This window comes from Streptomyces sp. NPDC059443 (assembly GCF_042750105.1).
Lineage (GTDB): Bacteria > Actinomycetota > Actinomycetes > Streptomycetales > Streptomycetaceae > Streptomyces.
Window position 1 is genome coordinate 165,178 of the sequence record NZ_JBHYVM010000006.1, and the last position, 56,054, is coordinate 221,231.

55 protein-coding genes (1 of these 55 running past the window's edge) are annotated in these 56,054 nt (G+C 70.9%); 27 read left to right on the top strand and 28 right to left on the bottom strand.

All coding sequences use genetic code 11. The features are described from left to right. The first annotated feature begins 162 nt into the window (after window positions 1-162). A complete protein-coding gene (locus ACFXDJ_RS08205; RefSeq protein ID WP_384663384.1) occupies window positions 163-780 on the top strand; it encodes an SMI1/KNR4 family protein in 618 nt (205 codons plus the stop codon). Window positions 781-1,068: 288 nt separating this feature from the next. Continuing rightward, the gene (locus tag ACFXDJ_RS08210) at window positions 1,069-2,361 is read left to right on the top strand and encodes an extracellular solute-binding protein (protein WP_384663382.1); all 1,293 of its coding nucleotides are present in this window, start codon (window positions 1,069-1,071) and stop codon (window positions 2,359-2,361) included. Window positions 2,362-2,517: 156 nt separating this feature from the next. Here the strand turns inward: ACFXDJ_RS08210 and ACFXDJ_RS08215 are convergent, their stop codons facing one another. Together ACFXDJ_RS08215 and ACFXDJ_RS08220 are read right to left on the bottom strand one after the other, a co-directional pair. Beyond that, complete coding sequence (locus ACFXDJ_RS08215; protein ID WP_384663380.1) at window positions 2,518-3,147, bottom strand: hypothetical protein; 630 nt, start codon at window positions 3,145-3,147, stop codon at window positions 2,518-2,520. 88 nt (window positions 3,148-3,235) lie between these two features. Next, window positions 3,236-4,063, bottom strand: a complete 828-nt coding sequence (locus ACFXDJ_RS08220) for a polysaccharide deacetylase family protein (RefSeq protein ID WP_384663378.1) — start codon at window positions 4,061-4,063, stop codon at window positions 3,236-3,238. Between the two features lie 273 nt (window positions 4,064-4,336). Here ACFXDJ_RS08220 and ACFXDJ_RS08225 point away from each other — a divergent pair, with 273 nt between their 5' ends. Then, window positions 4,337-5,545, top strand: coding sequence for an Ig-like domain-containing protein (locus ACFXDJ_RS08225; protein WP_384848399.1), 1,209 nt, complete (start codon window positions 4,337-4,339; stop codon window positions 5,543-5,545). 348 nt (window positions 5,546-5,893) lie between these two features. Here the strand turns inward: ACFXDJ_RS08225 and ACFXDJ_RS08230 are convergent, their stop codons facing one another. Then, window positions 5,894-7,471, bottom strand: coding sequence for an MDR family MFS transporter (locus ACFXDJ_RS08230; protein WP_384848402.1), 1,578 nt, complete (start codon window positions 7,469-7,471; stop codon window positions 5,894-5,896). A 124-nt stretch (window positions 7,472-7,595) separates the two neighbouring features. Between ACFXDJ_RS08230 and ACFXDJ_RS08235 the strand changes: the two genes are divergently transcribed. The 5 genes from ACFXDJ_RS08235 to ACFXDJ_RS08255 all read left to right on the top strand — a co-directional run bounded on the left by ACFXDJ_RS08235 (window position 7,596) and on the right by ACFXDJ_RS08255 (window position 12,701). After that, window positions 7,596-8,180, top strand: coding sequence for a TetR/AcrR family transcriptional regulator (locus ACFXDJ_RS08235; RefSeq protein WP_384660601.1), 585 nt, complete (start codon window positions 7,596-7,598; stop codon window positions 8,178-8,180). Window positions 8,181-8,312: 132 nt separating this feature from the next. Beyond that, a complete protein-coding gene (locus ACFXDJ_RS08240; protein WP_384848405.1) occupies window positions 8,313-9,311 on the top strand; it encodes an SGNH/GDSL hydrolase family protein in 999 nt (332 codons plus the stop codon). Between the two features lie 176 nt (window positions 9,312-9,487). Then, window positions 9,488-9,859: a hypothetical protein gene (locus ACFXDJ_RS08245; protein ID WP_384660607.1), complete on the top strand. Its 372-nt coding sequence runs from the start codon at window positions 9,488-9,490 to the stop codon at window positions 9,857-9,859. Next, on the top strand, window positions 9,859-11,754 hold the full coding sequence (locus ACFXDJ_RS08250) for an alpha/beta hydrolase (RefSeq protein WP_384660610.1): 1,896 nt from the start codon (window positions 9,859-9,861) through the stop codon (window positions 11,752-11,754). Before ACFXDJ_RS08245 ends, ACFXDJ_RS08250 begins: the two co-directional genes overlap by 1 nt. A gap of 101 nt (window positions 11,755-11,855) precedes the next feature. Continuing rightward, window positions 11,856-12,701, top strand: a complete 846-nt coding sequence (locus tag ACFXDJ_RS08255; RefSeq protein WP_384660613.1) for a hypothetical protein — start codon at window positions 11,856-11,858, stop codon at window positions 12,699-12,701. 71 nt (window positions 12,702-12,772) lie between these two features. Here the strand turns inward: ACFXDJ_RS08255 and ACFXDJ_RS08260 are convergent, their stop codons facing one another. From ACFXDJ_RS08260 to ACFXDJ_RS08270, 3 genes are all read right to left on the bottom strand, one after another. After that, on the bottom strand, window positions 12,773-13,507 hold the full coding sequence (locus ACFXDJ_RS08260; protein ID WP_384660615.1) for a hypothetical protein: 735 nt from the start codon (window positions 13,505-13,507) through the stop codon (window positions 12,773-12,775). Between the two features lie 366 nt (window positions 13,508-13,873). After that, entirely contained in the window at window positions 13,874-14,275 is a 402-nt protein-coding gene (locus ACFXDJ_RS08265) for a DUF1992 domain-containing protein (RefSeq protein WP_384848408.1), read from the bottom strand. Window positions 14,276-14,335: 60 nt separating this feature from the next. Next, a complete protein-coding gene (locus ACFXDJ_RS08270; protein ID WP_384660621.1) occupies window positions 14,336-14,758 on the bottom strand; it encodes a DUF1348 family protein in 423 nt (140 codons plus the stop codon). Window positions 14,759-14,882: 124 nt separating this feature from the next. On the opposite strand from ACFXDJ_RS08270, the gene ACFXDJ_RS08275 reads away from it, so the two are divergent. Together ACFXDJ_RS08275 and ACFXDJ_RS08280 are read left to right on the top strand one after the other, a co-directional pair. Further along, the gene (locus tag ACFXDJ_RS08275; RefSeq protein WP_384660624.1) at window positions 14,883-15,452 is read left to right on the top strand and encodes a TetR/AcrR family transcriptional regulator; all 570 of its coding nucleotides are present in this window, start codon (window positions 14,883-14,885) and stop codon (window positions 15,450-15,452) included. A gap of 151 nt (window positions 15,453-15,603) precedes the next feature. Continuing rightward, complete coding sequence (locus ACFXDJ_RS08280) at window positions 15,604-17,085, top strand: SH3 domain-containing protein (protein ID WP_384848411.1); 1,482 nt, start codon at window positions 15,604-15,606, stop codon at window positions 17,083-17,085. Window positions 17,086-17,184: 99 nt separating this feature from the next. On the opposite strand, the gene ACFXDJ_RS08285 is transcribed toward ACFXDJ_RS08280, so the two are convergent. Next, on the bottom strand, window positions 17,185-18,366 hold the full coding sequence (locus ACFXDJ_RS08285; protein WP_384848414.1) for a serine hydrolase domain-containing protein: 1,182 nt from the start codon (window positions 18,364-18,366) through the stop codon (window positions 17,185-17,187). A gap of 139 nt (window positions 18,367-18,505) precedes the next feature. Here ACFXDJ_RS08285 and ACFXDJ_RS08290 point away from each other — a divergent pair, with 139 nt between their 5' ends. Further along, window positions 18,506-19,060, top strand: coding sequence for a hypothetical protein (locus ACFXDJ_RS08290; protein ID WP_384848417.1), 555 nt, complete (start codon window positions 18,506-18,508; stop codon window positions 19,058-19,060). A 98-nt stretch (window positions 19,061-19,158) separates the two neighbouring features. After that, window positions 19,159-20,433: an NAD(P)/FAD-dependent oxidoreductase gene (locus ACFXDJ_RS08295; protein WP_384848420.1), complete on the top strand. Its 1,275-nt coding sequence runs from the start codon at window positions 19,159-19,161 to the stop codon at window positions 20,431-20,433. Here ACFXDJ_RS08295 and ACFXDJ_RS08300 read toward each other — a convergent pair. After that, window positions 20,415-20,939: an ATP-binding protein gene (locus ACFXDJ_RS08300; protein ID WP_384848423.1), complete on the bottom strand. Its 525-nt coding sequence runs from the start codon at window positions 20,937-20,939 to the stop codon at window positions 20,415-20,417. The genes ACFXDJ_RS08295 and ACFXDJ_RS08300 overlap by 19 nt on opposite strands. 254 nt (window positions 20,940-21,193) lie before the next feature. Here ACFXDJ_RS08300 and ACFXDJ_RS08305 point away from each other — a divergent pair, with 254 nt between their 5' ends. The 3 genes from ACFXDJ_RS08305 to ACFXDJ_RS08315 all read left to right on the top strand — a co-directional run bounded on the left by ACFXDJ_RS08305 (window position 21,194) and on the right by ACFXDJ_RS08315 (window position 22,622). After that, window positions 21,194-22,045 (top strand): helix-turn-helix domain-containing protein, encoded by an 852-nt coding sequence (locus tag ACFXDJ_RS08305; protein ID WP_384652043.1) that lies wholly within the window; start codon window positions 21,194-21,196, stop codon window positions 22,043-22,045. An 11-nt stretch (window positions 22,046-22,056) separates the two neighbouring features. Continuing rightward, complete coding sequence (locus ACFXDJ_RS08310) at window positions 22,057-22,248, top strand: hypothetical protein (protein WP_384652045.1); 192 nt, start codon at window positions 22,057-22,059, stop codon at window positions 22,246-22,248. 77 nt (window positions 22,249-22,325) lie between these two features. Then, window positions 22,326-22,622: a hypothetical protein gene (locus ACFXDJ_RS08315; protein WP_384848426.1), complete on the top strand. Its 297-nt coding sequence runs from the start codon at window positions 22,326-22,328 to the stop codon at window positions 22,620-22,622. Between the two features lie 100 nt (window positions 22,623-22,722). On the opposite strand, the gene ACFXDJ_RS08320 is transcribed toward ACFXDJ_RS08315, so the two are convergent. Next, window positions 22,723-23,601, bottom strand: coding sequence for a GNAT family N-acetyltransferase (locus tag ACFXDJ_RS08320; protein ID WP_384652049.1), 879 nt, complete (start codon window positions 23,599-23,601; stop codon window positions 22,723-22,725). Window positions 23,602-23,924: 323 nt separating this feature from the next. Between ACFXDJ_RS08320 and ACFXDJ_RS08325 the strand changes: the two genes are divergently transcribed. After that, a complete protein-coding gene (locus ACFXDJ_RS08325) occupies window positions 23,925-26,129 on the top strand; it encodes a PQQ-binding-like beta-propeller repeat protein (protein ID WP_384848429.1) in 2,205 nt (734 codons plus the stop codon). Window positions 26,130-26,390: 261 nt separating this feature from the next. Next, a complete protein-coding gene (locus tag ACFXDJ_RS08330; protein WP_384652053.1) occupies window positions 26,391-26,861 on the top strand; it encodes a DIP1984 family protein in 471 nt (156 codons plus the stop codon). Window positions 26,862-27,160: 299 nt separating this feature from the next. Here the strand turns inward: ACFXDJ_RS08330 and ACFXDJ_RS08335 are convergent, their stop codons facing one another. The 14 genes from ACFXDJ_RS08335 to ACFXDJ_RS08400 form a co-directional block, all read right to left on the bottom strand. Beyond that, the gene (locus ACFXDJ_RS08335) at window positions 27,161-27,799 is read right to left on the bottom strand and encodes an OmpA family protein (protein ID WP_384848432.1); all 639 of its coding nucleotides are present in this window, start codon (window positions 27,797-27,799) and stop codon (window positions 27,161-27,163) included. Between the two features lie 5 nt (window positions 27,800-27,804). Further along, the gene (locus ACFXDJ_RS08340; RefSeq protein WP_384848435.1) at window positions 27,805-28,410 is read right to left on the bottom strand and encodes a hypothetical protein; all 606 of its coding nucleotides are present in this window, start codon (window positions 28,408-28,410) and stop codon (window positions 27,805-27,807) included. A gap of 5 nt (window positions 28,411-28,415) precedes the next feature. Beyond that, a complete protein-coding gene (locus ACFXDJ_RS08345; protein WP_384848438.1) occupies window positions 28,416-29,048 on the bottom strand; it encodes a pilus assembly protein TadG-related protein in 633 nt (210 codons plus the stop codon). Next, window positions 29,045-29,293, bottom strand: a complete 249-nt coding sequence (locus tag ACFXDJ_RS08350; RefSeq protein WP_384848441.1) for a hypothetical protein — start codon at window positions 29,291-29,293, stop codon at window positions 29,045-29,047. The genes ACFXDJ_RS08345 and ACFXDJ_RS08350 overlap by 4 nt, the downstream gene beginning before the upstream one ends. A 110-nt stretch (window positions 29,294-29,403) precedes the next feature. Further along, a complete protein-coding gene (locus ACFXDJ_RS08355) occupies window positions 29,404-30,114 on the bottom strand; it encodes a response regulator (protein WP_384848504.1) in 711 nt (236 codons plus the stop codon). Continuing rightward, a complete protein-coding gene (locus ACFXDJ_RS08360) occupies window positions 30,096-31,304 on the bottom strand; it encodes a sensor histidine kinase (protein ID WP_384848445.1) in 1,209 nt (402 codons plus the stop codon). Before ACFXDJ_RS08360 ends, ACFXDJ_RS08355 begins: the two co-directional genes overlap by 19 nt. A 5-nt stretch (window positions 31,305-31,309) precedes the next feature. After that, the gene (locus ACFXDJ_RS08365; RefSeq protein ID WP_384652104.1) at window positions 31,310-32,200 is read right to left on the bottom strand and encodes a DUF5936 domain-containing protein; all 891 of its coding nucleotides are present in this window, start codon (window positions 32,198-32,200) and stop codon (window positions 31,310-31,312) included. 16 nt (window positions 32,201-32,216) lie between these two features. Continuing rightward, complete coding sequence (locus ACFXDJ_RS08370) at window positions 32,217-33,155, bottom strand: type II secretion system F family protein (protein ID WP_384652064.1); 939 nt, start codon at window positions 33,153-33,155, stop codon at window positions 32,217-32,219. After that, a complete protein-coding gene (locus tag ACFXDJ_RS08375) occupies window positions 33,152-34,561 on the bottom strand; it encodes a CpaF family protein (protein WP_384848448.1) in 1,410 nt (469 codons plus the stop codon). Before ACFXDJ_RS08375 ends, ACFXDJ_RS08370 begins: the two co-directional genes overlap by 4 nt. Before the next feature lie 4 nt (window positions 34,562-34,565). After that, the gene (locus ACFXDJ_RS08380; RefSeq protein WP_384848451.1) at window positions 34,566-34,934 is read right to left on the bottom strand and encodes a TadE/TadG family type IV pilus assembly protein; all 369 of its coding nucleotides are present in this window, start codon (window positions 34,932-34,934) and stop codon (window positions 34,566-34,568) included. Further along, window positions 34,931-35,311, bottom strand: a complete 381-nt coding sequence (locus tag ACFXDJ_RS08385; protein ID WP_384652070.1) for a TadE/TadG family type IV pilus assembly protein — start codon at window positions 35,309-35,311, stop codon at window positions 34,931-34,933. The genes ACFXDJ_RS08380 and ACFXDJ_RS08385 overlap by 4 nt, the downstream gene beginning before the upstream one ends. A 3-nt stretch (window positions 35,312-35,314) precedes the next feature. After that, complete coding sequence (locus ACFXDJ_RS08390) at window positions 35,315-36,622, bottom strand: CpaE family protein (RefSeq protein ID WP_384652072.1); 1,308 nt, start codon at window positions 36,620-36,622, stop codon at window positions 35,315-35,317. Window positions 36,623-36,629: 7 nt separating this feature from the next. Continuing rightward, a complete protein-coding gene (gene cpaB / locus ACFXDJ_RS08395) occupies window positions 36,630-37,331 on the bottom strand; it encodes a Flp pilus assembly protein CpaB (RefSeq protein WP_384652074.1) in 702 nt (233 codons plus the stop codon). Between the two features lie 42 nt (window positions 37,332-37,373). Next, window positions 37,374-38,351, bottom strand: coding sequence for a hypothetical protein (locus tag ACFXDJ_RS08400; RefSeq protein WP_384848454.1), 978 nt, complete (start codon window positions 38,349-38,351; stop codon window positions 37,374-37,376). Between the two features lie 342 nt (window positions 38,352-38,693). Between ACFXDJ_RS08400 and ACFXDJ_RS08405 the strand changes: the two genes are divergently transcribed. Both ACFXDJ_RS08405 and ACFXDJ_RS08410 read left to right on the top strand, forming a co-directional pair. Further along, a complete protein-coding gene (locus ACFXDJ_RS08405; RefSeq protein WP_384848457.1) occupies window positions 38,694-40,397 on the top strand; it encodes a chitinase in 1,704 nt (567 codons plus the stop codon). A 130-nt stretch (window positions 40,398-40,527) separates the two neighbouring features. Continuing rightward, window positions 40,528-41,865: a M14 family metallopeptidase gene (locus ACFXDJ_RS08410; protein ID WP_384652080.1), complete on the top strand. Its 1,338-nt coding sequence runs from the start codon at window positions 40,528-40,530 to the stop codon at window positions 41,863-41,865. 96 nt (window positions 41,866-41,961) lie between these two features. Here ACFXDJ_RS08410 and ACFXDJ_RS08415 read toward each other — a convergent pair whose 3' ends face one another. Both ACFXDJ_RS08415 and ACFXDJ_RS08420 read right to left on the bottom strand, forming a co-directional pair. Continuing rightward, window positions 41,962-42,396: a RidA family protein gene (locus tag ACFXDJ_RS08415; RefSeq protein ID WP_384848460.1), complete on the bottom strand. Its 435-nt coding sequence runs from the start codon at window positions 42,394-42,396 to the stop codon at window positions 41,962-41,964. Beyond that, window positions 42,393-43,157, bottom strand: coding sequence for an IclR family transcriptional regulator (locus tag ACFXDJ_RS08420; RefSeq protein ID WP_384652084.1), 765 nt, complete (start codon window positions 43,155-43,157; stop codon window positions 42,393-42,395). Before ACFXDJ_RS08420 ends, ACFXDJ_RS08415 begins: the two co-directional genes overlap by 4 nt. A gap of 123 nt (window positions 43,158-43,280) precedes the next feature. Between ACFXDJ_RS08420 and ACFXDJ_RS08425 the strand changes: the two genes are divergently transcribed. The 4 genes from ACFXDJ_RS08425 to ACFXDJ_RS08440 all read left to right on the top strand — a co-directional run bounded on the left by ACFXDJ_RS08425 (window position 43,281) and on the right by ACFXDJ_RS08440 (window position 47,483). Next, on the top strand, window positions 43,281-44,567 hold the full coding sequence (locus ACFXDJ_RS08425) for an alanine racemase (RefSeq protein ID WP_384848463.1): 1,287 nt from the start codon (window positions 43,281-43,283) through the stop codon (window positions 44,565-44,567). Between the two features lie 4 nt (window positions 44,568-44,571). After that, window positions 44,572-46,152, top strand: a complete 1,581-nt coding sequence (locus tag ACFXDJ_RS08430) for an amidohydrolase family protein (protein ID WP_384652088.1) — start codon at window positions 44,572-44,574, stop codon at window positions 46,150-46,152. A 31-nt stretch (window positions 46,153-46,183) separates the two neighbouring features. Further along, window positions 46,184-47,194, top strand: a complete 1,011-nt coding sequence (locus ACFXDJ_RS08435; protein WP_384652090.1) for a YdcF family protein — start codon at window positions 46,184-46,186, stop codon at window positions 47,192-47,194. A gap of 94 nt (window positions 47,195-47,288) precedes the next feature. After that, entirely contained in the window at window positions 47,289-47,483 is a 195-nt protein-coding gene (locus tag ACFXDJ_RS08440; RefSeq protein ID WP_384652092.1) for a hypothetical protein, read from the top strand. Window positions 47,484-47,563: 80 nt separating this feature from the next. Here the strand turns inward: ACFXDJ_RS08440 and ACFXDJ_RS08445 are convergent, their stop codons facing one another. Then, window positions 47,564-47,980: a hypothetical protein gene (locus tag ACFXDJ_RS08445; protein ID WP_384652094.1), complete on the bottom strand. Its 417-nt coding sequence runs from the start codon at window positions 47,978-47,980 to the stop codon at window positions 47,564-47,566. Window positions 47,981-48,167: 187 nt separating this feature from the next. Here ACFXDJ_RS08445 and ACFXDJ_RS08450 point away from each other — a divergent pair, with 187 nt between their 5' ends. Then, window positions 48,168-49,379, top strand: coding sequence for a serine/threonine-protein kinase (locus tag ACFXDJ_RS08450; RefSeq protein ID WP_384848466.1), 1,212 nt, complete (start codon window positions 48,168-48,170; stop codon window positions 49,377-49,379). A gap of 6 nt (window positions 49,380-49,385) precedes the next feature. Here the strand turns inward: ACFXDJ_RS08450 and ACFXDJ_RS08455 are convergent, their stop codons facing one another. Further along, window positions 49,386-49,862, bottom strand: a complete 477-nt coding sequence (locus tag ACFXDJ_RS08455) for an Appr-1-p processing protein (protein WP_384848469.1) — start codon at window positions 49,860-49,862, stop codon at window positions 49,386-49,388. A 314-nt stretch (window positions 49,863-50,176) separates the two neighbouring features. Here ACFXDJ_RS08455 and ACFXDJ_RS08460 point away from each other — a divergent pair, with 314 nt between their 5' ends. Both ACFXDJ_RS08460 and ACFXDJ_RS08465 read left to right on the top strand, forming a co-directional pair. Further along, on the top strand, window positions 50,177-51,388 hold the full coding sequence (locus ACFXDJ_RS08460) for a PTS transporter subunit EIIC (RefSeq protein WP_384652106.1): 1,212 nt from the start codon (window positions 50,177-50,179) through the stop codon (window positions 51,386-51,388). A 2-nt stretch (window positions 51,389-51,390) separates the two neighbouring features. Next, entirely contained in the window at window positions 51,391-51,630 is a 240-nt protein-coding gene (locus ACFXDJ_RS08465; RefSeq protein WP_384652100.1) for a DUF977 family protein, read from the top strand. Between the two features lie 126 nt (window positions 51,631-51,756). On the opposite strand, the gene ACFXDJ_RS08470 is transcribed toward ACFXDJ_RS08465, so the two are convergent. Next, window positions 51,757-55,743, bottom strand: coding sequence for a hypothetical protein (locus tag ACFXDJ_RS08470; protein ID WP_384848472.1), 3,987 nt, complete (start codon window positions 55,741-55,743; stop codon window positions 51,757-51,759). Between the two features lie 146 nt (window positions 55,744-55,889). Between ACFXDJ_RS08470 and ACFXDJ_RS08475 the strand changes: the two genes are divergently transcribed. Then, window positions 55,890-56,054: the 5' portion of a hypothetical protein gene (locus tag ACFXDJ_RS08475; protein ID WP_384661723.1), read on the top strand. The gene runs 51 nt beyond the window's last position; only the first 165 of its 216 coding nucleotides appear in the window; it begins with the start codon at window positions 55,890-55,892; the stop codon falls past the right edge of the window.

Here is a 56,054-nt window from a genome sequence, read left to right on the forward strand (position 1 = left end):
GCCGGGGCTCCCGCGTACTGGACGTACTCGGGTGCCCCGGCAGCGCGGCGAGGTACGGTGCCGGGCGGCGCGGGCCCGGCAAGATCCGGAAGAGCCGGCCTAGGCGGGGTCCGCAGCCGGCGGTAGGTTGGGGCGGTTGAGCTGGGGTGGCAGGGGAGCGGCATGACGGAGAACGCGCACATCAAGGCGCTGGAGCAGATCATGCCGGCGACGCACGGAGCCGACGAGGACATCGACTGGCAGGCGGCCGAGGCCGTCTGGGGCAGCCGCTTCCCCGCCGATTTCGTCGCGTTCATGGGCCGCTTCGGCGCGGGCTCGATCAACGGCGAGGCGAGCGTCCTGCTGCCGCTGCCCAAGCCCGGACTCCAGTGGGACCCGGCACAGATGGCGGAGGAGACGGCCAACGCCCGCCAGGTCTGGGAGGCGGAGGGCGGCCGGGCCGCCTTCGACGTGGACCCCGAGTCCATCCTCGCCTGGGGCGTCACGGGCGGCTCCGACATCCTGTGCTGGCTCACGACCGACCCGGACCCGGACCGCTGGCCCGTCCTGGTGGTCGGCCGGCACACCGCCGATTCCTTCGCGGTGTACCCGTACGGCATGGCCGAGTTCCTGTACCGGCTGTGCTCCGACGAGTTCGACATGAGCCCCGTCAGCATCACCTTCTGGGACGGCGGCCACCTCAGCTTCGTGCACTGGCGCAAGGCCCAGCGGCGCTGGCAGGAGGGCCGCAACCCCGAGACGGGCGAGCCCGACCCGTACGCGGGCGACTTCACCGACTGACACCGGCCGAGACTCCCCCACGCCGACCCCGAACCCGTTCCGCGGCCCCTTCATGGCCGGAAACGGGCGTTTCGGTATGTCTACGCGCGTCCGAATTGTTGATCACATATCGGAAAACACCATTCGGAAATGCCGCACTTGGAGCATTGACCACAAGTGCCGACCCAATGGAACCAACCGCCCTCCCTCAGGAGAGAATTCCGGCCAACGGGCCACTGAGGGACACCACTGCCCGGAGTAACTCATAAGTAATAACGGGACTCAAAAGAAAATCAGGGGAATACACCCGTGCGACGAAGAATCTTCGGCACGACCGCCACCGCCGCCGTGCTCGGCCTGCTGATACCGCTGGCCGGATGTGGCAGCTCCGACGGCAGCGGCGCAGGTGACGGCGGTACTCTCCGCCTCGTCGCCGCCGAATACGGCGACAACTCGACGAACAGTTCCAAGGCGTTCTGGGACAAGCTGACGGCCGATTTCACCGCCGCCAACCCGGGCATCAAGGTCCAGGTTCAGCTGCTCCCGTGGGCCGACATCGACCGCGAAGTCTCCCGTATGGTCAAGGCCGGCAAGGCGCCGGACATGGCCCTCATGGGCGGTTACTCGGACTTCGCGGCGCAGGGCAAGCTCTATTCCGCGGACGAGCTCCTCTCGGTCACCGCCGAGGCGAACTTCCTCGGCCCGCTCGCCGAGGCCGGCTCCGTCCACAACACCCTCTACGGCCTGCCCTTCGTGGCGAGCAGCCGCCTCCTCTTCTACAACGAGGGCCTGTTCAAGCAGGCGGGCGTCGCCGCCCCCAAGACCTGGAACGACCTCAAGGCGGCCGCCAAGGCGCTCAAGGACAAGGGCGTGAAGTACCCGTACGCCATGCCCCTGGGCCCGGAGGAGGCGCACGCCGAGGCGATGATCTGGGAGCTCAGCAACGGCGGCGGTTACGCCGACAACAGCGGCAACTACAGCCTGGCCTCCGACCAGAACATCGCGACCTTCAAGTGGATCAAGGACAACCTGGCCACCCCGGGTCTGCTCGGCCCCACCCCGCCGTCCCAGCTCAACCGGGCCGACGCCTTCGCCGCCTTCACCCGCGGCGAGGTCGGCATGCTCAACGGCTACCCCTCGCTGGCCCACGAGGCGCGTGCCAAGGGCATCACGGTCGGCACCGTCACGATGCCCATCTCGAACACCCTGAGCCCCGGGGAGATCCCGCCGGCCGTGGGCGTGGCCGACTGGATGATGGCCTTCAAGCAGAACGGGCACCGCGCCGAGATCGGCAAGTTCATGGACTTCGTCTACCAGGACAAGAACCTGTCGGACTTCGCCGGCCGCTACCACCTGCTGCCGTCCACCGTCACCGCCTCCCGCGCCCTGGCCCAGGCCGGCGGCGGGATGGACAACAACGACCAGCAGTTCCTCACGGCCCTGCGCGTCGCCCAGCTCTACCCGGTCAACGACCCGTCCTGGGTGACCATCAGCGACACCATCAAGCGCAACATCGGGCACGCGGTCGACGCGGACGGCGACCCGAAGGCCGTCCTGGAGGACATCGCCTCGAAGGCCGCCGAGGCCACGAAGAAGCACTGACGGGCGGAAGAGGCTCCGACAAAGGACTTTCGCCCCCTGCCGCAGCCCACCCCGCGCGGCATCATGGCCGTACGGTCCTTGATCCAAGGCCGCGGCCCCGTCGCCCGCCGAGCGCCCACAAGGTGCGCGGGGCGACCGGCCGACCTCCTCCGCGGCCTAGCTGGCGCCCTGGTTCTGCGGGGTGAAGGCCGTGCGGTACTGCTCGCAGCTGGAGTCCCAGACCAGGGAGCCCTTGAGGGTGCCGTAACCGGTGCGGGTGACCGACCACTCCACCGTGTACTTGCCCGTGTCGCAGGCGATGCGCTTGCCGCCGGGAACCTTCGCACGGCCCGTGGCGGGCCGGTTCGTGAGCTCCTGGTCCACCTCCGCGGCCTTGGCGCGCTTCGCGTCGCGCAGCTCCGCGTGCACGACGATCGGGTGCTTGCCGTCCTTCGTCGTCAGCACCTTCTTCACGCCCTGCGAATCCGCCACCGACCACGCGAACTCGTACCCCGGCTCCCAGGCGAGGGTCGTCGGGTCGGGGACCTGGCGCGGGTAGTCCTCGGCGCCCTTGGGGCCGCGGCGGGTGACGGTCTTGTACTGGATGCCGGGCCGGAAGCGGAACTGCGCTTCCACCTTGTGCATTTCGTCCTTGGTCCACATCGACTTCATCGCCTTCTCCCCTCCGCTCGGGTCCTGGAGGTACGCCGTGCCGTCGGCGGCGGTGGCGGCCCCCTGGCAGAGGACCGGTACGAGGGCCGCCGCGGCGGTGGCGAGGGCGAGAGCGGCGGTGCGGGTGCGCTTCATGCCCGGACCAACGGGACCCTCCGGCGGGCCGGAACGACGCCGGGCGCGCTTTCACCCGTACGGGGTCCGGAAAGACGGCCCGGGAGGGCTAGGCACTGGGGCCGGTGAACACCGGGAAGCCGGTGGGCCGGCCCTGGTCCTTGAGCCAGGCCAGGAACTGGTCGAGGGCTTCGACGGTCTGCGCGCGGTTGCCGCCGCCGTCGTGGAAGAGGACCGTCGGGCCGTTGCCCATCTCGGACTTGACGGTGTTCATGATCGCGGCGACGCCCGGCCTGCTGAAGTCCTTGCTGTCGACGTTCCAGCCGAGCGGCCGCATGCCGTTGGCGGCGGCCAGGGCCCGGCTCTCGGGGGTGAACGCGCCGCCGGGGGCCCGGTAGTACTGCACCCTGGCTCCGCCGCCCGCGGCCTCCTCGATCATCTTCTTCGCGTCGAGGATCTGCTGCTGCTGGAAGGCGAAGGGCTTGTGGTCCATCCCCGTGTTGTGGTCCACGGTGTGGTCGCAGAGCCGGTGGCCGCCCGCGACCACCTTCTTGACCAGGTCGGGGTGGTCCTTGGCCTGCGGGCCGATCATGCAGAAGGTCGCCTTCACGTCGTACTTCTTCAGTACGTCGAGCACCTTCGGGGTCCACGTGGGATCGGGGCCGTCGTCGATGGTGATGTTGACCGCGTCGCCGCCGCTCTCCGACGCGTGGGCTATGCCGTCGGGGACCTTCGCTCCCGGGTTCGCGGGCGCCACCGGGTCGGCGGTGTCGCCGCCCTTCGCGGGGTCGTCCGACTGCCGGGAGACGTTCTGGTGGCGCGTGTCGTGGCCTGGGTCGACGACCGTCGTCACGCCCCAGATCGTGGCGGCCACCGCCGCGGCCGCCGCCCCGACCGCGACCCGGGCCCGTACGTCCTTCATGTGTGTGCGCGCCATGAACCCCATGAGCTGTCTCAACTCCCCATCCGACATCGGCCATCCGTTGCGCGAGACCTCCCGGCAGCGGCCGGGAGTACCTCCGTGCACTGGTCATGACGTCGGCGGACTCGGCGGGGTTCCAGCCGAATGGCCCATAAATTCCACGTTGTAGGACTTTGGTCCTTGATCGTCCCGAATTCCGTCCCGGCTGAAACCGGGGGCGACCGGGGCGGCCTCCTATCGGGCATCCCAGGGCGAAGGCCCGGGCCCTACTCGGAGGTTCGACCGCCCATGCGCAAGCCCATCACCCCCGCGATCCCGCTACTCGCCCTGCTCGCGCTGTCGCTGACGGCATGTGGAGGCGGCGGAGGCCTGACGGAAGCCGCGAAGCCCACCGCCACCGCCGCCGAGCTGAGCCTCGTACCGGCCGACGGAGCGAAGGACGTCAGGCCGGACGAGCCGGTCACGGCGCGGGTGACCCACGGGAGGCTGACGGCGGTGACGGTGACCGGACCTGACGGGAAGCCGGCGCAGGGCGCGCTGGCGAACGGCGCGTTCATACCGGAGACGGGTCTGGCGGTGGACACGACGTACAAGGTGAGGGCCACGGCCACCTCGGAGGACGGGCACGAATCCTCGTCCGAGTCCACCTTCCGCACGCTGAAGCCGTCGAAGGAGCAGACGGAGACGGTGACCGTGCTCCCCGCGGGCGGAACGACCGTGGGCGTGGGCCAGCCGCTCTCCCTCACCTTCGACCACCCGGTGAAGAACAGGGCCGACGTCGAGCGGCGGTTGAAGGTGACGACGAGCACCCCGACCGAGGGCTCGTGGGGCTGGCTGAAGGAGACGCTGACGGGCAAGGACCGTGTCGACTGGCGGCCGAAGGAGTACTGGAAGCCCGGTACGCGGGTGACGCTGGAGGCCCCGCTGTCGGGGGTGGCCACCGGCGACGGCCGCTACCTGGCGAAGTCGTACGCGGCCTCCGTGACGATCGGCAGGAGCCAGACGGCCAAGGTGGACATCGCGAACCACGAACTCACACTGGAGCGTGACGGCCGGCCGGTGAAGTCGCTCCCGATCACGGCGGGCGATCCGGCGAGCACCCCGACCTGGAGCGGGAAGATGACCCTCATGGGCAAGGAGGGGACCATCCGCATGAAGGCCGCCTCGGTCGGCCTGACCGGCTACGACCAGCAGGTGCAGAAGTCGATGAGGCTGACGGTCTCGGGCACGTACGCGCACCAGGCGGAGTGGGCGGAGTCCTACATCGGCACGGCGAACAAGAGCCACGGCTGCATCGGCCTCAAGACGGCGGACGCCGCGTGGTTCTACGACCAGGTACAGGTGGGCGACGTCTTCGACGTAACGGGCGGCAAGGAGACCCTGGCCCCCGGCAACGGCTTCGGCGAGTGGAACCTGTCATGGGAGGACTGGCAGAAAACCTCCAGCCTCGCCGACCCCTCCAGCCCTGCCAGCCCCTCCAGCCCCGCCGGCGTTTGAGGCGCGGGTCCGGGCAGAGCCCGGTTGCCCCCTCCAGCCCCTCCAGCCCTGCCAGCCCCGCCGGCGTTTGAGGGGGGGGGGGGCCCCCCCCCGGGTTGGGGGGGGGGGGGGGGGGGGGGGAAGGCTCCGCGCCGCGGCCCCACCACCCGCCACCGCCCCCGGCCCCGCCACGCGCCCCCGCCGTACGGCACGGGCCCCCGCCGTACGGCACGGGCCCCCGCCGTACGACACGGGCCCCCGCCGTACGACACGGGCCCCCGCCGTACGACACGGGCCCGGCCCGGCGGATGGGGACATCCACCGGGCCGGGCCCGTAGTTCACGCACGCGAGCAACCACCCGCCGGGGGTCAGTGGGCGAGCGAAGCCGCCTGCGCAGCAGGCGCCTCCTTGGCCGCCCCACCCCCACCGGCGGAGCCACCCCGCAGCGGCACCTCCTTGACGAACCAGGCGGCCACGAAGCCCAGTACCGCCACCCCCGCACCGAGCAGGAACGCCGAGTGCGTACCGGCGGCCACCGCGTGCTGGTACGCGTCCCGCACCGCCTCGGGAAGCTTCGCCAGGCTCGCCGCGTCCAGCTGGGCCGACCCGGCCTTGGTGGCGGCCGCGGGGCCGAGGCGGTCGGTCATGGTGCTGGTGACCCGGCTGGTGAAGAGGGAGCCCATGAGGGCCACGCCGAAGGAGCCGCCGAGCGTACGGAACAGGGTGGCCGAGGAGGACGCGACGCCCATGTCCTTCATCTCGACGCTGTTCTGCGCGACCAGCATCGTGATCTGCATCAGGAAGCCGAGACCGGCGCCGAGGACGGCCATGTACACGCCGGACACCAGGCGGCTGGTGCCCGTGTCCATGGTGGCGAGCAGGAAGAGCCCGACGACCATGAGCCCGCCGCCGAGGATCGGGAACATCTTGTACTTGCCGCTGTTGGTGGTGATCCGGCCCGCGACCAGCGAGATGACCATCATCGAGAGCAGCATCGGCAGGAGCAGCAGGCCGGAGTTGGTGGCCGAGGCGCCCTGGACCGACTGCTGGAAGAGCGGCAGGTAGAGCACGCCGCCGAACATCGCGAAGCCGACCAGGAAGCCGATCACGGACATGAGGGTGAAGTTGCGGCTGCGGAAGATGTGCAGCGGCATGATCGGCTCGGCGGCCTTGGTCTCGACGTAGAGGAAGGCGGCGATGGAGACGATGCCGACGGCGATCAGGCCGATGATCTCGGCGGAGCCCCAGGCGTACTCGGTGCCGCCCCAGGTGGTGACGAGCACGGTGGAGGTGATCGCGATGGTCAGCAGCGCCGCGCCGAGGTAGTCGATCTTTCCCTGGGTCTTCTTCTTCGGGAGGTGCAGCACCGCCGTCACCATGGCGAGGGCCACGATGCCGAGGGGCAGGTTGATGTAGAAGGACCAGCGCCAGCCCATGTGGTCGGTGATGGTGCCGCCGACCAGCGGTCCGCCGATCATGGCGAGGGCCATCACGCCGGCCATCATGCCCTGGTACTTGCCGCGCTCGCGGGGCGGGATCAGGTCGCCGATGATCGCCATGACGCCGACCATCAGACCGCCGGCGCCGAGGCCCTGGATCGCGCGGAAGCCGATGAGCTGGCCCATGTCCTGGGCCATGCCGCTGAGCGCCGAGCCGATCAGGAAGATGACGATCGAGGTGAGGAAGGAGCCCTTCCGCCCGTACATGTCGCCGATCTTGCCCCAGATGGGGGTGGAGGCGGCGGTGGCCAGCGTGTAAGCGGTGACCACCCAGGAAAGGTGTTCCAGGCCGCCGAGCTCGCCGACGATCGTGGGCATGGCGGTGCCGATGATCATGTTGTCGAGCATGGCCAGCAGCATCGCGATCATGAGGGCCATCAGGACGACCCGTACGCTGCGCGGCTTCACCTCCTCCGAGGTTTCCGCCGCCTTCGTCATCTCCACCATGTTCCACTCCCCTGGCGCACCCGCACCGGCCCTGGCACTTACTTGCCGCCCGGCTAGTTCACTACACTGGGGAAGGTAGACCCGTAACTAGCCGGGCGTCAAGTAAGTAGATTTGGGGAGAGCCATGTCCAGCAGCAGTCCGCAGCAGCGTCGCGGCAACACGCGGCAGCGCATCCAGGACGTCGCGCTGGAACTCTTCGCCGAGCAGGGGTACGAGAAGACCTCGCTGCGCGAGATCGCGGAGCGACTGGAGGTCACGAAGGCGGCGCTGTACTACCACTTCAAGACCAAGGAAGACATCATCATCAGCCTGTTCGAGGACCTGACCCGGCCCATCGACGAGCTGATCCAGTGGGCCGAGGAGCAGCCGCGCACGCTGGAGATGAAGCGGGAGGTCCTGCGCCGCTACAGCGAGGCGATGGCCGGCGGCGCCTCGCTGTACCGCTTCATGCAGGAGAACCAGGCCTCGCTGCGGGAGCTGAGCATCGGCGAGACGGTGAAGAAGCGGCTCTTCGCCCTGGTGGAGCTGTTGCGCACGGGCCAGGAGGACGCCCCCCTGGCCGACCAGGTCCGGTGCGTGAGCGCCCTGTTCACCCTGCACGCCGGAATGATGTTCCTCCAGCACGTCGAGGGCGACCCGGAGGAGACCCGGCAGGCCGCCCTGGAGGTCGCGACGGACCTGATCACCCAGGCCCACCAGCACGCATAGGCGCGACCGGGACCGCCCGTTCACTCGATGGGGCGAACAAAGGCCCGAATCATTACTCTCCGTAGTCAGAGCGGCTACTTTTGGTGATGTGCGCTGCGGACGGGCCGCGGCGCCAGAGCCGAAGGCACCGTCATGATGCGTCTCGCCCTCACCACCGCCGCCACCGCGGCGGCCGTCCTCGCCACCGTGCTCGCGCCGCGGGCACCGCTGCCGGCCGTCCCCCTCTCCTACGTGGCCCTCGGGGACTCGTACAGCGCGGGCTCCTTCGTGCGCCCGTGGAATGCCGACGGGTGTGGGCGCTCCGAGCACGACTATCCGCACCAGGCCGCGCGGCGGCTGAAGTTGAAGCTCACCGATGTCACCTGCTCCGCCGCCGAGGTCAGAGCCGGGCTGCTGGGGCCGCAGTCCGAGCTCAAAGGGCCGCCGTCCGTGGCCCCTCCGGGCGGCTGGGCCGCCAAACCGGCGCAGATCGGGGCCGTTTCCGCGACCACCGGTCTCGTCACGGTCGGCGCCGGCGGCAACTCCGTGGGCTTCGCCGACATCATCGAGACCTGCGCGAAGCGGGGGCTGGCCTCCTTCGGGACGGGCAGCCCGTGCACCGACCACTACGCGCGGGGCGAGGCCGCCTCCGCGCTCGATTCCCGGTTCACGGCGCTGGAGGCCGACTTCGCGGTCCTACTGAAGGAGATCCGCACGCGCGCCCCGCACGCCGGAGTAGCGGTCGTCGGATACCCGGCCGTCGTGGACGAGGCAGCGGGCTGCGGCTGGGGCTCCTGGAACCAGCTCGGCACGGTCGCCAAGGGAGACATGCCCTGGCTCGACACCCTGGAGCGCCGGATCAACGCCCTCCTGCGGGAACAGGCCCGGCGGAGCGGCGCGGTGTACGTGGACACGTACTCCTCCAGCACCGGCCACGGGGTGTGCGCGACGGGTGAGCGGCGCTGGATGTACGGGATCAAGGACACCCTGACCGGGCCCGGCGACCAGAGCGACCCGCCCTCCGAGCTCTGCCGGTCCATCCCGGCCCAGGGCGAGGCGTGCACCGTCCTCCATCCGAACCTCCGCGGCGCCACCCACCAGGCGGACCTCGTCACCGAGGCCCTGACCGGGCTGGGAGCGGCCGGAAGATGACCGAAAAGACGACCGGATGATCGACTCGCTCTCGTTCGGGCTTCGCACGTGCATACGATGTGGAGCTTGAACGGCTCTAGTGGTGGGGGGACGCTTACATGGGGCTCAGCCCTGAGTGGGAGAAATTGTTCGGCTCCGGTTCCGGTTCCGGGCCCACGTCGGATTCCGGCGCGCGAATGACACTGGCCTCGGCCGCCACCCCGGGCGACGGTGGGGGCGGCGGTGGCGGCCTGGACGTTCAGCAGGGGCCCTGGACCACCGCGGCCGGGGTTTCGGCGGAGCTGACCGGTGCCACCAACTCGGCCGTGACCCGGCTAGAGACCTCGCACGAGGGTGTCGTGGCCACGCTCGAAGGCTTCATGCTCCCGGCGATCCTCGGCGAGGTCCGCACCTCCTGGAAGGAGCGGCTGGAGGACGTCCGAGCCGAGTGCGCCCGCCTGGAGGCCTCGTTGAGGACCGCGGGCAAGGAGTTCGGCGAGGTCGACCACCGGGTCAAGGGCGACTTCGACAGCCTGCACCCCCAGAAGGGCGCGGTGAAGGCCCAGTGATGACCTGGCAGCACCTCAAGGACCTCAAGCTCGTGGAGATCGAGCAGGCCGCCGACGGTTGGGGCGATGTCGGCAGCCGCGCCTACGCGGCCAAGGAGCGCGTCGAGAACGAGATGCTCGGCAAGCTCCGCGACAGCCAGCAGGGCGCGACGGCGGACGCCGCCCTGGGAGACCTGGCCCGGCTGGCCCGCAACTACCAGTACATACACGCCGAATGCGGGCTCGTCCGTACCGCCCTGAACGGCTTCGCCACCGAGGTGGCCGAACCGCGCAGCCGGCTGAACTCCGCCCTCCAGGAGGCCGAGGCCCTCGGCTTCACCGTGCACCAGGACGGCTCGGTGTCCTATCCGGCGGTCGCCGGACCCCCGTCGAGCCCGTACCTGAAGCCTCCCGAGGGGGGCACGGCGGCTGCCCCGAAGGGCTCCCCGCTGTTCACCGGACCGAGTGGCGGACCGCTGCTCCCGGGCCAAAAGGGGCCGCTGTTCCCGGGCGGCAACGGCGGGCCGTTCCTGGAGACCAACCCGAACAAGGCCAAGGCCGAGGCCATAGCGGACCACATCGCCTCCGCCTGCCGCGCGGCGGCGGAGATGGACACCCGCTATCGCACGGTCCTCTCCGAGCTCAAGGCGGAACGCGGCCTGAAGGTCGACGACTCCGTGTGGGCGGACGCGGCCAAGGACCTCCAGCACACCCGCGACGCGGCCGGTTCGTACCTCAAGGACTCGGACATACCGCACGGCAAGTCCCCGGCCGAGAACACCGCCTGGTGGAACGGCCTCGACCAGGAGCGGCGCGACGAGTACGTCTCGCTCTACCCGGCGAGCGTCGGAGCCCTGGACGGCATCCCCTCGGAGACCCGCGACACGGCGAACCGCGTCGTCCTCGCCGAGACCCACGGCACGGCCCAGACGGACCTGGCCGCGCTGCGCGCGAAGGAACCGCCCCGCTACGAGCCCTACATCAGCCCGATCACCGGCCGCGAGGTCAAGGGCGCGCAGGTCGAGTCCAAGGCCTGGCGGGACTGGAACGACAAGCAGAAGGAGCTGGAAGGCCGCCTGAAGGGCATGGACCAGATCCAGCAGCGGCTGACCTCGCCCAAGCCCGAACTTCCCGAGGGTTATCTGCTGAGCTTCGACAACAGCAAGCTGGGCAAGGCCATCGTCTCGATCGGCAACCCGGACACCGCCGACAATGTGGTGACGTACGTACCGGGGACGGGGTCGAAGCTTTCGAACATCGACGGGGACCTCGGGCGGGCCGAGGCGCTCCGGAGGGAGGCCATGCGTCAGGACCCCGGTCACCAGACCGCATCGGTCCTCTGGCTCGGCTACGACGCACCTCAGGGCGTCTTCACGGACGCCACGAGCGATGAGTACGCCAAGGCCGCGAAGGACCCGCTCGGCCGGTTCCTCACCGGAATCGATACCGCTCACACCGGCGGACCAGTGAACTCCACCGTCCTGGGCCACAGCTACGGCACGCTCGTCGCCGGGCAGGCGTTGGCAGCCCACCCCGACCTCCCCGTGGACAACGTCATATTCGTCGGCAGTCCGGGTGTCGGTGTGGACCACGCCAAGGATCTGGGCGTCCCGCCAGACCACGTGTGGGCGGCGACCGCCGAACACGACCCCATCAAATGGGCTCCCGACCCGAACGCGCTCGTCGGCGGGCTGCTCGGTCCGCTGGTGTCGCCCTCGGGGTTCTTCGACTTCTATGACGATCACACGATCCTCTACGGGACCGACCCCGTCACGGACGATTTCGGCGGGCGGACGTTCGATGTGGCTCCCGGAAAGGAGCTGCTGTCCGACGGACTCGCGCCCGCGCACTCGCAGTACTGGCAAGACCAGTCGCTGAGGAATCTCGGTGGCATCGTGACAGGAAAGATCACATGAGTATGCGGAGGGCGACGGCCGCGGTAGCGCTGATCACGATGGCGGTGGCAGCGACATCGTGCGCGGGGCTGCAGGAACGGGCGAAGGAGCCGAAGGTTTCAATGAACGAACAACAAGCCGTGGCGCGTGCCGACGAGATCATGCAGGAGGCGGTGGCGGGCATGTCACCGAAGCCCGCGCTGAAGCTCTCCGGGAGTCGCAGTGCCGGTTCCTGCCTGTCCGAGTTCGGCACGACTGACCGGTGGCAGGTCACCTTCAGCTACCAGCTCATGGGCGTACCGGGGTCCGCCGGGAAACAGCTGGTCCGCCAGGCCCGGGACGCCTGGGTGGCACGCGGGTACACGTTCGAGAGCGAGAAGACCGACGGCGACTGGTCCAAGCCGGATACCTACGTCAGTATGCGCACCCAGGGTGACGACTTCCGGATGACCGCGGGCAACGGGGTCACGGACGAGACGACCGGCGACGGCATCGCCTACCTCACGGTCGACTCGCCCTGCTTCCCCAAGCCCGCGAGCGGCAGCCCCTCCCCCTCCGCGCAGGGGCTGTCGTCCCAATCCCCCATATCGGCGGACGAGGCTTCCGAGCAGCGGGTCCTCGCCCACTCCAGCCGGATCTACGACGCCCTGCGCGTCCCGCACGACGCGGCGGCCGGCGCGCAGCTGCGTACGGGCGAGACCGAAGGCGTCACCTACGTCCACCACGCCTGGACGAGCGAGCCGTTGCCCGCCGACCGGGCGGCGCGGGCCGTGGCGCGGGCCCAGGAGTACTTCGCCGGCGCGGACTGGCGCATACGCGCCGCGCCCGGGCGGCTGGTCGCCCTGCACCCGGCGGACGAGACCGTCGCCCAGCTGGTCTCCGCGCCGGACGGCGTCCTGCGGATCGGCGTCACCGGCCCGGCCGTTCCGGTGGTCCGGGCCGAGGGGGCCGAGGGGGCCGAGGCCTGACCGTGGGAACGGCAGAGGGGTGACGCGCCCGCCGCCGCGGGAGCATCACCCCTCAGGGACCGCTGCTGCGGTCAGGCCTTGCCCTTGAGGGAGGTCACCAGCTGGTTCGTCAGCTTGGTCGCGCCCTTCATGCCCTCGTCGGTGCCGCTGCTGACCAGCACGGTCACCACCGAGGTGCCGACCCGCGCGGCCACCAGCGTGGTGCCGCCCTTCCAGGCGGGGCTGGTCAGGGTGATGGTGAAGGCGCCGTCGCCCACGCCCGTCAGGGGCTTCTCGGAGACCGTCACCTTGCTGTGGGTGTCGGCATCGGTGTAGCTCGGGCAGGCCTTGGAGATCATGCCGAGCGCACCGAGCACGGTGGCGGAGGTCGTGCCGCGGTAGACGTCGATCTCCTGCGCCTGCTGGGAGGAGGAGTCCTTGTTCACGTAGGAGTCCTGCGCGAACGAGACTCCGGTGATCCCGGTGATCTCGATCCAGGAAGTCCCGCCGAGCTTGGTGCAGTCGGGGGTCGGCACGGAGGCGGCCTCCGGCAGCTGGTAGGTGTCGCCGGTGTCGCGCGAGGCCGCCGGGTCGGGGGCGTAGCCGTCGGCGAAGAAGGTGGCGGGGGCGAGCGCCGCCTTGAGCTGCGTACCCGTCAGCAGGCCCTTGTTGGGGCCTTCGTCGGCGGCCGCGGCGGACGGCTTCGCGGCGGACGGCGAAGCCGGGGCCGGCGCGGCGGCCTTCGTGCCGGAGGGGGAACACGCGACCAGCGCGAGCGGGAGCGCGGCGACGGCGAGCAGCCTGGTGGCAGGGGATATCAGACGCACGATGTGGTTCGACCTCTATGTTCGAATGCATGGCGGACCGGATCATCCGGAACACCACGGTGTGGCTGACACCGGATCGGAACGGCGCTTACCGGGGGACGAGTGGGCAGGCAGGGCTCGGCCCGGTCTGGTTCAGCAAGGGGACCCGCGCATCACATCGGGTAACCGGGGCCGGAACAAGGGGTCGACACATGTCTTTACCGGGGGTTATGCAAGATTTTCCCTAACCGGACCGACCGCGTCCGGTTAGTCCCAGAGGTCCCACGCCACGGGCGACATGACGGTGCGTGGACTGGTCCGCCGAGACGCTTCTTAGGCGTCGCGGACCTCTCGCCCCTCGCACCCCTCTTGCCCCTCGCGCCCCTCTCACCCACTCCGCTCCTCGCGCCACTCCGCCAGCACGGCCTCGACGTCGAACTCGGCGAGCCGCAGCGGCGGACCGGGTGGCGGCCTGCGCAGCGCTGCGCGGATCTTGGTGTTGACCTCCGTCAGGACGTCCCGCGCCTGCCGCTCGGTGCGGGCCGCCCGGACCGCCTCCCGCGCGTCCTCGGCCTCCTTGCGGAGCGCGAGCGCCGGCGGAAGGACCGCGAAGCCCTCGCGGTGCATCTTGCCCTTGATCCACCACAGCTCGTCGTACGGGGCATCGAGCGAGGCCAGCGGCTTGCCCCAGCCGGGCAGCTGCTCGAACTCGCCCCGCTCGGCGGCTTCCCTGATCTGCCGGTCCACCCACGACTCGAAGCTGACACCAGGCGGTTTGCGGTCGGTCACCACGCCTCCTCGGGAGTCCCTTCCAGCATATCGCCGCCGCCGGACGGGGCAGTTAGGCCCCTACAGCCGGCGCTCCGACTCCTCGATCGGGATGTCGTTGATGCTGGCCTCGCGGCGGCGCATGAGGCCGGCGGCGTCGAACTCCCACTGCTCGTTGCCGTGGCTGCGCCACCACTGGCCGCTCGCGTCGTGCCACTCGTACTCGAAGCGCACCGAGATGCGGTCGCCGGTGTACGCCCACAGCTCCTTGCGCAGCCGGTACTCCAGCTCGCGCTCCCACTTGTCGGCGAGGAAGGCGCGGATCTCGGCGCGGCCGTTCAGGAAGCGGTCACGGTTGCGCCAGGCGGAGTCCTCCGTATAGGCGAGGGCGACGCGCTCGGGGTCGCGGCTGTTCCAGGCGTCCTCGGCGGCCTGCACCTTGGCGCGGGCGGATTCCTCGGTGAAGGGCGGCAGTGGCGGTCGCACGGAACCAGTGGCAGTCACGACGGGACACCTCTCGGCTGGACAGCGAAGACGGACACGCGGGGAGAACGGTCGTTCTCCCCGCGCCGCCAACCCTAGAGAACGAGCGTTCTCACCGCAAGCGATCCTGGTCTACGCTGCCCTCATGCCCACCACCCCGATGACCGACGACGAGGCCCGCACCCGCTTGCTGGACGCCGCGGAGGCGCTCTTCTACTCCGAGGGCATCCAGGCCGTCGGCATGGACCGCATCCGAACCGAGTCCGGTGTCCCGCTCAAGCGGCTCTACCGCCTCTACCCGGCGAAGGAATCCCTCATCACCGCCTACCTGGAGCGCCGCGACCGCCGCTGGACGGCGAGCCTGCGCGCCGCGGTCGCGGGGAGCGCCGACCCGGTCGGGGCGGTCTTCGACTGGCTCGCCCGGTGGTTCTCGGAGCCGGGCTTCCGCGGCTGCGCGTTCCTGAACGCGTACGGGGAGCTGGGCGCGGGCCCCGCCGGAGTGCTGGACGTCGTACGGCGCCACAAGGCGGAGCTACGGGCGCTGCTGGCCGAGACCGCCGGTCCGGACCGGGAAGGCCTGGCGGAGCAGTTGCTGCTGCTGGTCGAGGGCGCGACGGTGCTGGCGGCCCTGGAGCCGGGCCCGGGCCCGGCGGTGCGGGCGCGCGAGGCGGCGTACGTCCTGCTCCGCGAGGGCGCGCCACGGCCGGGCAGGTGATTCATGCGGCTGCCGAGTGACCGGCAACGCGTCGCGCACCTCCGGGTTGCATGATCAGCTTTTAACTGGTGTCGGGCCTTTTGTCCACCGGTAGACCGCATTCGGCGGTTGCATGCCGGTTCCGTCGCCTTTCCTCGCGGAGGAAACACCCTTGTCTGCTTCCCGCTGCACGTCGGCCGCCCTGGTCGTCGCGGCCGTCACCGCGACCTGCCTGCTGCCGGTCACGCCGGCTTTCGCCGCCGGCTCGCCGCACATCCGGTTCTCCCAGCCGTACGTCCCCTCCATCGCCGCGGGCAAGACCGGCCGCGTGGTGATCGTGGCGGATACGGGTGGCGATCCGGCACTCAGCAGCAGCTTCCGGATCACCGCGCCGGAGCGGACCACCTTCCCCGAGGCCCGCTTCTACTGGAACGGCGACCGTGCCGGGGCACCCTGTACGCGTTCGGGCGACGCCCGCCAGCTGACTTGCAACGCCGGGACCCGCGCGGGCTTCGCCTTCCCGGCGGAGAGCGACACCCGGCTGGGCGTACTCGTACGGGTGGACGCGGACGCGCCGGAGGGCACGACCCTCGGCGGCGGCGAGTGGGCGGCGGAAGGCGACACCTCACCCGGCCTGTACGCGGTGTCCACCCCGGTGACGGGCCCCAAGGGGGGCGACGGCCACGACGGGCACGACGGCCACGACGGAGAGCCGGGCCACGACGGGAAGCCCGGCCACCACGGCAAGCCGGGCCGCCCCGGGCCCAAGGGCGACAAGGGAGACCAGGGCGAGCGCGGAGAGCGCGGCGAGAAGGGCGAGCGCGGGGACCGGGGGGACCGCGGCGAGAAGGGCGAGCGCGGCGACAAGGGCGACCACGGGCCGAAGGGGCCCAAGGGCCACAAGGGTCCGCAGGGCCCGAAGGGTGACACCGGACCCGCGGGCCCGAAGGGCGACCAGGGCCCGTCCGGCGGCCCCCAGGGCCCGAAGGGCGACACCGGCCCGACAGGGCCGAAGGGCGACCAGGGCCCGTCCGGCGGCCCGAAGGGCGACAAGGGGGACAAGGGCGACCGCGGCGACACGGGCAACACCGGCCCGGCGGGACCGACGGGAGCGCGCGGACCGGGCGGACCCCAGGGCCCGAAGGGCGACACCGGCCCCGCGGGCGGCCCGAAGGGCGACAAGGGGGACCGGGGCGACCAGGGACCCAAGGGCGATCGCGGTCCGGGCGGACCGGGTGGACCGGCCGGTCCGGCCGGGCCCAAGGGTGACAAGGGCCCCAAGGGCGACAAGGGCGAGCAGGGCAAGCCCGGCAAGTGCAAGTGCGGCAAGGACCACGGGAAAGACCACGGCAAGGACCACGGCAAGGACCACGGCAAGGACCACGGGAAGGACCACGGGAAGGACCACGGCAAGGACCAGAAGGACCACAAGCCGAAGGCCCGCATCGTCAGCGACAAGCTGCACATCCGCACCGGCCCCGGCACGCACTACGGCAAGACCGGCGTGATCAAGCACGGCACCGAGGTCCAGGTCATGTGCAAGACCAACGGCACCGAGGTCGAGGGCAACTCCCTCTGGTACAAGCTCGCCGACGGCCGCGGCTGGATCGCCGCCCGCTACGCCGAGAACCTGAACCGCATCCCCACCTGCTGACCCAGCCCCACCCCCACCTTCGGTGCGCGCCGAGGCCCCCGAGCCCCGGCGCGCACCGAAGCCGTTTCCCGGGGTTTCGGTGCGCATGCCGTGGTGTGGTCAGGAGAGCATCTGGCAGAGCGTGGCTTGCACGCCGTTCCGGATGGCGATGACCCCTGCCGTTTCGTCTCCGCCGTGCTCCTCGTTGCCGAGGGCGACGACGACCTTGGTGCCGTCCTCACTGGCGTACCAGCGGCTGTTGTAGCCCAGGACGGCTCCGCCGTGGGCCCAGGCCCCCTTCTGGCAGCCGGTCAGGATCCGGTGCGAGAGGGCCAGGCCGTATTGCTTGTCGGGGTTCTGCGGGTCTTTGGGGTCCATGCCGACGGTCGTCTTGAGTTCCGTCAGCTGTGCGGGCGGCAGCAGTCGCCCCTGGAGCAGGGACAGCACGAAGACGGCCTGGTCCTGGAGCGTGGAGATCATCGCGCCCGCGGCCCAGAACAATTCCACGTTGGAGGCCGAGACCTCGTCGATGCCGCCGAGCGGGTTGTACTTCCAGCCGTGGACGAAGTTGCCGTACAGGTTGGTGTCGGAGGTCGGGAACGACGTGCCGGTCAGGCCGAGCGGCGCGATGACGCGGTTGGCGATCTCGACGGACGGGTCATGGCCGGTGGCGGCCTGGATGATCATGCCGGCCAGGACGTAGTTGGTGTTCGCGTACGCCCACTCACCCGGTGTCTTCTTCGGCAGCGTCAGGGCCATGTCTACGAGGCTCTGCGGCGTGTAGTGGTTGGATCTGAGATCGCCGTTGTAGTAGACGTAGCCCAGCGTGATCGGGTCGACGAAGGGGATCCTGGCCACGACGACATCGGGGTAGTCCGGCAGCCCCGAGGTCTGGTTCAGCAGCTGGCGGATCGTGATGGTGCGCCCGTCGTAGCCGTGGGCGTTGACGGCGTTCGGCAGCCACTTGGCGACGGTGTCGTCCAGCGACAGCTTTCCCTCGGCCTCCAGTTGGAGGACCACCGTCGCGGTGTACAGCTTGGTGTTGCTGCCGATGCGGTACTTCGCCGTGGGATCGATCGGCACGGACGAGCCCTTGATGCTGTGGCCCGCCGTGACGTACGCGCCGCTCGTACTGTCCTGCATGAGGGCGATGACGCCGGGGTAACCGGCTGCGACGCCCTTGTTCGCCCCGTCCTGCAAGGCCTGGGCGGCGCCACCCATGTCCGCTTGCGCCGGCGTGGCGCCCACGGTGACGGCCAGCCCGACGGCGGCGCCCAGCAGTGCGTTGCGTAGCCTGCGCATTCCATGCCCCCCTGTGGTGTGTCGAATCCGCGCGGACCGTACCTCCGAACACTTCGAGTGTGAAGAGCGGACCCGCCGCAATGACGGTGGCTGCGGTGTTCTGTAGGGTCGGCTGCCTTAGCGATCACGGGGGTAGTCGATGTTCCTTTCCACAGTGCGCCGCGGTGCGGCGGCGGTACTCGTCGCCACAGCCGCGTTCGCCACCGTCTCCTGTAGCGCGGACCCGTCCCCCGCGCCGGGCATCAATGCCTCCGCCACGCCTGCTGCCTCGTCGGCACCCGCCTCTGCGCCCGCGTCGTCGCCTTCGTCCGCGCCCTCACCTCCGGCCTCCCCTCCGGCCTCGCCGTCGTCCCCGGGGGCCGCGAGTACGGCGCCGAGCGCGCTGCCCGCCGAGAAGGTCCGGGACGCCTTCGCCGGGCTCCAGGCCACGCTGGGCGATTCGTGCACGCCGGGCAACTGCGCCTACTTCCTCGGGCGGGTCTACGACGAACTCCACCGCATGGACCGCGCGATGAAGGCGGACCCGAAGGGGCCCGGACACTTCCCCGAGCCGATCGCCCTGATCGCGAAGCTCGACACGGAACTCGGCGGCGACCACGGCTTCGACAACCTGAAGAAGCACCAGACCTCGCTGATCGGCACCCGGGACAAGATCAACGTCTGGATGCAGGGCCACCCCGACGACTACCGCTGACCGGTCCGCAGCTCTTGACGACTGTTCATGTACCTGACAGCAGTTAGCACTGCACACTCCCCCGAACGGCACCACACCCCGAAGGGAGCAATCAGCGCATGACCGATCCTGAGAGCACGGAACACGACTACGACGTGGTCATCAGCGGAGCCGGCCTCGCCGGCAGCGCCGCGGCGATCCTGCTCGCCCGCCGCGGCGCCCGCGTCGCCCTGCTGGAACGCCACTCGGACCCCGAGTCCTACAAGGTGCTCTGCAGCCACTCGATCACGGCCAACGCCCACCCCGTACTGGAGGAACTCGGCCTCCTCCCCGCCCTGGAGAAGGCCGGAGCCCTCAGCAACCGCGCCCGCTGGTACACCCGTTGGGGCTGGATCGAGCCGAAGGCCGCGCCGACGGGCCCCGAGCTGCCGTACGGGTACAACATCCGGCGCAGCGTCCTCGACCCGTTGATCAGGTCCCACGCGGCGCGGACCCCTGGCGTCGACCTGCTCCTCGGACACCGCGTGACCGGGCTGGTCCGCGAGGACGGGCGGACCTCGGGGGTGCGCGCCTCGACACCGCAGGGCGAGCGCGAGATCCGGGCCCGGCTGGTGGTCGGCGCCGACGGGAAGGACTCGGCCGTGGCGAAGTTCGCCGAGGTGCCCGTCAAGGAGTACGAGAACGACCGCTTCGCCTACCTCGCGTACTTCCGCAACCTTCCGCTGCGCGACGGGATCGGCCACACGTGGTTCCTCGAACCCGACATGGCGTACGCGTTCCCCAACGACGACGGGGTGACCGCCCTCGCGGTGGTCCCGGACAAGAAGCACCTGCCGGCCTTCCGGGAGGACCTGGAGGGCTCCTTCCTCGCGTTCGTCCGCGCCCTGCCCGAGGCGCCGCCCGTCGACGCCGCCGAGCGCATCTCGAAGTTCATCGGCACCGTCAACTACCCCCTCCACAGCCGCAAACCGACCGCACCGGGCGTGGCGCTGATCGGCGACGCCGCCCTGACCAGCGACCCCCTGTGGGGAGTGGGATGCGGGTGGGCCCTGGAGACCGCGACCTGGCTTACGGAGGCGGTCGCCTCGGCCGCGACCGGCCGGGGAGACCTCGACAGGTCGCTCGGGGCCTACGCGCGCAAGCACCGGCGGCGGCTGACCGGCCACCAGCGCATGGCCGTCGACTTCGCCAAGTCCCGCCCGTTCAACCCCGGGGAGCAGCTCGTGTTCGCGGCGGCGGCGCGCGACGAGTCGCTGGCGCGGCACATGCACATGTTCGCGTCCCGCCTGATCGGCCCGATGCGCTTCCTGAACCCGGCGGCACTGGCCAAGTCCTGGTCCGTCAACCGCCGTTACCGCGGGGCGGCCGCGACAGGTCAAGCCGAGGCGAGATAACCGGCAGCCCCGGCCAGCGGCAGACTCGCCCAGGTCCGCGTCCCGCCACCCGGCTCGCGCGACTCCCCGAACCCCCAGGCCCCACCGCACTCCCGCACCACGGCGGCCATCACCCGCAGCGCCGCCCGCCGGCGGGCCTCGCAGTGGGCGGCGAGGCGGGGGTGGGAGTGGGTGGCGTGCCCGTCGAAAACGGTGAGACGGAGCGAGTCGTCCCGGTGGCGCAGCGCGAGGTACAGACTGCGCCCCGGATCCAGGTACCAGGAAGCGGCAATGAGCTCCCCGGCGACCTGCTCGGCGGCGGGCGCGACCGGGTCGAGCCGGTGGGCGTGCAGGACGGACCGTACGGCGCTGCGCGCGATCTGGGAGCTGTACGGCTCCCCGGGCACGGTCAGGCTGCACGCCAGCCCGTCGGCGGCGGGCGCCTCCCCCGCGTCGGGCACGGGCGGAGCCACCGGACAGGCGGCGAAGCGGCCGTCGGGGACGGGCGGAACGAAGGAACTGGTCATGGCGGACTCCCTGACGTCGTGGGTTGGTTGACGTGTTTTAGGCGAGCTCGACGCGCACGCGTTTTTTGCTCTCGCGGTGGGGGCAGTGGCTTGTCGCCGAGGCCCTAGGCATGCTGCGGCGATGCACTTCCAACTCCCTTGCGTGAGCGGTGCATTACCGAATGTAGCGCGAGGCGGGCCATTTTTGGCCCCCGAACGGGGAGAAGTCAGCCGTTCGTGGCGAATGGGCCCGCTGACGCGCAAGACTGCACTCCATGACCGCGAGGACAGCTCCCACTGAACGCCAGAGGCGCCTGGGGTACGAACTGCGCCGAATGCGCATGTCAGCAGGGATCTCAGCCGAGTTCGCGGCGGGCCTCCTGGGAGTGGACCGCGGAGCGATCTCCGCCATGGAGTCCGGCGCGCGGGCCATCTCGGCCGAGCGGTTGCGGACGCTGGCATGCAACTGCCAGGTGGACGACGAGCGGTACATCGCCGGACTCACGGACATGGCACTGCCCACCGGCCCGCGATGGTGGGACCGCTACCGAGGCCACGTACCCCAAGGCTTCCTAGACATCGCAGAGTTGGAGACCCGGAGCATCCGCATGCGGGCTGCGTACCCGATCCACATGCCGGGGCTGCTCCAGACCTCGGACCACGCCCTCGCCGTGTTCCGCATGGTCATCCCCGCCCTCCCTGAGCACGAGGTCGCGCTTCGGCTGGCATTGCGCGTCGAGCGCCAGAAGGTGCTGGACGGTGAGAACGCGCCCGCGTTCGTGGCCGTGGTGCACGAAGCCGCCCTGCGGATGCAGTTCGGCGGACCAGCCGTCCTGCGGGCACAACTGGACCACTTGCTCCATCGCTCCGAGCAGGACAATGTGACGGTGCTCGTCCTCCCGTTCGATGCGGGCGGGTTTCCGGGCGCGGGGCAGACCGTGCTCTACGCCGAGGGGCCGACGGCGCAACTCGACACCGTGCAGGTGGACAACTCGCACGGGCCAGACTTCCTCCATGCCGAGACGCAACTCGCCAAGTACCGAGCCCACTTCGACCTGATGGAAAAGCTGGCGCTGCCCCCGGGAGCATCCCGGGACTTCATCCGCTCCATCGCGAGCCAACTGTGAGAGGGGACACCGTGACGGACGTGACCTGGGAGGATCCATTCTGCGGCGAGGGGAACTCCTGCTACCGGATCGGGGTGGACGGGGACGGCAACAGCTACATCGCGCTCTCCGGCCAGGAGGACACGTACCTCACGGACAGCCGCGAGGCCCTGCAACAGATGATCCGGGACATCAAGGCCGGCAAGGCCGACCACCTGCTGTAGGTGCCGGGCACCACGGGCAGGCGTAGCGTCGTCATCGGGAGCCTTCCCTCTCCGACGGAGGAATCGAGGAGGTCGAGATGGCAGTTTTGGTGCACAACCGGGGCGCCGACTGGACCCAGGAGGTCTACCAGGCCGTCTTCGACAAGGCGATCCCGGACAAGACGCGACCGCCCGCCGGCCTCATCTCCCACGTGGCGGCGCCCTACGGGGACGGCGGCTTGCAGGTCATGGACATCTGGGAGTCGGAAGCCGACTACCAGCGCTTCGCGCAGGAGGCACTCATCCCCGCGGCACAGGACCTGGAGGCTGGAGGCTCCGGCCTTCGAATCGAACGTGTACGAGATCTTCAACTCCCTGATCCCCTGATCCCCTGACCCGCCCGGGGTTCTGGGGTTCAACGGGACCTGGGGCCGGTTGTAAACGTGCCGACGGGCCGGACGAGGTGATGCCCAGGTCCGGCCCGTCCGCTCGCCTCTACAGGTCGAGCTGGTACTGGAGTGTCGTGTGCGTGGGCAGGTAACCGAGGCTGTCGCTGATGCGTCTCATGTGCGTGTTGCTGTCGGCGGTGTCGGTCAGGAGGCCGCCGAGGTCCGGATGGCGCCCGTGGGCTTGCCGGATCGACTCGGCCTTCATCCATCGCCCGAGGCCGTGTCCCCGGTGCTCGGGCAGCACGCCGGTGCCGTAGTGCTGGCCATCGCCCGTGCCGTTGCCGGGGACGACGAGTTCGGTGAATCCGGCGATCGAGTCGTCGGCGGTGTCGATGGCGACGACCGTGTGCAACTGGTCGCCGCGCTCTTCGACGGCCTTCGCCGCGGCCCGGACCCGGTCCACGTCCCAGGCCACGGTGCCGTAGTCGGTGTCCTCCATGGGCATGTCGTCCATGGCCCGGCGTGAGGCGGCGAACGTCTGGGCGAGGGCGTCGGGGACGGTTCCCTGCCATGACGCCAGCCGATAGCCGGGATGCGGACGCTCGATGACCTCGGCGAGGGCGCTGGCGTCGACGTCGGCCAGTGGCAAGCGGGCGAACCTCAGGGTGAGCACCTTGCGGAAGCCGTGGGCCGGCAGGAAGTGTTCGCCGGGCGATCCGGCCCGGGCCTGCGCGCTGACGCAGCGCCGGGCGTTGTCCCGGGCGGCGGCCACGGCGGTGCCGAGGAGCTGGGAGCCGACGCCCTTGCGACGCTCCACGGGGTGGACGTGGAGGGTCAGTTCGGCCAGGTGCTCTTGTCCGCCATCGAACAGGCGCAGGAAGGCCGTTCCGACGGGGATGGAATCGGCGTCGGACGCCAGCCATGCAAGGCGACGGCTGTGCGCCCCGTGAGCGGGGTCGGTCAGTGGGGTGATGCGGAACGACAAGGTGTCTCCGTCGTGAGGAGGTGGCAAGGGTCAGTACGCGGGCTCAACTGCTGGGCACTCCTGCGCATGTGCTCCACACCTCCTCGTCGACGGCGCCGGTCCGGATCAACATGGACGGCTGGGAGAACTTAGCCGGCCCGTCGGTTCCTGGGCAAAGGGTTAACTGAAGGCCGGTGCGGCCCGTGCGGCCGTGTGGTCACAGCCACTCGTTGATGGCCGCGACAAGCACGGATGCTTCGTAATGGTTGGCCGGGGCACGTTCGCTAGGTTGGGGGCGGTGTGTCCCAAGGGGACGGGACGGAACGGGGTCGGGGAGAGTGGCTGTGCGCGTTCTTGCGGGCCGGTACGAGCTGGCGGAGTTCGTGGGCCGGGGCGGTATGGGCGAGGTCTGGGCGGGCCGGGACCGGGTGATCGGCCGCCACGTCGCGGTCAAGCTGCTGCCGCACGACCAAGGCGACCCCGGCGGCGCGGAGTTGTTCTTCCGCGAGGCGCGCACCGCGGGAGGCCTCAACCATCGCGGGGTCGTCACCGTCCACGACATGGGCCAGGACCCGGCCGACGGGACGCTGTTCCTGGTCATGGAGTACATCCAGGGCCGGGACCTGGCGGCGGTGCTCCGCGAGGACGGCCCGCCCCCGGTGGCGGACGCGGTCGACTGGGCGGCCCAGGGCGCGGCCGCACTGGCCGCCGCCCACACCGCGGGCATCGTGCACCGGGATCTCAAACCGGCCAACCTGATGCTCACCACGGGCGGCGAGATCAAGATCCTGGACTTCGGGATCGCCCGCTACATGGCGGCCAGCGACAAGTCCAGCAAGGTCATGGGCACGCTCGCCTACATGGCACCCGAACGCTTCGACGAGCAGAGCGGTGACGCCCGCTCGGACCTGTACGCGTTCGGCTGCGTACTGCACGAACTCCTCACCGGCAGGACCCCGTTCGAGGCCACCGGGCCGGTGGCGATGATGACGGCGCACCTCAACAGGACACCGGTCCCACCCCGCACGCTCCGGCCGGACGTCCCGGCCGCGCTCGACGCCCTGGTGCTACGGCTCCTGTCGAAGGCCCCCGAGGACCGCCCGGCCTCCGCCACCGAGGTCCACGACGCCCTACGCGCCCTGGCCCCGACACCCACACCCTCGGCCCCGGCCCCGGCCCCGGCCCCGGCCGCCCTCGACGTGCCCGACCTGCCCGCGAAGCCCCCCGCCGGCTTCGGCCCCGCCCCCGACCCCTTCCACAGCCTGGCCACCCAGACGGCGACGCCGCCGCCCAGGCCCCCGCGGCCGACCGCCCCCGAGCAGCCCGAGGACGCCCCAGCGGCCGAAGCGGCTGAAGTGACCACCAGCCCCCAACCCCTCACCCGCCGCCGCGCGTTGTGGCTGGGCATCGGCGCCGCCGCGGTGGTCACGACCGGCACGACGGCCGCGCTGCTCTCTCGGGACGGCAACCGGAACAAGGGCTCCGCCGGAGCAGCCACCAACTCGGCGGCTCCCTCCGGCGGGCAGCCGAGCCCCGGGCCGCGCGGCTGGCGCTACGAGGCGAAGACGGTCATCCCGTCACCCCCGGTCCTGTCGGCCGGCACGGTCCGCTTCACCGACGGCCACACGATCTACGGTCTGGACGCGCTCACCGGAGCGGAACAGGCGCAGGTCGCCGTACCGGATGAGATCGGGAGGCTCACGGCCGCCGAAGGCATGCTGTTCTTCGCCGACACCAACGGCAAACTCCACGCGCGCAGCGGCAGCGAGAGGTGGGTGTTCCCCGCGGGGGACTACATCCCCGGCAAGCCCGCCGTGGCCGAGGGGAGGGTCTTCTTCGGCAGCAAGGACAAGAACGTCTACTCCGTCGACACGAACACCGGCTACAAGTCCTGGAGCTTCGCCACGGGAGACAAGGTCTTCTGCTCGCCGACCGTGGCCGACGGGACCGTCTACATCGGCGTCGGTGACCCGGAACCGGGCCTGTGCGCCCTGAGCGCGGTGTCCGGCGAGAAGAAGTGGGCGTTCCGCGAGGGAGGCTACGTCTTCAGGACCCCGGCGGTGGCCGACGCCCTCGTCTTCGTCACTCCCAACGACGACAGCCTCTACGCCGTCGACGCCGCCACCGGTACCAAGAAGTGGTCGGTATCCCTCAAGCGTCCGGCGAGTGCCGACGCCTGGTTCCGGCCCTCACCCCCGGTCGTCACCTCGGGCACGGTCTACGCCGGCGGCGGCGACAACGCCCTCCACGCGCTGGACGCGAAGACGGGCACCAAGAAGTGGACCTTCGACATCAACGGCCCCTTCATCCCCTCGACACCGGCCGTGGCGGACGGCAGGGTCTACGTCATCGACCTGAACGACCGGTTCGGAACCGTCTACGCCGTCGACGCCGAATCCGGCCTCCAGAAGTGGTCCGCCCGAACCGGCGCGCCCGCGCGCGGCGACTCGGCGGAGAACGCCCCGGTCATCGCCAACGGCTTGGTCTACGTGACCAACGAGAACGGCATCCTGGCCATCAACGCCACCTCCGGAACCCTCCCCGCCTGACGCGGGGTCGGCCGCCGTGGACGTGGCCACCGGACCGTCGCTCAGGTCGACCTCAACTCCACTGCGGGCGAGGCGAAGGTACTGGGCGTGGGTGTTGCCATCCCGTTCGTCACCGACGTGGGCGGCGACTTCCTGCACACCGAAGTGCAACTATCCCCGGCCGAGTGACCCCGGGCCGCGAAAAATGGACGCATCCGAGCAGCTTCGCATCCGTACACTGCTGCGGGATGCACGAGGAACGCGGAAAGGGAGGTGGGGCCGGTGAAGCTTGCCGAGGCGCTTGCGGAACGCAAGGACACGACGCGGCGTGTGGAACAACTACGGGCGCGCGTAGTCAGCAACGCGCGGTACCAGGAGGGCGAGCCGCCCTCCGAGGACGCGGCGCAGTTGCTGACGGACGCCGGTGAGGCGATGGACGCCCTGGAGTCCCTCATCCGGCGGATCAACCGGACCAACGCCACGATCGACATGGGGCCGGACGGCACGCTCACCGACGCGCTCGCACGCCGGGACGTACTGCGGCTGCGCCACTCGGTGGTCACCGCGGCAGCGGACGCGGCGGCGGGTACGGGCGAGCGGGGCTACGGCAGGCAGTTGCGGTCCGAGCTGGTGACGCTCTCGGCGCTGCCGGTCGCGGAGCTGCGCGGCCAGGCCGATGTGCTCGCGCGGGAGATCCGCGAACTCGACGTGCGCATCCAGCGCACGAACTGGGAGGCCGACCTGCTGGACTGAACGGTCCCGGCAGGACGGGGTCGTGTGGAGCAGGTAGTCGCTTCGGAGGCGAGCACAAACCGGGGGCCGGCGGTTTTCCGACCCACTCTTGGTGTGTGAAGAGCAACGCTGGGGTTCGAGTCCCCATTGACAGTGCAGCTCAGCACGGCACACAAGTAACGGTGCACAACACACGGCACATCACCACGTGCAGATCCGAAGCGGTGAGGGCGGGTTCGGGGCTTTCCACACGGCCGCTTCCGGCGGTCGCCGTCGACATCGTCGAGGGCGACCGCCGGATCGCGTCGGGCGCCGTGGCCCTACTGGCCGCTGCCGCGCGGGAAGGTGATCTCGACACGGCGGTTCTTCTTGCGGCCTTCCTCGGTGCTGTTGTCGGCGATCGGGTAGTCCTCGCTGTAGCCGCGCACGTCGAAGACGACACTGGGATTGGTCACGGTCTTCGCCAGCTCCGCCTGCACGGCGTCGGCGCGCTTCTTGGAGAGCTCCTTGCCGTGCTCGTAGCTGCCCTGGTCGTCCGTAAAGCCGAAGACCCGCACGCGGGTCGCCTTCTGCGTGTTGATCTCCTGCGCGATGGCCTGTATCCGCGCGGCCGCCTGAGCGTTGAAGACCGCACTGTCCTCCGGGAACATCACCTCGGACTGCAGCGCCATCATCACGGTCTGATTCGTCTCCTGCCGCCGCTGCTCGCCCCCGAGGTCTTCCACCACCTCGGCGATGTCCAGCACCTTAATCGGCGCGAGGGTTCCACCCTGGGGGATCTTGAGGCCGGGAGCGTTGGAGTCGATGGGTACGGGGGCAGAGGCGGACGGCTCTGTTCCGGGAGGTACGGACGGCTTGACTCCATCGGCGTAGGCGCTCGTCGCACCGATGAGGTGAGCACCGGCGATGACGAGCCCGGCGACTGCCGTGGCGGCGGTGATGCGGTGGCTTTTTGTCATGGGGTTCACCCGGAAAGTTTGACGGTGGCCGTGGCGAAGGTGGGGAGGCTGAGGTCGACCTCGCTGGTCGTAGCGGGGGGCGCCGGGAACTGGGCGAAGAACGGGATGGTCGCACCTGCCTTTACGCGGGATACGCCTGTCGTGCACAGACACCTGCCGTCCGTGTCCCGTAGCACGTAGTACCTCTTCTTCCCAGCCCGGTCCACCAAGGTCGCACCGGCTACGGACTCGCCGCCGGTGGTCAATTCATTGCCCCGCCATGCCGCAGTGCCTGTGAAGTCTTTGTCGGACGAGTTCTTGATCTGCCCGCTGACTGTGAGGAATCCGCCAGCGTCACGAGTCGCCGAGTTGATCAACATGGTGACGCCGCCCTCTCCGGTAACCGTCGCGATCACCTGAGTGGGCTCGGAACTCTGACTCCCACTGGGCGTAGGTGAAGAAGCATTTCCGGACTGTGCCGTGGACGGCTTCTGAGACTCCTGCGGCTTCTTGTCATCGCCACCGCATCCGGACAGGGCGAGGGCCAAAACTGCCGCAACCGCTACGGCCGCTCCCCTGCGGACCTTCACCTTGTGCCGAGCCATCATGTACGCCGCTTCCTTGTCTCTCATGTCCTTCAGCTGACCAGCCGCACGCTGAAGAGGCTTCTCGCCAGCTTTGACAACTGCCTCGGGTTCAGGGGATCCAGATTGATGGATCCATGACCATCACACGTGATGGTCACCGGATCTGGCTTCGGAACCTCGCCGTCGGGAGGAACCGGTGTTGCTGTCGGCGCAGGTGTCGCCCCAAGTGAGCAAAGGGGCTTGATTACGGCTGTAGCCACAGCAGTGCCATGCGCACTCTCGGTGCCCGGCACAACAGACTCCCCAACGGTCCGGGTGGTCGTCACCGAAACCGTGAATCTCGGAAGCGCCGCTTCACAGTTGACCGTCGTCGCATTGTTCCGCTTGGCAAAGTCCTCTGCTTCCCCACAGGCACCCTTCACATCGAAGCCCTTGCCGTTGAGGATCTTTTCCCAGTCGGTCGGCTTGAGGTCGACCAAGTTCAGGCCCACAAAGACGCGGTCACGGGCCTCGCGAGCTGCTGCCAACGCTGCCGCGTCGGCTGCGCCTTGCGCCTCATTCCGGGTGTCACCAGCCATCCCCACGGCGAAGAGGGCCAGCGCGGCAAAGAGCAGACCCGCCACCGCCACGATGTAGATGGGGAAGGCCTGCCCTCGATCACCCAGCCGCCGGCTGAGGATCACTTGCCCGATTTGATCAGATCGATCTGATCCTTGATCTTGGTCGTGATGTCCGTACCGATGCCCGTGCCGATGATCGCGCCGATGATCACGACGACGACCAGGATGATCCCCAGGTATTCGAAGGCCGTCTGTCCCCGGTCCATCCCTTCGTACCGCTTGCGCGTCCTCGTGACGGCCGTGTCCACCCACCCGCTCACTCGGAGCTTCGTCTGTACGGTCGCCTTCAGCAGCGTGCTGTGTGACATGGGGGATCCCTCCCGGTCGGGTGCCGCTGTCGATTTGCGGACGGTACGCCGAGTCACCAGGCGTTACCAAGGGTCCCGGGGCCCAATTACGGACCCACTGCGCACTCTGTCTACCCATGGCCACTCACCCCTGGACGGGCCGTTCCCAGCCAGCGCGCTATCGCCTCGCTCCGGGTGGTGCTCTGCAGCTTGGCGAAGATCCGGTTGATGTGGTTCTTGACCGTCTTCTCGCTGATGAAGCAGGTGGCCGCGATCTGCTGGTTGTTCATCCCTGACGCGATGAGCTCCATGATCTCCACCTCCCGCGAACTGAGCCCGAAGACAACCGAGTTGTGCAGACGCTCAGAAGACTGTGCCACAGTTCGTTGCGGATGCGAAGAGGTCCGTAGCTCCGTGAGCAACGCGCTCGCCGCCGATGGCGTGAAATGGGGGCGGCCGTCACGGACATCGCGGACCGCGCGGATCAGGTCATCGGCGGTGAACTCGCCGTGGACCAGGTAGCCGCCCGCCCCCAACAGCAGGGCCTCGCGGACGATTTCCGACTCCCGGCTGTACGTCAGCATCAGCACCGGAGCCAGCCGCACCAGGTGCGGGAGCGCCGAGATGCCGTCCACGCCCGGCATGCGGACGTCCAGGAGGACCACGTCCGGGGCGTGCAGTCGGGTCAGCCGCAGCGCCTCGCGGCCGTCCGCGGCTTCGGCGACCACCTCGATGCCTTCGGTCGCCGCCAGGAGGGCCACCAGGCCGGCCCGGACCACGGGGTTGTCGTCAGCGATCAGAACGCGCAGCAGGGGCAAGGGGATCACCGACTCCCCTCCAATGCCGCGAGCGGCAAGTCCATCCTGACCTGGAACCCCGAGCCGTTGGGGCCGGGGACGAAGCGCAGACGGGCGCCTATCGCGGCCGCGCGTTCCGTCATGCCGAGCAGGCCGAAGTGGCCTTGGCGCGCGAGGGCGGGGAGGTCCACGGCGCGCCCCCGGAGGCCGCGGCCGTCGTCCTCTACGGTCAGGGTCAGGTGGGCGGTGTCGGCGGCCAGTGCGACCGTGACACGTGAGGCCCCCGCGTGCCGACGCGCGTTCTCCAGCGCCTCCGAGGCCACCGCCAGCAGTTGCCGGGCCACCGCGGCCGGGAGCAGCGGTACGACTCCCGACGTACGGAGCTCCGCGCCCGCAGCGACAAGGGTCCGGAGTTCCGGTAGCAACGACACCCCCGGGGTGTCCAGGTCGCGCCGCAGGTCGGTCAGCAGCGCCCGCGACTCCGCCGCGGCCGTGCGGGCGGCCACCGACAACAGCTCCGCCTGGCGGCGGATCGCCGACGGGTCGGCGGTACGGGCGAGCGCATCCGCGGTCAGGGCCAGGCCGTGCAGGGTTTTTGATACCGAGTCGTGCATCTCCCGGGCCAGGTGGTCGCGCTCCGCGCGAACCGCTTCCGCCACCGCCAGGCGGGCCCTGGTCTCGGTCAGGGCCTGGCTCGCGGTGCCGAAGCGGACGAGGAGGTCGCGCAGGCAGGACCCCGCGGCTCCCGCCAGCAGGCACAGCGTCGGCAGCACCAACGTGTGCGCCAGGGCGGCTACCGCGAGCGCCTGCACGGCCGCGTAGATCGCCGAGCCCCGCCACCCGTAGACCAGCCCGGCCAGCAGCGGGGTGCAGAGCGAGACGAAGCCGAGGGGGGATTCGGGGGTGGCCGTGATCAGGAGCAGGGCGCTGAGGGCCATGTCCACCGCCAGGAGCCAGCGGTGCCGGAGCAGCAGCGGGCCGAAGCGCTCCCAGTCGCGGAAGAGGACGTAGGACAGCATGAAGGTGAACAGGATCGCGCCGCCCACGAGGTACGTCGGGCCCCCGTGCGCCGTCCGTGCCAGCGCCAGCGGTGCGCCCAGGCCGATCATCACCATCCGGAACGCGAAGACCTGCCGACAGAGGGCTTGCAGGGCGTTCGCCTGGAGGGTTCGGGAAGGGGCCACAGCTGCCGGCGCCGGCGTCGGCGCCGGCAGCGCGAAGTCCAGTACCGCCACGGCGATCACCCGCCCCCGAGCAGGGCGCCGAAGTCGATGTTCACGCCGTAGACGAACCCGCACACCAGCAGGATCAGCGTCCCCGGCAGCATGAAGGTCGTCACCGCGAACGTCGCCTTCGGGACGGCCCGCGCCGCCCGCCGGCGGGCGTTCTGCGCATCCGTGCGCCGCATGTCCTCGGCGATCGCGATCAGGGTCTCCACGATCGGGGAGCCGAGCTCCTCGCCCTGCTGGAGGGCGGTGACGAACTGCGCCACCTGCTCGGAGTCGTTGCGGCGCCGCAGCTCGTCGAAGGCCTGGCGGCGGCTGACGCCCATGTCCATCTGCTGGAGGGTGATGCGGATCTCGTCCGCCCACGGGCCCTCGTACTTGTCGGCCACCCGGCCCAGGGCCTGGCGGAAGCCCAGACCGGCGCTGACGACGACGGCGAGGACGTCCAGGAAGTCCGGGAGGGTGCGCTCGATGTGGTCGCGGCGGATCCGGACCGCCGACCACAGGCCGACCTCGATCCAGAACAGGCCGAAGGCGACCATGAGGAGGGCCGGTACCAGTTGGCCGTTCAGGAGCATGGCGAAGGCACCGAGGGCGCCGAGGAATCCGTAGACCGCGCGGCGGGCCGCGTAGCGGTCGATGGTGAGGCCCGCCGGGTTGCCCGCCGAGTCGATCTGGCGGCGTTTGCGGGCCACCCGGGTGGGGCCCATCAGGCGCAGGACCAGGGGCGCGTAGCGGATGCCCATCCGGTCGATGGCCGAGCCGACGGCCGTCGTGCGGGTGGCGCCGACCTCCAGGGCCAGGGCCAGGTCGGTGGGGAGTTTGGCGTCGGCCCGGTAGAGGCGGACTCCGTGGAAGATCCCGAAGACGGAGACGCCCACCAGGACGGCCAGGAGCAGAGCGATCACGGTTTCGGGCTCCTCACACGTCGATCTTCGACATACGGCGGATGAGGACGAAGCCCAGCGTGAAGAGGCCCAGCGAGACCAGGACCGCCGTCTGGCCGATCAGGGCCCCCGTCATGCGGTCCAGCGCGCCCGGCATCATCGCGTTCACCAGGAGCAACGAGCCGAGCCCGATCGCCGGGACCAGGTACGCCGTCGCCGTCACCTGCGACAGCTGCGTCCGGACCTCCCGCCGGGTCTCCTTGCGCTGCTCCAGCGTCACCGTCAGGTTGCGGAGGCTGCCTACGATCGCGCCGCCCGCCCGCGCCGACAGGACGAGGGTGGAGACCAGGACGACCAGCTCCCGGGAGGGCAGGCGCTCCGTGAGCTCGCCCAGCGATTCCTCGATGGAGTGGCCGATGGCGAGGCGGTCCGCGACGCGGGTCAGCTCCTCGCCCGCCGGGGCTTCGAGTTCCTCCGCCGCGATGCCGATGGCCGTGCGCAGGGCCAAGCCGGCCTGGGTGGCGTTGGCCAGGATGCGGGCCAGCTCGGGGAGTTGGTTGATGAAGCGTTCCGTGCGGCGGGTGCGCTGCCAGTTGAGGAAGGCGTTGGCCGCCCACAGGCCGATGGCTCCGGCGACCGGGCCGAAGAACGGTGCCAGGAGGGAAGCCGCGATCAGCCAGACCGCCGCGACCGAGGCGAGCATGTAGACGAAGAACTCGCCCGGGGTGACGTCCAGGCCGGTGGTCGCCAGCTTGATCTCGATGCGCTTGCCCAGCTGCGTGCGGCGCAGCCGGCGGTCCAGGGAGCGGAAGCGGCGTACGCGGCCCAGCGGCTCGGGGGCTCCGCTCGCCGAGAGGCGGTCGATGAGGGCGGCGCGCTGGGCGTGGCCCTTGGAGTAGGCATGGACACCCCAGACCACGAACAGGCAGGCCAGCAGGGTGGCGGCGAGGGTGACGGAGACGTATGGGTTCACAGGGCGGTTCCGCTCCCGCTGATCGTGCGCGTATTCAGAGGGGTCAAAGGAGTCGGAGGGCCGGTCAGAGGGCCCGTCAGTGGGCCGGTCAGTGGGTCGTCCGGCAGGGCCACGCCGAAGGCCTGGGGGATCGGCTGGCTGTTCATGTAGAGGCGGTCCGCGATGCGGCGCGGCAGCGGGTAGTAGGCGAAGTAGCCCTGCACCCGGGCGTCCGCGCCCATGGGCTGGGGGACGAAGCGGCAGACCGGGATGATCCGGAACGGTTCGCGGCCGTGCGAGTCGAGGATGGAGATCTCGGTGATGCGGCGCGTGCCGTCGCCGAAGCGGGTCAGCTGGACGACGACGTTGACGGCGCTGTTGATCTGGTCCTGGAGCGCCTCGAAGGGGATCTCCACCTCCGACATGGAGGCGAGGGTCTGGAGGCGCATCAGGGCGTCCTCGGAGCTGTTGGCGTGGACGGTCGCGAGGGAGCCGTCGTGGCCCGTGGACATCGCCTGGAGCATGTCGAGCGTCTCGCCGCCGCGGACCTCGCCGACGATGATGCGGTCGGGGCGCATGCGCAGGGAGTTGCGGACGAGGTCGCGGATGGTGATCCGGCCCTTGCCCTCCACGTTCGCCGGGCGGGATTCGAGGCGGATGACGTGCGCCTGCTGGAGCTGGAGCTCGGCGGAGTCCTCGATGGTGATGATCCGCTCGCCCTCCGGGATCAGGCCGGAGAGGGCGTTGAGGAGGGTGGTCTTGCCGGTGCCGGTGGCGCCGGAGACGATCACGTTCATCTTGGCCGCCACCAGGCCGGAGAGCAGTAGGAGCATGTGCTCGTCCAGGGAGCCCAGGCCGACCATCTCGTGCAGGGTGAAGGCCCGGGGAAAGCGGCGGATCGTGAGGGTGGCGCCGGTCAGGGACAGCGGCGGGATGATGACGTTGACGCGCTCGCCGCTGGGCAGCCGGGCGTCGACCATCGGGTTCGCCTCGTCCACGCGGCGGTTGACGGTGGAGACGATGCGCTCGATGGTCTGCATCAGCTGGTCGTGCGAGGCGAAGCGCAGCGGGAGCTGCTCCACGCGGCCGGAGCGTTCCACGAAGATCTGGTCGGGGCCGTTGACCATGATCTCGGAGATGGTGGGGTCTTCGAGCAGCGGTTCGAGCACGCCGAGGCCGAGCGCCTCGTCGACGACGCGGCGGATCAGCTGGGCGCGCTCGGCGGTGGAGAGGACCGGGCCCTCGCGGCTGATGATGTGGCCCAGTACGCGTTCCAGGCGCGCCCGGCGTTCGGCGGGCGCGAGCGCGGACATCTCCGCGAGGTCGATCTCCTCCAGCAGCTTCGCGCGGTACGAGGAGACCAGCCGGCCGTCCTCGCGGGGGTTGTGGCGGTCGTCCGGTGTGTTGACCCGGGAACGCAGGCTCATGTGGTCAGGGTCCCTTCGGGTCGTCGTTGGGCATGACGGCGGTGGCCGTCGCCGGGTCGGGGTTCAGCCCGGGGATGATCGACTTGACCGGGATGGTCACCCGCGCGGTGACGGTGTCGGCGTCCTTGGTCACGCTGATGTCGGCGCCCAGACCGCCCCGGACGGCCGCCTGACCGGCGGCCGCACCGCCCGAGCCCTTGTGGGCCTCCACCCGCGCGGCCGTGCGCGCAGCGGTCTCCGCCTGCTGGTGGACGTACGCGACCCAGCCGAGCTGGATCCCGCACAGCGCGACGAACAGCAGGATCGGGATGAAGCCGATGTATTCGATGGCCACTTGGCCCCGGTCGGAGAGCTTGGGCCTGTTCCGGTTCAAGGTGACTCCCTCTCCATCGCCGCGCCGGCCGTGCCGTCGATCGAGCCGAAGCCGAGCCCGGGGTACAGCACGGGGATGTTGAGCGTGACGGTCGCCTTGTAGACGTCTCCGGACGCGCCGCAGGCGACGGACATGTTCCAGGCTCCGCCGATGTACTTGCCCGCCGCCGCCTCGCACTCCGCAGCCCCCTTCACCGCCCCCGCCCGCGCCGCCTCGTCCGCCGCGTTCCCGGCCAGGGAGAACGCGTAGCCGATCAGTACGCACTCCCACACCGCCGCCACGAGCAGCAGGATCAGCGGCACCGTGCCGACGAACTCGATCGCCACCTGGCCCCGGTCACCCCGCACCCGGCCCCGTACGGATCTCCGCGCGGGCACGGCTCAGCCCTCCCGGCCGCGGCGCAGCCACGGGCCGAGGGCGCCGCGGTCGCCGCCGCGCAGGCGGGCCACCGGGCCGGAGGCGCGGACCGCGAGGGTCGCGCCGGGCTGCTGGGAGGCGGCCGCGGGCTCCGCGTCCGGCGCCGTCAGCAGCCCCAGCTCCCCCGCCACCGCCCAGAGCGCCTGCTTCACCGTCGAGCGGTTGTCCAGGTCCTGGACCCGGCCCGCGTCCACGACCGCCTGGAGCTCCTTGAACGCGGCCGGCACCGGGGTGCGTACCGCCCGGGTCTTCGTGATCTTCTCGATCAGGGAGGGCTGGATCTCGGTGTGCTTGGTCCAGCGGTTGACGACCATCGCCGTGTCCTCCGCCTTCCTGACCTGGAGCCGTTCCCACATCCGGACCATCCGCTTGGCCGCCCGTACGGCGACCACGTCCGGGGTGGTGACCAGGACCGCCACGTCCGCCGTCTCCACCGCCGCCGCGTTGGCGCCGGTCACCTGGGTTCCGCAGTCGATGACGACGAGCTCGTAGCGGGCGCGCAGGGCGGCGATCACGTGCCGGGCGGCCCGGTCGTCGACCTCCTCGCCCCGTTCGCCGTCGGCCGGGGCGAGCAGCAGCGCCAGCCCCGTGCGGTCGTCGTAGACGGCGTCCTGGAGGACGCGCGGCGAGATGTCCTGGATGCCGGCGAGGTCGGCGATGGAGCGCCGGAACTGCACGTCGAGGTACGAGCCGACGTCGCCCGCCTGGAGGTCCAAGTCGACCAGGGCGGTACGCCGGCCCGCGGCCGCGGCGGCCAGGGCGAACTGCACGGCGGTGAAGGTGGCACCGACTCCGCCCTTGGCCCCGGTGACCGTGACCACCCGCCCGCCCGGGCCGGTGGGGAGGTCCGGGCCCCGGCCCAGGTGGCGGCGTACGCCCACGGACCACTGGGCGGCGGCCTGGACGCGGGCGGCGAGCTCCTCGTAGGCGAGGGGGAGGCCGATCAGGCCGCGCGCGCCCGAGTCCATGGCGGCGGAGAAGAGCGCGGGGCTCGCGTCCGAGGTGAGCAGGACGACGCCCACCCCCGGGAAGCGCAGGGCGACTTCGCGGATGAGTTCCAGGGCGGGGAGCGGACCGATCCGCTCGTGTACGAGGACCACCTCGGGCAGTTCGTCGATCGACTCGGTGGCGAGCCGGCCCAGCATGTCGAGGAGGAAGGTGGAGTCGGGGACGGGAGCGGCCGGCTCGGCGCCCGGGAGCTGGCTGAGGAGGGTGGCGATGACGCGGGCGGCTTCCGGGTCGCCGACCGCGGGGAGGATTCGGGTGGTCATCCGCGGCTCACCTATCGCCTTCGAGGGTGTAGAAGTGGTCGGCCGGGTTGGGAGTCGAATCGGTGCCGGGGGCCACCAGGGCCAGGCGGACGTGCTCCGCGAAGGACTCCGCGTAGGCGACGCGCTGGGTGTCCTTGGTGTTCAGGGCGAAGGTGATCGGGACGGCCTCGGCGGGGCCCTTCTTGTCGCTGTCCTTGTCCAGGGCCGTGAGCCTGCCGACGTTGATGACGCGGGCGTTGGCCACCATGACCACCGCGACGTCGGGGTCGGTGGGCTTCTTGCCCTTGAAGGTGCCCAGGATGTTGACCTTGGCGCCGGGGGTGATCTTGCCCGCCACGCCCGTGGAAGCGTCGATCATGATGGCGATCTCCTGCTCGCCGGCCTGGAGCTTCGGCTTGTCGACGAACATGTCGCTCTGGAGCAGCGAGCCCTTCTTCAGGGCGGTGAGCGCCATCTTGTCCTTGACCGCTCCGAGGTCGGTGACGGCCGTGTCGGACAGCCACCGCTGGGGGACCTTGACCTCCTCGAACTGGCCGGCCGTCAGCGGGGTGTACGGGGTTATGTCGCCCTTCACGCGGTACGCGACGACCTCGGCCCCGACCTTGGAGTTGACGTCGCCGATGACGACGAGGACTCCGCCGAAGGCGGCGACGGCGCACAGGACCGACAGGATCAGCAGGATGACGCCGCGGCGCTGGCGTGAGTTCATCGCGGTACTACCTCGCCGTTCTTCGTTCGTTCGAGCCGGTCATCATCGGAGTCTGGATCTGGAGCGGGTGGCCGGGGCGGAGCCCGCCGCCACCGGGGCCGCCGCCGGCTGCTGCGCCGGGGGCGGTGCGATGAGCGGGGCCGCGCAGAAGCCACAGCGGTCGCCGATGAGTTCGAAGCCGCACCAGCGGCACTCCTCGCGGCGGACCGAGGCGACGAGCTGGTAGAGGACCGAGGGGTCCGGGATGGCGGCGGCGAACTCGACCAGCTTCGGCGTGGCCCACCAGGCGGGCGAGTCGGCCGGCAGCGGGTTCTCCATGACGCCCTGGACCTTCCAGGCGGGGGCCAGCTCGGAGACCACCCAGTCGGAGGTGAGCTGGCCGCGGGCGAAGGTGAGGTGGGTGGCGAAGTCGGGCCCCGCGGGCAGACCCGCCCCGCCACCGTGCGCCCCGCCGTGCCCGCCGCCGTGCCCACCGCCGTGCGCGCCGCCGCCCGATCCGGATCCCGAGCCGAGTTTGGCCAGGTACGGAGCCGGGTTCGCCAGGACGGCGAACTGGGCGTTCGGCGACCAGGACTTGGCGTGCGCCCCCAGCCCGACGGGGACCCGGTCCAGCTTGGCGACCGAGCCGAGCAGTGCGCCCGCGTAGATGTAGTGGGCGAGCAGCCGGGCGGCGGAGGCGAGGACCCCGGGGCTGAAGTCGCAGACGCTGAGCTGGCGCAGCTGACGTACCAGCAGGGCGGTGGCCAGCGGGGGGAGATCGATGTCGACCAGCGCGATCCGGTCGGTCTCCAGGATGGCCCGAACGGTGTGCAGGCGCCGGGCCTCGGAGGCCGGGAGCCAGGTCGGTACGAGGACCACGAGGTGGCCGTGGCGCTCCAGCAGGGCGGCCGTCTGGGCGAGCGCGCCCTCCAGGTCGAGCTCGTGCGGCGGCGCCAGCACGGTGGCCGCCGGAGTGTGCCGGTCCGGGGCCGGCAGCACCAGATCGGCACTGGTGACAGCAATGGCGGTCGGCACGCGCATCCCCCCGTTCACCCGGTACTCCACGGGCGTTCCCCTGACCGGCGTGCGTGCGCGCATGCTGCGCGACCGCAAACGATCAACACCCTTCCCCCTTGCCCCAGCACCATATCCGCGTCCTTCCTGACAGGGCAGGGCCTTGCGAATTCCCGTGCCGCGGGCACGTGTCACAGGTGGCGGGAAATACGGACAACCGGGAGCGGAAGGGGCCGGGCCGTTCGATCGGTTCAAGCCATATCGCAAACACCCTTGACAGGATGATTGGACTAGACCAACTTGGCGGCGGGGCACCCCACATGCCCTCTGACGCGCACCTCACATCCCCACTCCCCCCACGGAGCCCACGTGAACCGCATACGTTCCCTCGCCATCCCGCTCGCCGTCACCCTCGCCGCCGGCGGCCTCACCACCCTTGCCACCGGCACCGCGCAGGCCGCCGACGTGAACGTCGTCCGCAACGGAGGCTTCGAGTCCGGCCTCGCCAACTGGACGTGCACCTCCGGCAGCGGCGCGATCGTCTCCTCCCCCGTCTTCGCGGGGGCCGCCGCCCTCAAGGCCACCCCGGCGGGCCAGGACAACGCCCAGTGCAGCCAGACCGTCACGGTCAAGCCGAATTCGACGTACACGCTGAGCGAGCAGGTCAACGGCTCGTACGTGTACATCGGCGCGACCGGGACCGGCACCCAGGACGTCTCCACCTGGACCCCCGGCACCGGCGGCGGCTTCCAGAAGCTGTCCACCACCTTCACCACCGGCCCGAGCACCACCCAGGTCACCGTCTGGACGCACGGCTGGTACGGCCAGCCGGGCTACGTGGTCGACGAGTTCAGCGTCTTCGGCCCCGACGGCGGAGGCGGCACGGACCCCGCACCGACCGTTCCCGGCGCCCCGGCCGGCACCGCCGTTTCCGGCCAGAGCGCGAGCGGGCTCACCCTTTCGTGGAACGCGGTCAGCGGCGCCACCGGGTATTACGTGTATCAGGACGGCGTCCGCGTCCAGACCGTAACCTCGGGCACCTCCGCCCAGATCACCGGGCTCACCGCGTCGACCTCGTACTCGTTCCAGGTGAGCGCGTACAACGCGGCCGGCGAGGGCGCGAAGGCGGCGGCCGTCACCGGCACCACCACGAGCGGCGGGGGCGGCAACCCGAACCCGAACCCGGCGGTGCCCAAGCACGCGCTGACGGGCTACTGGCAGAACTTCAACAACGGCGCGACCGTCCAGAAGATCTCCGACGTGTCCTCCCAGTACGACATCATCGCCGTCTCCTTCGCCGACGCCACGAGCACGCCGGGCGGCATCGCCTTCAACCTCGACTCGGCCGGCCTCGGCGGCTACACGGTCGCCCAGTTCAAGGCCGACATCGCCGCGAAGAAGGCGGCCGGCAAGTCCGTCGTCCTCTCCATCGGCGGCGAGAAGGGCACCATCTCGGTCAATGACGCGACGGCCGCGAACAACCTGGCGAACTCCGCGTACGCGCTGATGCAGGAGTACGGCTTCAGCGGCATCGACATCGACCTGGAGAACGGCCTGAACCCCACCTACATGACCCAGGCGCTGCACTCGCTCGCGTCGAAGGCGGGCTCCTCCTTCGTCCTGACCATGGCCCCGCAGACCATCGACATGCAGTCGACCCAGGGCGGCTACTTCAAGACGGCGCTGGCCGTGAAGGACGTCCTGACCGTCGTCAACATGCAGTACTACAACAGCGGCTCGATGAACGGCTGCGACGGCAACGTCTACTCCCAGGGCTCGGTGGACTTCCTCACCGCACTGGCCTGCATCCAGTTGGAGGGCGGCCTCGACCCCTCGCAGGTGGGCATCGGCGTCCCGGCCTCACCGAGCGGCGCGGGCAGTGGCTACGTCTCCCCGACCATCGTGAACAACGCGCTGGACTGCCTGACCAAGGGCACCGGCTGCGGGAGCTTCAAGCCGTCGAAGACGTACCCCGGACTGCGCGGGGCGATGACCTGGTCGACCAACTGGGACGCCAAGGCGGGTAGCGCTTGGTCCAACTCGGTGGGTCCGAAGGTCCACGGCCTGCCGTAGGCGGTAGGTGTGTGGGGGTGGCCGGACACCGGGATTTTTGGCTGGTTTGCATTTCTTGACCCGGACATGCCACGAGAGCACGCTGTGCGCATCCGCACGGCTACCCCCACACTCCCACCCAGGAGAACGCATGCGGCTCCAACACCGCCGGAGGGCCGCCGTCACGGCGGCCCTTCTCGCACTCGCGCTCGGCGCACCCGCCTACGGCATGAGCGCGACGGCAGCCCCGCCCCCCACCCCGTCCACCGCCACCCAGGACGAGTCGATCACCCAGTACGAGATCCAGGGCCCGTCCACGCCGGCCGAACGCACCGCCCTGCTCCGCACCGGCGCCTCGATCGACGAGGTGGACGCCCGCTCGGTCGTCGTCAGCGCCGACCCCGCGCAGGCCAGGAGCCTGCGCGCGCTCGGCTACAAGCTGACCGCCCTGCCCGGGCCCCCGGACCGCTCCGACGGGCGCGGCGTCGCCACCGGAGCCGCCGACTTCCCTTCGGCGGACTCGAATTACCACAACTACGCCGAGATGAGCGCGGAGATCGACCAGCGCGTCGCCCAGTACCCCTCGATCATGAGCAAGCAGGTCATCGGGAAGTCGTACCAGGGCCGGGACATCGTCGCCATCAAGATCAGCGACAACGTCGGGACCGACGAGGACGAGCCCGAGGTCCTGTTCACCCACCACCAGCACGCGCGCGAGCACCTGACGGTGGAGATGGCCCTGTACCTGCTCAAGGAGTGGGGCTCCAAGTACGGCACCGACCCGCGCATCACCAACATGGTCAACAGCCGGGAACTCTGGATCATCCCCGACCTCAACCCGGACGGCGGCGAGTACGACATCGCGAGCGGCTCGTACCGCTCGTGGCGCAAGAACCGCCAGCCGAACAGCGGCTCCTCGGCCGTCGGCACCGACCTGAACCGCAACTGGGACTACAAGTGGGGCTGCTGCGGCGGCTCCAGCTCCAGCAAGAGCTCCGAGACCTACCGGGGTCCGTCGGCCGCGTCGGCGCCCGAGGTCAAGGTGGTCTCGGACTTCGTACGCAGCCGCGTGGTCGGCGGCAAGCAGCAGATCAAGGCCGCCATCGACTTCCACACGTACAGCGAGCTCGTGCTGTGGCCGTTCGGGTGGACGTACAACGACACGGCGCCCGGAATGACCGCGGACGACCTGGCCGTGTACAAGAAGATCGGCACCAGCATGGCGGCCAGCAACGGCTACACGCCGGAGCAGTCGAGCGACCTGTACATCACGGACGGGACGATCGACGACTGGCTGTGGGGCAACCAGAAGATCTTCGCCTACACCTTCGAGATGTACCCGACGGACTCCGGCAGCAGCGGCTTCTACCCGCCGGACGAGGTCATCGACCGCGAGACCTCGCGGAACAAGGACGCGGTGCTCCAGCTGCTGGAGAACGCGGACTGCATGTACCGGTCGATCGGGAAGGCAGCGCAGTACTGCACCTGACGGACCGACGGACTGACGGACTAACGGACTGACGGACCGTACGGGGCGCCCCACCGCCAGGGGGGCGCCCCTCCGCCCGGGGCCCCTGCGCCCGGCTCAGGCGGCGGGGTCGAGGACCGCGAGGGCGTCGACCTCGATCAGCAGGCCGGCCGGCAGGCCCACATAGACGGTGGTGCGGGCGGCCGGGGCCTCTTTCAGACCCTGCTCCTCAAAGTAGGTCCCGTAGATGCCGTTCATCTCTTCAAAGTGATCCGTGTCCGTCAGGTACACGCGGATCATCATCACGTCGTCCCAGCTCGCGCCGCCCGCCTCCAGGACGGAGCGGACGTTCTCCAGCGTCTGGAGGGTCTGCTCGCGCAGCGTGGGACCGGCGGGGGTGGGCGGCTGCCCGTCCACGTGCGGGAGGAAGCCGACCTGGCCGGCGACCTGGAGGATGTTGCCCTTGCGCACCCCGTGCGAGAACTTCGCGGGGGGCGTGGTGTGGGTACCGGGGGTGATGGCGATCTTGCCGGTGGAGATCTTGTCGGTCATGACCGGTCTTCCTGTGCGGGGCCCGAGCCTGAGTACTCGCGGCCGATGGTGTCGGCGGTCTGCCGGACGAGCGGGAGCAGTTCGAGCAGCCCCTCGGCGGAGACGACCACGCCGGGGGCGGAGACGGACATCGCGGCGACCACGCGTCCGCCGGGTCCGCGGATCGGGGCGGCCAGGCAGTTCAGGGCCTCTTCGTGACCCCCCAGATCGGTGGCCCAGCCCTGCGCCCGTACGAGGTCCAGCTCGCGGAGGTACGCGGCGGCGTCGGGGGTCGAGCGGGAGGTGTAGGCCGGGTACTCGATCCGGTGCGCGAGGGCGAGCCGCTCGGCTTCGGGGAGGTCGGCGATCAGCAGCTTCGCCACCGCCGCGACGGTCAGCGGCACGGGCCGGCCGATGCGCGAGTACATCCGGACCGGATAGCGGCTGTCGACCTTGTCGATGTAGACGACCTCGTCGTCCTGGTGCAGAGCCAGGTGCACGGTGTGGCCGGTGGTGCGGTTGAGCTCGACCAGATGCGGATGCGCGACCTCGCGCACATCGAGGTTCTCGACGGACTCCGCGGCCAGCGCGAAGAGGGAGGCCCCGAGCCGGTAGCGGCCGTCCCCCTGCCGGTACACGAAGCCGTGCTCGTGCAGGGTCCGCAGCAGCCGCAGGGCGGTGCTCTTGTGCACGCCGAGCAGCTCGGCGACCTCGCCGAGCCCGGCCGGGCCCTTGGCCAGGGCGGGCAGGATCCGCAGCGCCCGTTCCACGGACTGGCTCACGCCGCGCCCTCCGTTCCCGCCGGGCCCGTTGACCCGCCGTCATCCGGGATGTTAGACAGCATGCAGCGTTACACGCAACGACCGTTGCGACATGCGCAACGTCACGCCCCGGGAGGCACGTACATGCCCAGCGACCCCGTCCAGGCCCTCGCCCAGGAGCCGGTCGACCACCGGTTCAAGGGCCTCCCCCCGGACGCCGAGCACGCGGGCCTCACCGTCGGGGAGCTCACCGCCCAGCGGCGGGACCTCTTCTCCGGCGGGTTCACCACCCCCGTCCTCACCCTCGACGCCGACGCGCTGAGCCACAACCTCGCCGCCCTCAAGGCGTACACCGAGCGCCACGGCCTCGCCTTCGCCCCGCACGGCAAGACCTGCATGGCCCCCCAGCTGTTCCACCGTCAGCTCGACCAGGGCGCGTGGGGCATCACCGCCGCCGTCCCCCACCAGGCCCGCGTCTACCGCGCCTTCGGCATCCAGCGGATCTTCCTCGCCAACGAGCTGGTCGACGCCGCCGCCCTGCGCTGGGTCGCCGCCGAGCTCGTCGCCGACCCCGGCTTCCGGTTCGTCTGCTACGTGGACTCCGTGCGCGGGGTCGAGCTCATGGACCTGGCCCTGCGGGGACAGGGTGCGGTCGTGGACGTGGTGGTCGAGCTCGGCGCCGGCGAAGGCGCCCGCACGGGGGCCCGTACCGACGAGGACTGCCGGGCCGTCGCCGACGCCGTGGCCCGCGCCGGCACGCTGCGCCTGGTCGGCATCGCCGGGTACGAGGCCGAAGTCCCCGGCGCCGAACCGGAGTCCGTGCACGCGTACCTGCGCCGCCTGACCGGGCTGGCCGTCGAGTTCGACAAGGCCGGGCGGTTCCCCGCCGGCCTGGACGAGATCGTGGTCAGCGCCGGCGGCTCCGCCTGGTTCGACGCCGTCGCCGACGTCTTCGCCGAGCTCCCGGAGCTGTCGCGGCCGGTGCTCAAGCTGCTGCGCTCGGGCGCGTACGTCTCGCACGACCACGGCTGGTACACCCGCCTGACCCCCTTCAACCGGATCCCGGAGGAGGGCGCTCTGCGCCCCGCGTTCCGGCTCTGGGCACAGGTCGTCTCCCGCCCCTCCCCCACCCAGGCGTTCGTCAACGCCGGCAAGCGCGACATCGCCTACGACCTGGGCCTGCCCGAGGTGGAGCTCCTGCGCGATCCGGTGACCGGCACCGAACGGACCCCGGCCGCAGGCTCCGTCCGCGTCACCAAGCTCTCCGACCAGCACGCCTGGCTGGAGACCGAATCCGCGGACGACCTCCAGGTCGGCGACTGGGTGGCGCTCGGCATGTCCCACCCGTGCACGATCTTCGAGAAGTGGCCGCTGATCCCGGTGGTGGAGAGCGACGGCACGGTCGGCGAGTACGTCCGGACGTTCTTCTAGAGCCGTGGACCTGGTCATCCGGGGGGCCCGCGTCGTCGACGGCACGGGCGGGCCCTCCTACACCGCCGATGTCGGCGTCCACGAGGGCCGGATCGTCGAGCTGGGCAGGATCCGCGGCGGCGGGCGGGAGACCCTCGACGCCCACGGGCTCGTCCTGGCCCCCGGTTTCGTGGACATGCACGCCCACAGCGACCTCGCGCTGCTCCGCGATCCGGACCACAGCGCGAAGGCCGCCCAGGGCGTGACCCTCGAAGTCCTCGGGCAGGACGGCCTGTCGTACGCCCCCGTGGACGACCGGACCCTGACCGAGGTGCGGGCCGCCATCGCCGGCTGGAACGGCGCGCCGCCCGGCACCACGGACATCGACTTCGACTGGCGGGACGTGGGCGGCTACCTCGACCGCCTCGACGCGCGGGGCATCGCGGTCAACGCCGCCTACCTCGTCCCCCAGGGCACCGTCCGCGCCCTCGCCGTCGGCTGGGGCGACCGCCCGGCGACCCCCGCCGAGCTCGACCGGATGCGCGCGCTCGTCGCCGAGGGCCTCGCGCAGGGCGCCGTGGGCATGTCCTCCGGGCTCACCTACACGCCCGGCATGTACGCGTCCGGCGCCGAGCTGACGGAGCTGTGCCGGGTGGTGGCCTCGTACGGCGGCTACTACTGCCCGCACCACCGCTCCTACGGCCGCGGGGCGCTCGCCGCCTACGCCGAGATGGTCGAGCTGACCCGCGAGGCCGGCTGCGCACTGCACCTCGCGCACGCCACGATGAACTTCGGCGAGAACGAGGGCCGGGCGGGCGAGCTCCTCGCCCTCCTCGACGGGGCCCTCGCCTCCGGCGCCGACATCACCCTCGACAGCTACCCGTACACCCCCGGCTGCACCACCCTCGTGGCCCTCCTGCCCAGCTGGGCGAACGAGGGCGGGCCGGACGTCGTCCTCGCCCGGCTGGGCGACGACGCGGAGGCCGAGCGGATCCGGTACGCGCTGGAGGTGGAGGGGGCGGACGGCTGCCACGGGGTCCCGGTCGACTGGTCGACGATCGAGATCGCCGGAACCACGGATCCGGCCTACGGGGCGTACGTCGGGACGCGCCTGCCCGACTGGGAGACCGCCCGGCGGCTGCTGCTGGACGACCGGCTCGGGCCGAGCATCCTCCAGCACGTGGGGCACGAGGAGAACGTACGGGCGATCATGCGCCACCCGATCCACACGGGCGGCTCGGACGGCATCCTGCAAGGGGCGAAGCCGCACCCCCGGGCGTACGGCACCTTCCCGCACTACCTCGGGCACTACGTGCGCGAGCTGGGCGTTCTCTCCCTGGAGGAGTGCATCGCGCATCTCTCGGGCCGCCCGGCGGCCCGGCTGCGGCTGCCCGACCGGGGAATCGTCCGGGTGGGCCACCGCGCGGACCTCGTCCTGTTCGATCCGCTGACGGTCGCCGCCGGGTCGACGTACGAGCGTCCGCGCGCCCTGCCGACCGGGATTCCGCACGTCCTGATCGACGGCCGCTTCGTGATGCGCGACGGCCGCAGGACGGACGTCCTGGCCGGGCGCGCCATCCGCCGGACACCGTACGGAGGCCGCTAGATATTCATACTTCCCACCTACGATGAGCGGCATGTACGCCTTTGTCCCCGCCGCCCTTTTTCTCGCCCTCTTCGGCGCGAGCGTCCGGGCCGACCGCCGACGCTTCCGCAACGCGGTCTACCTGGGCATCACCTTCATATTCGCGTCCATCGGCCTGCTCACCCTGGTGCCGAACCTTCCCCACGGCCTCGGCGGGATCATCGTCGCGCTGGTCTTCCTGGTCCCCGCGCTCGGCACGGTCGCACTCGGCGTCTTCCTGATCGGCAACGGCCTGACGATGGTCCGCAAGGAGGGCCGCCGCCCGGCCAACCTGCTCTCCTTCATGGCGGGGATCGGGATCTTCGCCCTGATCGCGTTCGTTCTGACCCTGGGCAACCAGGGCTCCCAGATGTGGGACGCGATCGTGGGAGGCGTGGTCTTCCTCACCGGGTACGTCTCCTTCCTCTTCCTCTGCTTCCTCGCCTACGCCTACCTCTACGGCCGGATCAAGGTGCGCGGGGACGTGGACTACGTGGTGATGCTGGGCTCGGGCCTGATCGGCGGCGACCGCGTCCCGCCGCTGCTGGCCTCCCGGCTGCGCAAGGGCATGGAGATCCACGACGCCCAGATCGCGCGCGGCGGCCGCGTGCCGCTCCTGCTGACCTCGGGCGGCAGGGGACCGGACGAGAAGCTCGCCGAGGCGCGGGCGATGGCCGACTGGCTGATCGCGCAGGGCGTGCCGGAGGAGCACGTACGGCTGGAGGACCGTTCCCGTACGACGGAGGAGAACCTCGGATTCAGCCGCGAGATCATGCTCGCCGGCGATCCCGGCTACCGCTGCGTGGTGGTCACCAACAACTTCCACGCCTTCCGCGCCGCGATGACGGCCCGCAAGGCCGGGGTGAACGGGCAGGTCCTGGGCTCGCCGACGGCGAAGTACTTCTGGCCGAGCGCGACGATCCGCGAGTTCGTCGCGGTGTTCTGGGAGCACAAGACCGTCAACCTCGGCATCTGCGGCGCGATCATCGCCCTGACGGCGACGCTGGCGGTCAACGCCGCCTGAGGCACGGGCCCGGGGTGCGGTCCGGTCCCGAAGTGCGTTCATGGCGGCGCGGTCGGAGGATGGGGCCAGGGGGCGGCACCAGGAGGAGGCAGCGATGGACAGTGAAGCGGCGGACCAGCAGCCCAAGACCAAGCGCCCGGCCCAGCTCTTCTCAGGAAGCGAGCGCCCGTACGACCCCGAGGACCTCGTCATGGCGAGCGGCCGGGACGTGACTCCGGAGCGGGTCAAGAAGGCCCGCGAAATGATGGAGAAGGAAGGCCCGGCGGCCATCGAACGCTACCTCCCGTAGGTACGGCTCAGGTGCGGGGCCCGCTGCGCGCGCAGCGGACCCCGCTGCGCCGTGCCGCGCCCGCTGACCGCCGCCGCCGGTCAGCCGATGCGCTTGTAGGTGCAGGTGAAGGCGGCCCCGCCGACCGAGAAGACCTTCGCCATGCCCTCGGCCGCGGGGTTCCACACGACGGTGATCGCGCCGCCCCCTGCCAGGAGGTCCACCTCCACCAGCCCCTGATCCTCGTCCCAGGTGAAGGTGGTCTCCGCGTCGAGCTCGGCCTCGTTCTTCCAGCCGAACCCCGCCCCGAGCTCGAACTCCTGGATGATGGTCCGCAGGGCGGTCCGCACCTTCAGCCGGTAGCCCGTCCCGGTCGCCGTGAACTCGTCCACCGGCGCGGCACTCGCCGCCAGGGCCCGCTGGGCCAGGCCCATGCCGACCGCTCTGAGGTACGCGTCGTAGTGCTCCGGCGAGGTCAGCTCAAACTTGCCGATGAGATGTGGAATGTCTGCTGCCATAGGTTCCACTCCTACCGAAACCGCAGGTCAGACGGCAAATGGGGGTGGCCGGAAACCGAATGGTGACACCACCGGATATGAGGTGACGTGTGCCACCGGATTGATTTCATCGCCACCGATTCGTCCGGAACCGAAACGGCCGGAATCTCGTGTCACTCGTTGGAGTGATGAGGGAGGCGTTCGGGGGATGGACTTCGGTGGGGGCCTGCCGGTCCGGATCGGCCACTACACCGTGGAGCGGGAGCTCGGCGCGGGCGGGATGGGAATCGTCTACCTGGCGCGCTCGCGCGGTGGCCGGGCCGTGGCCGTCAAGGTCGCCCGTCCCGAGCTGGCGCTCGACCCCCGGTTCCGCGAGCGGTTCCGGGCCGAGGTCGCGGCGGCCCGGAAGGTCGGGGGGTTCCACACCGCTCAGGTCGTGGACGCCGACGCCGACGCGGATCCGCCCTGGCTCGCCACCGCGTACGTCCCCGGCCCCACCCTCTCCGCGCTGCTCTCGGCGGAAGGCCCCATGGACGAGGCACGGCTTCGGCAGCTCGCCGCCGCACTGGCCGAGGCGCTCGAAGCGATCCATGCCGGCGGCCTGGTCCACCGGGACCTCAAGCCCGGCAACATCATCATGGCCGACGACGGGCCCCGGGTGCTCGACTTCGGCATCGCGCGAGCGGTCGAGTCGACGCACCTCACCACGACCGGATCGGCCTTCGGGACCCCGGGATTCCTGGCCCCCGAACAGGCCATGGGCCTTGAGGTCACCGGCGCCGCGGACGTGTTCGCCCTCGGCGCGGTACTGGTGGCGGCAGCCGGCGGCAGCGCGTTCGGCGGGGGCACGCCGATGGGGCTGATGTACCGCTCGGTCCACGAGCCGGCCGACCTCTCCCGAGTGCCCGCGGGCATGCGCCCGGTGGTCTCCGCCTGCCTGGCGAAGGACCCGGCGCACCGGCCCACCCCGCTCGGGCTGCTCGACCTGCTGGTGCCGTCGGTGGCGTCGGCCCCGCCCACCGTGGCCGCCGCGCCGGAAACAGCGTGGACGACCCGCGGGGGCGCGAGGGACGAAGACGGGGACGACGCGGACAACGAGGACGACGTAGACGACGCGGACGACGTACTCGACAGGTACGCCGTGGACGAGAGGGACGCCGCGTTCATCGCCGCGGACGAGACGAGCAGCGTCGTCATGGACGGCGACGGTGTCGTACTCGATTCCGACAAGCGGAACGTCCAGTTCGCCTGGAACGAGATCCGGGCGGTGGAGCACGCGGTCGAATCCCCGAACCAGCTCAAGATAAGCGTCGTGCGCCACGACGGCGCGAGGTTCCACTGCCGGGTGGACGCCCGACGGCCGGCGGTGCTCCAGGAGTGGTCGGACCGGCTGGAGTACGTCCTCGCCCTCTTCGGATGAGACGGCCTAGTCGAAGTCGTAGACCGTGACGGGTATGCCCTTCGCGCACAGCCGGTCGCTGATCAGGGGTTCGACGCGGGACCATTTGCCGCCCGCCAGGCCGCAGCCGATGCGGGGCATGTGGACCGAGGCGTCCAGCCCGGCGGCGTGGCCGGCCAGGGCGGCCAGGCAGCGGTCGATCGCCTCGTAGCGGACGGGCGGGCCCGCGCTGCCGGTGCGGATGCCCCGCTGGCCGATCATGTTCGCGACCCAGGTGTCCGGAAGGACCTGGACGAGCTGGACCGCGCCGAGCGCGAAGTCGTTCCCGCTGCGTCCCCGGTGCCAGGCCCGGAACTCGGCTTCCGGCCCGCTCCAGCGTTTCGAGAGCGCGAGTACGAAGCCCTTTCCCCAGCCCCCGAGGTCGTTGCAGACGTGCGCGATGATCTTCGGCCCCTTGGACTGCGGGCTGGTCGCGTCCCCCCGGACGAACTTCAGGTGCGTCATCGGCCCGACCCCCCTTCTCCCTCTTCGCGAAGGTACCCGGACCCGCTGACAACGCCGGAAGGCACCCGCTCCGAGGGGCTTGCGGCCCCACCCTCCGGGTCGTAGGTCCGCAGTCTGTCCGGGGACGGGTTTATGCGGTTTTAACCGTGTTACAACTGGAACACCGCGTCGCAAATGGCGCATTTTCCACCGCTGTTGCCCAGCCCACACAAGCGCTGCCTGCCTTGGCAACACACCCCGTTTCCTCTGGAGGAAGCACCGTGAGTACAGCCGAGCAGACGGCCACGTCTGCCCCGAAGAAGAACTCCGCCGCCATGGCGGTCATGCAGCGCCTCGGCCGCAGTCTCATGCTGCCGATCGCCGTGCTGCCGGCGGCCGCGCTGCTGATGCGCTTCGGCCAGGGCGACATGCTGGGCAGCAAGTCGCTGCCGAGCTGGTGCAACGAGATAGCCAAGTACATGGCCGCGGGCGGCGGCGCCATCTTCGACAACCTGGCCCTGCTCTTCGCCGTCGGCATCGCCGTCGGCTACGCGAAGAAGGCCGACGGTTCCACCGGCCTCGCGGCCGTCGCGGGCTACCTGGTCTTCTCGAAGGTGCTCGGCACCTTCACCGACGGCAACGTGCCGAAGATCGAGGCGGTCGTCGACCACAAGGTCGCCCTGGTCGAGGCCCCCGTCAACGCCGGCGTGCTCGGCGGTGTCGTGATGGGCATCATCGTCGCCCTGCTGTACCAGAAGTTCTACCGGACCAAGCTGCCCGACTGGGCGGGCTTCTTCGGCGGCCGCCGCCTCGTCCCGATCCTGTCCTCCCTGGCGGGTCTGGTCACCGGCATCGTCTTCGGCCTGATCTGGCCGGTCCTCGGCAAGGGCATCCACGGCTTCGGCGAGTGGCTGGTCAACTCCGGCTCCGTCGGCGCGGGCATCTTCGGCGTCGCCAACCGCGCGCTGATCCCCGTCGGCATGCACCACCTGCTGAACTCCTTCCCGTGGTTCCAGGCCGGCGAGTACAACGGCGCCCACGGCGACATCGCCCGCTTCCTCGCCGGTGACCCGAGCGCCGGGCAGTTCATGACCGGCTTCTTCCCGATCATGATGTTCGCCCTCCCGGCCGCCTGCCTCGCGATCGTCCACTGCGCCCGCCCCGAGCGCCGCAAGGTCGTCGGCGGCATGATGTTCTCCCTCGCGCTCACCGCCTTCGTCACGGGCATCACGGAGCCGATCGAGTTCACGTTCATGTTCATCGCCCCGGTGCTGTACGCGATCCACGCGGTCCTGACCGGTGTCTCCATGGCCCTGACCTGGTCCCTCGGCATGAAGGACGGCTTCGGCTTCTCGGCCGGCGCCATCGACTTCTTCCTCAACCTCGGCATCGCGTCCAACCCGTGGGGCCTGGCCGGCATCGGCCTCTGCTTCGCGGCGGTGTACTACTTCGTCTTCCGCTTCGCCATCACCAAGTGGAACCTCCCCACCCCGGGCCGCGAGTCCGACGAGGAGCTCGCCGAGATCCTGAAGGCCGAGGCGAAGTAACCGTGTCCGAGCTGCGCACTCCCGGCCGGGGGATGCCCCGCGAGGAACGGCGGGAGCTGATCGTCGGTGTGGCGCGGGCCGAAGGCCGGGTATGGGTCTCGGACCTCGTACGGGACCTGGGCGTCAGCCGGATGACGATCCACCGGGACCTCAAGCAGCTGGACGCCGAAGGCCGTCTGCTCCGGATCCGGTCCGGGGCGACCCCCCGGACCGGTCCGGCGGGCAGGAACCGGCCGGCCTGAGGGCCGACCGCCTCCGCCCACCGATGAAGCCCCGCGGTGGGCGCGCCACCCACGAGGTGGCCGCGCCCGCCGCGGGGCTCTTTCAGCGAGCGGCGGACTCGGAATCAGGCTCGGGCTCGGGCTCGGTCACCGACGTCGCCTTCCGCCGCCGAAGGGGTCCTCGCTGGAGAACTTGATCGTCCCGAACCGCCCTGTCTCCGGGTCGTAGTTGACCGAGACGTGGCGCTTCAAGCCGGTGAAGGTCTCGTCGAAGTGGACGTAGTAGCGCTGCTGTCCCGGTCCGAGCGCCGGATCGAGGTTGTCCGACATGGCCTTCGGCCCTTCGACTCCGGTCCGCTCCCAGCTCTCCATGAAGTCGGTGTTCGGCCGGCCCTCCAGATCCGCCAGTACCTCGGCCTCTATCTCGGCGTTCGACGTCGGGTGGTACGGCGCCTCTTCGGCTCCGGACGGGCCGGAGTCCGCATGCGGGTCGTCCTCGTGCCCGGGTGACGGTTCGTCCAGGCCGGCCCCCGGCTCGGCGTGGCCGGAGGCCCCGCCCGGTGGTTCGAACTCGGAGATGTGGCCGAGATAGCCGGCGCTCTCCTTGCCGGAGCCGAACTTGCCGCTCTTGCGCTGGGACCAGAGGTTGCCGGCGCGGTCCTCGTAGATGTCGAAGTGCGCGACGGCTCCGTCGACCTGGCCCTGCTTGAGCGCGTGCGGATCGACCCCGTGTTCGCGCAGGTACGCCTCGGATCGTTTGACCAGGTCGCCGACGGGGCGGTCGGGGGGTGCGCCGGGTTCCTGGCCGGGGCCCGTCTCGGGCTCGTGCGCGTCGTGGTCCCCCGCGGGTTCGAGGTCCTCGCCGTGCGCGGTGCCGGATTCGGCGGGGCCGGCCGCGGGGGCCCCGCTCACGGGCCCCGACCCGGACCCGGACCCCGCCCCCGCCCCCGACCCGGTCTCCGTCACGGGCCCGGTGCCCCCCGTGCCGCCGCCGGAAGGGCCCTCGTGGCCGCCGGCCATCGCGCGGGGGGTGTTCGGGTCCGCGCCGCCGCCCCCGCCCCCGCCGCCTCCGTCGATGGAGGTGAGCTTGGTGCCGCCCGGCGTCTGCTGCTGGCCGACCACCACCGGACCGTCCGTCCCGGTGCCTCCCAGAACCTGCTCCTGGACCTGCTCGTTGGCCTGCGGCCCCTCCCCCGCGTTGGTGTTCGCGGCCTCCTTGCCCTGGAACTCGGGCGGCAGCTCGGCCAGCTCGACGGGCTCCAGCGGTACGGCGTTGTCGTTCGCGACGGCGTTGTCGTTCGCCGCGAGCCCCTCCACAGGGGCGGAACCCGGAGCCGGGGCCTGAGTCTCCGCAGCCGCAGCCGCGGGAGCGGGAGCGGGCGCGGGCGCGGTGTCCACCGCCGGGGCCGGGGCCGGGGCCGGGTCGACGGCGGGTACGTCGACGGCCGGAGCCGGAGCCGGGGCCGGGGCTTCCACGCCGCCACCGCCGGAGCCACCCGCCGGCGCCGCGTCCACCGCCTGCGCCGGGGGCTCCGTGACGCCCCCGCCCTCCGTGACCCCGCCGCCGGAACCAGCGGCGGTGCCGATCTTCGTCATGTTCTCCGCGAGCATGGTGCCCACCGCGGTGCCGGAGCCGGCCAGCCTGGTCTGGATCCCCTCCATCGCGCCGCCGATCCGGGGACCGACCGCCTTGCCGAGCTTGTCGCCCGCGATCTGCATCGCCATCATGCCCATGGCGTTGACGTCCTCGCCCATGGCCATCGACTCGCGTTGCAGATCGGCGGCCTTGCTTGCGGTGGCGGCGTCGATGAGGTTCTTGATGAACACGAGCCCGTTCAGTACGAGGGCCACCTCGGCCGCCGTGACCGCCCACGGGCCGACCGTCGCCGCCACCGTGCTGCAGATGCTGATGACCGGGAGCAGTACGGGCGCCAGCGTGCCCCAGGAGACCAGGATCAGCGCGGCGGAGATCGCGATGATGGCCACGGCGAGCCCGGCGACGGAGCCCAGTACGACCGTGACGCCCGTGGAGATGTCGGCCGCCGACTTCAGCAGGTTGCCCAGGGGATCGCGCCGCCACTGCTCCCGGCTCAGCAGGTTCGCGCCGCCGCCGAGGATCATGCCGAGGCCCTGGACGACCCCGCCGAGCGACACCCGCGGGTCGACGAACCCGCGCAGGATGCCCAGTCCGAACTTGGGCCAGTTCGTCTGGCCGAGCGAGCCGAACGTACGGGAGAACGTCAGGCGCAGCGCGAGGGACGCCTTGTCCGCCGTGCCGAGCGTGGCGAAGTCACCGTGGGAGGCTTCGTTGATCTCGGCGAGTTCCTGTTGTCTGCGCCGCTCCGCCCCGGCCAGCGCGGCCGCCCGCCCGGCGGCGGTCTGCTCGTCGCCGGTGATCCACGCGGCGGCGTGCTCGAACGAGGGGAACCGCTCCCGCTCGCCGCTGCCGCCGGACCCGGCCCCGGACCCGGCTCCGCCCCCGCCCGCCGCCTCGCGCTGGATCACCGGAGCCGGCCGGCCGGACCGCCGCGCCGCCGCGAACCCCTCCGGCCCGGCCTCGTAGACCATCCGTACGCGCGGGTCGCGCTGCGGCGGCGGGCCCGGCAGCCCCGCCAGCTCGGAGCGGTGGCTCTCCTGCGCGGCGTGCAGCCGGGCCTCCAGTCGTACGGAGTTGGCCGTCACCGCCGCCGCCCGCTCCTGCTGCGCGACCGCGCCCGCCTCGATCTCCCCGGGCTGGTCGGCGAGCCCCTCGACCTGTCCGCGTGCCGCCTCGTTCATCGAGGTCAGCTCGGCGAGTTTGCCGTCGGTCGCGGCGAGTTGCTGCCGGGTGCCCGCGATCGTCGTCTCGCTGGCGCTGTTGTCGGCCTGGGCCCGCGCGGCCTCCTCCTGCAACTGCTGTGCGCGCGCCCCGGTCCGGTCGACCGCGGTGTCGATGCTCGTGAGGTTGTCGCTGACCCGGGTGATCTGACCGGACTGCTCCCGGGACTTGGCCGCGGCCTCGGGGTCGGCGGGGGCCGCACCGGCCGCGTTGGCGGCCAGGTCGGCCGATTCTCGGGCCATCGGGCCGGTCTGGCCGCGCCCGGAGTCCGCCCGGGCGGCGATGCCGGGGGCCCCGCTCGCGACGGTCTGCGCCGTCTCCTTCGAGCTGTCGAGCGCCGTCGCCGCCTGTTCGGTGACCGTACGCCGGTGCGCGACGTGCCCCGACACCGTCTGGATGGAGCCCGCCGCCTCGTCGATCCTGCCGCGCGCCTCGGTCAGCGCGCCGCGCAGCCCGAGGGCCCGCGCGCGGTGGGCGGTGGCATCGACCGCCAGTCCGTGGGCGCCCTGTCGGAGCTGGACGAGCCGGGTGGCCACGGCCGCGGCCGCGGCGTCACCGGCCGGGCCGACGGGCAGCGGCGCTCCCGTGCTGTCCACCGGCTCCGTCATGACCGGGACCGCCACCTCCGGCGGCGCCTCGGGCGCGGTCAGGGCCGCGGCCTGGGCCTGCGCCGCGGATGCCTGCGCGTCGGCGGTGGCCCGTGCGGCGGCCGCGGCGCCGGCCGGGCCGGCGTCGGCCCCGGCCGGCGCGGCCGCGGTCCGCTCCGCCACCACGGGCCGGGCGGGCGCCGCCGCCTCGCTCTTGGTCTCCGACGCGGTGGACCGTACCTGGGAGGCGGGACCGGAGACCCGGTCCGGCTGGGCGAAATTGCCCTGCTGGCGGGCGCGGGCCTCGGCCTTCGCGGCGGGATCCGGCTGCGGGGGCGGTTCGCCCTCGTGCTCGGCGGCGGTCTCCCGCGCCTCGGCGGCCACGGAGTCCGCGCGGGAGGCGATCTCGGCCTGCTGCCCGCCGTCCGCTGCGCGCTGCACTACGGGCCCGCCGGTGGCACCGGTGGCTCCTGTCGCGCGGGGCCCGCCGGGCGCCCGGGCGGTCGCGCCGGTCGCGCCGGTCGCGCCCAACATCGCGCGGACGGCTCCGTTGCCCGCGCGCCTTTGCAGGGCGACGACGGCTGCCGGAGTCAACGCGGACCGCGGGCGCCCGGCCGCCCCGGTCCCGGGGGCTTCGTTCACGGGGCCCGGCTCTACGGGCCTTCGCAGTGCCGTGGAGCGGTCCGGACCGGTCTCGTGGTGCGGCTCGGGGCCGGCCGACTCCGCCATGACGACGCCTCCGCCCCGCTCGGTTGCCCAGCCACCGTAGGGACGGGACGGACCGGCGTGAACGGCGTACGAAGAGGGGCCGGGGGCAGCATCGCCTGCCCGATCGGGCAGACCCCAACTCTTGGCGGCAGTCCTACACTTCCGGCATGGAGACCGGGCCGGACGGCAGGAGGCGCGTGGACCTGGCGGTCCTGCCCGCGTGGGCCAAGCTGCTGCTCGCCGTCGGCACGGTCGCCCTGGTCGGCGGGACCGCCCTGCTGCTGCGCGCCCCCTCGGGCCACCGCACGGTCCCGGCGACCGCGATCGCCGCC

Excerpts from the sequence above, each read along its gene's own strand:
- ACFXDJ_RS08340 (WP_384848435.1), bottom strand. The coding sequence starts at position 28,410 with ATGAGAGACAAGGAAGCGGCGTACATGATGGCTCGGCACAAGGTGAAG.
- ACFXDJ_RS08445 (WP_384652094.1), bottom strand. The coding sequence starts at position 47,980 with ATGGCAGCAGACATTCCACATCTCATCGGCAAGTTTGAGCTGACCTCG.
- ACFXDJ_RS08285 (WP_384848414.1), bottom strand. The coding sequence starts at position 18,366 with ATGCGCAGGCTACGCAACGCACTGCTGGGCGCCGCCGTCGGGCTGGCC.
- ACFXDJ_RS08450 (WP_384848466.1), top strand. The coding sequence starts at position 48,168 with ATGGACTTCGGTGGGGGCCTGCCGGTCCGGATCGGCCACTACACCGTG.
- ACFXDJ_RS08425 (WP_384848463.1), top strand. The coding sequence starts at position 43,281 with ATGCCCAGCGACCCCGTCCAGGCCCTCGCCCAGGAGCCGGTCGACCAC.
- ACFXDJ_RS08240 (WP_384848405.1), top strand. The coding sequence starts at position 8,313 with ATGATGCGTCTCGCCCTCACCACCGCCGCCACCGCGGCGGCCGTCCTC.
- ACFXDJ_RS08435 (WP_384652090.1), top strand. The coding sequence starts at position 46,184 with ATGTACGCCTTTGTCCCCGCCGCCCTTTTTCTCGCCCTCTTCGGCGCG.
- ACFXDJ_RS08415 (WP_384848460.1), bottom strand. The coding sequence starts at position 42,396 with ATGACCGACAAGATCTCCACCGGCAAGATCGCCATCACCCCCGGTACC.
- ACFXDJ_RS08255 (WP_384660613.1), top strand. The coding sequence starts at position 11,856 with ATGAACGAACAACAAGCCGTGGCGCGTGCCGACGAGATCATGCAGGAG.
- ACFXDJ_RS08225 (WP_384848399.1), top strand. The coding sequence starts at position 4,337 with ATGCGCAAGCCCATCACCCCCGCGATCCCGCTACTCGCCCTGCTCGCG.
- ACFXDJ_RS08295 (WP_384848420.1), top strand. The coding sequence starts at position 19,159 with ATGACCGATCCTGAGAGCACGGAACACGACTACGACGTGGTCATCAGC.
- ACFXDJ_RS08245 (WP_384660607.1), top strand. The coding sequence starts at position 9,488 with ATGACACTGGCCTCGGCCGCCACCCCGGGCGACGGTGGGGGCGGCGGT.
- ACFXDJ_RS08410 (WP_384652080.1), top strand. The coding sequence starts at position 40,528 with ATGCGGCTCCAACACCGCCGGAGGGCCGCCGTCACGGCGGCCCTTCTC.
- ACFXDJ_RS08400 (WP_384848454.1), bottom strand. The coding sequence starts at position 38,351 with ATGCGCGTGCCGACCGCCATTGCTGTCACCAGTGCCGATCTGGTGCTG.
- ACFXDJ_RS08335 (WP_384848432.1), bottom strand. The coding sequence starts at position 27,799 with ATGACAAAAAGCCACCGCATCACCGCCGCCACGGCAGTCGCCGGGCTC.
- ACFXDJ_RS08315 (WP_384848426.1), top strand. The coding sequence starts at position 22,326 with ATGGCAGTTTTGGTGCACAACCGGGGCGCCGACTGGACCCAGGAGGTC.
- ACFXDJ_RS08390 (WP_384652072.1), bottom strand. The coding sequence starts at position 36,622 with ATGACCACCCGAATCCTCCCCGCGGTCGGCGACCCGGAAGCCGCCCGC.
- ACFXDJ_RS08275 (WP_384660624.1), top strand. The coding sequence starts at position 14,883 with ATGCCCACCACCCCGATGACCGACGACGAGGCCCGCACCCGCTTGCTG.
- ACFXDJ_RS08440 (WP_384652092.1), top strand. The coding sequence starts at position 47,289 with ATGGACAGTGAAGCGGCGGACCAGCAGCCCAAGACCAAGCGCCCGGCC.
- ACFXDJ_RS08205 (WP_384663384.1), top strand. The coding sequence starts at position 163 with ATGACGGAGAACGCGCACATCAAGGCGCTGGAGCAGATCATGCCGGCG.
- cpaB (WP_384652074.1), bottom strand. The coding sequence starts at position 37,331 with ATGAACTCACGCCAGCGCCGCGGCGTCATCCTGCTGATCCTGTCGGTC.
- ACFXDJ_RS08455 (WP_384848469.1), bottom strand. The coding sequence starts at position 49,862 with ATGACGCACCTGAAGTTCGTCCGGGGGGACGCGACCAGCCCGCAGTCC.
- ACFXDJ_RS08235 (WP_384660601.1), top strand. The coding sequence starts at position 7,596 with ATGTCCAGCAGCAGTCCGCAGCAGCGTCGCGGCAACACGCGGCAGCGC.
- ACFXDJ_RS08250 (WP_384660610.1), top strand. The coding sequence starts at position 9,859 with ATGACCTGGCAGCACCTCAAGGACCTCAAGCTCGTGGAGATCGAGCAG.
- ACFXDJ_RS08305 (WP_384652043.1), top strand. The coding sequence starts at position 21,194 with ATGACCGCGAGGACAGCTCCCACTGAACGCCAGAGGCGCCTGGGGTAC.
- ACFXDJ_RS08375 (WP_384848448.1), bottom strand. The coding sequence starts at position 34,561 with ATGAGCCTGCGTTCCCGGGTCAACACACCGGACGACCGCCACAACCCC.
- ACFXDJ_RS08300 (WP_384848423.1), bottom strand. The coding sequence starts at position 20,939 with ATGACCAGTTCCTTCGTTCCGCCCGTCCCCGACGGCCGCTTCGCCGCC.
- ACFXDJ_RS08220 (WP_384663378.1), bottom strand. The coding sequence starts at position 4,063 with ATGGCGCGCACACACATGAAGGACGTACGGGCCCGGGTCGCGGTCGGG.
- ACFXDJ_RS08230 (WP_384848402.1), bottom strand. The coding sequence starts at position 7,471 with ATGGTGGAGATGACGAAGGCGGCGGAAACCTCGGAGGAGGTGAAGCCG.
- ACFXDJ_RS08460 (WP_384652106.1), top strand. The coding sequence starts at position 50,177 with ATGGCGGTCATGCAGCGCCTCGGCCGCAGTCTCATGCTGCCGATCGCC.
- ACFXDJ_RS08215 (WP_384663380.1), bottom strand. The coding sequence starts at position 3,147 with ATGAAGCGCACCCGCACCGCCGCTCTCGCCCTCGCCACCGCCGCGGCG.
- ACFXDJ_RS08290 (WP_384848417.1), top strand. The coding sequence starts at position 18,506 with ATGTTCCTTTCCACAGTGCGCCGCGGTGCGGCGGCGGTACTCGTCGCC.
- ACFXDJ_RS08350 (WP_384848441.1), bottom strand. The coding sequence starts at position 29,293 with ATGTCACACAGCACGCTGCTGAAGGCGACCGTACAGACGAAGCTCCGA.
- ACFXDJ_RS08470 (WP_384848472.1), bottom strand. The coding sequence starts at position 55,743 with ATGGCGGAGTCGGCCGGCCCCGAGCCGCACCACGAGACCGGTCCGGAC.